Genomic DNA, 57,671 nt, shown 5'->3' with positions numbered 1-57,671 from the left:
CGGCGGCCAGCAGCAGCCCGGCCCGGGCCGCCGCCACCGCGCCGTGCGGGTCGTGGCGGGCCAGCCGAATCTCGCACAGCGCGTGGGCGGCGTCCGCCACCCAGGCCGTCACGTCGTACTCCAGGGGGTCGGCCGCCAGCCAGGCGTACCGGTCGGGCGGCCTGCCGTTCAGCAGCGGGCCGCGCACCAGATTGAGCGCCCGCTCCAGCAGGCCGGCCTCCATGTCGCCGGGCCTGCCGTGAGCGGGATCGGCGGCGTCGGCCCACTCGCCGGCCTGCCGCACGAGGTCCTGGAACAGCCGCCAGTCCGTACGGATCTCCGGCCCGAGCCGCAGGCGCCCGGACCGGTCGAGGAACAGGTGGGGACGTCCCTCGGCGTCGCGACCGAGCCACTCGGCGACCCGGGCGATCGTGGCGTCGCGCACCGCGAGCTGCACGCCGCGCGGCCACAGCACGCCGGCCAGCACGGCCGGGTGCACTCCGTCCGGGTGGGTGGCCAGGTAGACGACGAGTTCGTGGGCGAGTGCCGCGCGGCCCTCTTCGAGCGGGTTCACCGGGCTGATCTCGATCGGGCCGAGGATGCGCACCTCGATGGACGGCGGCTCCTCGCTCAGCCGTTCCACCACCGGGGTGAGCGGCTCGCCCTCCTGCTGCCTAGCAGTGCGGAACAGGCTGATCACGGCGTCGTAGTGCCGGCGCGGCAGCAGGTGGGCCTCGATGTTCAGGCCCAGCGCGTCCACGCGGGCCCGGCCGTCGTCGGTGACCTCCCACGTCCAGGTGGCGTGCGGCACCTCCCCCGCGATCACGAAGCCGCTCGCCGTACGCGTGCCCTTGCCGAGCAGCGCCAGGCGGCGCGCCTCGTCCTCGTCGGGGCGGATGGCCGACAGGAGGTAGTGCGGGGTGTACGCGGGGTCGGCCACGCGGCTGTGGACCCGGCCGGTGAGCACGTCGCCGTCGTAGCGGGCACGCTCCTCGAACTCCGGCAGCACCTCGGCCAGGCTGCCCGCCGTCCTGATCCGCTCGGGTGCGAGCAGGGTCAGCTCCTCGCCGAAGCCGACGAGCGTGATGCGCATCTGGTCGGACCAACGGTTGGTGGCCAGTTCGACGGCGAGCGCCGACAGCGCGGCGACGGTGTGCGCCCCGGTGATCGCGATTACGCCGTGGGCGGCCTCGAGGTCGACCAGGACGCGTCCGCCCTGCCCGGTGCCGAGCGAGACCAGCCCGGGATAGGGCGCGGGCACTCCGGCCAGCACGTGCTCGTCGATGCGGCGTCCCTCGTGGGCCGGAAGGCGCCACACCTGCCCGTCGTCGCAGGCCTCCCACGGCTCCGGCGCATCGTGTTCGGCCGGGTGGATCCACAGGTCGAGGCCCCGGTTGGACAGGTGGACGGCGTAGATCGTCGGAGGGCGCCGGTCGGCGTCGGCCAGCAGGCGGCCGAGCAGGCGCAGGCCGATGTCGAGCATGCGGCTGCCGGGGGCGTCGGCGCCGAGGCGGATGGCGACCTCGGCCTCGGCGGCGTCTCCGCGCGGCCGGGCGATGCGCCACCCGAAGGCCCGGCGCCACAGTTGCTCGCGCCGCCTGCGGCCGAGCAGGGCCAGCAGCCCGGCCGCCGCCAGCGACGAGGCCGCCAGGTAGTCGGCGAGGACCGGCCCGCCCTGCCGCTCGCCGGAGGTCTGGTGACCCGCTTCCGAGGGCGCGATCGCGGGCTTGACGGTGGTCGTGATGATCGGACGCGGGGTGGGCTTCGCGCTGGTGGTGGCGGGCGTGTCCTTCACGTCGCCGGTCCGGCCCCTCGGCTCCGACGGGGTGTCCTGCGGCATCGCGGGCGGCGGCAGCACGATCCCCGGCTTGCCCGGCTCGGGCGTCGCCCTGCCGCGCTCGTGGCCCGGGTCGCCGGGCCGGGCGCCGTCGCCGGATCCCTGGTCCGGGCGGGTGGTGTCCCCCTCGCTGCCCGTCGTGCCTCCGGTGTGCGAACCGCCGGTGGGACGCGGGTCCGGCGTCGCGTGCCGGTCCGGTGTCGCGTGCCGGTCGGCGTGGACGTCGCCGCCGCTCGCCCCTCCCCCGGCGTACCGGGTGTCGCCGTCGAGTTCGGCGGGCGCGTGGCGGTGCTCCTTCAGGATCTCCGGCCGGTCCTCGTCCACCGGCACGATGTGGACGTTCCTGGCGTCGTCCGGCATGTCGAGCACCCAGCCGGGACGGATGAGGTCGGCCATGTGCAGCCGGCTGCCGTCGGGCTGCTCCTTGTGCTGGTTGAGCCGGTAGATCTCCGGATAGCGGCGCCCGTCCCCCAGGCACTTCTCCGCGATCTCCCACAGGCTCTCGTGGTGGCGCCCGTGCGGAGGCTGGACCACGTAGACCTTCTTGACCTCCCTGGCGTGCAGGGCCGGTCGCTCCGCCTCGGCCTGCGGCACCGGCGCCGACAGCGCCGCGATCTGCGGCCGGATCGGGGCCGGGGCGCCCGCGCGGGCGAGGGGCACCGCCACGGCGGTCGCGGTGAACAGCAGCAGCACGGCGGAGACCAGGCGGTTCACCAGCGCCTGGGTGCCGCCCGACAGCGGCACCCTGGCCGGCATGCCGACCCGCCGCAGCCCCGCGTAGACCTCGACGACCACGCACAGGAACAGCTGCAGCCAGGCCAGCCACACCAGGAGGATCAGGATCGCGATGATCGTCTCGGGGCCGACCTGGCTGGTGAACAGGTCGGCGTTCAGCAGGTCGCCGCTGATCGGCGGACCTGCCAGCCGGAGCAACGCGTACGGCACGCCGCCGACCAGGCCCACCAGCGCGACCAGGGCCCCGAGGCCGGCGAGGACGTCCCCGGCCGTACGCCGGGTCCGCAGCCGTGCGGGCCGGTCGTCGTGCCAGTGCTCGGGCGCCCGCTGCGGCCCCAGCACGGACGGCATGCCCTCGGGACGCGGTCGCGGGCCCCGCCCGGGCGTGCCGCCTCCCACGACCTCGCGATCGGCGCGCGGATCCCGGCCGGGGGCGCCGCCTGCCGGAACCCCGCGCCCGGCCCCCCGCCCTCGCCCTCGCTGGGGCTCGCGGTCGAACTCCTCCCGCCGGCCGCCCGGCGGCCGTGTCCCTGTCACGCCTCCCCCGGATCAGGAGCGGCCGTGGCCTCGGCCTCCATGTCGGAGCCGGCGAAGCCCAGCGCGGACAGGAAGAAGGCGTCCCAATGGACCGACACCGCCACCGTGACGTCCGCCTGGCCGCCGCCCACGGTGCACTCGGTCATGCGCACGCCGTCGGCCCCCTGGTCCGCCGTGATCTTCTCGGCCTCGCCGCACACCGCGCCCTCGTCGGCGAGCAGGCGCACCTGGCCGGTCGCCCGCAGGGTCTCGACGTCGATCTGGTCGGCGGCGGCGCGCGCGGCCTGCTCGGCGATGTCGGCGGCCTTGAGGCGGGCGTTCATGGCGGCCCCGCCGTCGACCAGCAGCCCGGCCAGCAGGAACACCACCCCCGAGAAGAGGACCACGAACACCGACATGGAGCCCCGCTCCCCCGACCGCCGGCCTCCGGCGGCGGCCCGCGCCCTCATCAGGGCGCACGGCACGGTCGTCGTGTCTCGGGCGAGACGCGGAGCGGCCCGGCGGTCGCGGACACGCGAACCGCACCGGCGACACGGACGCGGCGGGGTCACTGCACCCTCCGATACCGTTCGAGCGGCACGACCGAGGTGCCCGACATCTGCTTGGTGCCGCCGAACCCGAGGAAGTCGAGGTTCAGCTCGCAGGTCACGGTCATCCGGACGAAGCCGTCCATCTTCCATTCGCTGCCGGACATGTCCACCTGCGGCGAGCAGTCACCGGAGAGCGCGGCTTCGGCGGCCTCCTTCGCGGCCGACTCGGCCTCCGCCTCGGTGCGCTGCACGGAGGCGGCCCTGGCGGCGTCCCGCGCGGCCCCGTTGACCTCCCCCTGGGCCTCCACGATCCGGCCCGCGCCGACGAGGAACAGCAGGAAGAGCAGGAACAGCGGGGCCAGCATGACCGTCTCGGCCGTCATCGACCCACGCTCCGACCGGGTCATTCGCAGCCGTCCGAGCCGTCGTCGGGGCGGAAGCACTCGATGGGCCCGCCGAAGCGCGACGTGATCGTGAAGGTCAGCGCGGGCAGCAGCGGCACCACCTGCACGGCGCTGCCGGTCACCTCCACGCCGCGCTGGTCGCCCTGCTCCCACGCCTGCGCCTGGGCGTTCTTCAGCAACTGCGGTCCGATCGCCTGCACGATCTGCCGCGCCTTGCCCTCGGCCGCCTCCTGCCAGCCGTCGGAGCCGCCCGCACGGGCGATCCGCGCGCCCTCCCGCGCGGCCGCGTCGGCGACCTGGCGGCCGTGGAACCAGAGCGTGACCTGGACGATCAGGAGCACGACGGCGAGCACGATCGGCATGAGCATGGCAAGCTCGATCACCGTGGCGCCCCGCTCGCCACGCCCGCCCTGCCCGCGTCGCCCGTCTCGCCGAGCCCGCTCGCCGCGTCCGCCCCGCTCGTTCCGCCCGCCCCGCTCGCGGCGCACGGCGGACACGGCGCGGGGGCCGGTCACGCCCTGTGCGGTCACTCTCCGTTACCTCCGCCGGCGCCGCCGCCCGCGCCGCCGCCGGAGCCGCCGCCGCTGAAGCTGTTCTGGATGTCGGACTGCTTCTGCTCGACCAACTGCTTGATCAGCGTGGCCAGGCCGAGCGCGACTCCGGCGATGATGGCGGTGATGATCACCCATTCGACCGCCGAGGCTCCCCTGGACGGGGCGTTCCTGGCGCGATCCAGCCGTACGTGGAGCACGGCGATCAGATAGTGGAACCAGAGCATCAGGCCCCCAACATCTTCATGGCTGCGGGAAAAGAGAGGAAGATCACGAAGCCCGCGCACAGCAGGAGCTGGGCGACGAGCATCGACTGGGACCGCTCGCCCGCCTTGCCCTCGACCTCCGCGAGCTCGCGGCGGCGGAGGGTGGCGGCGCGGGCCGTGAGGGAGGCGCGGACCTTGGCGCCGTCGTCGGCCACGAGCCCGAGCGCGGCCGACAGGTCCCGCAGCTCGTCCACGTTGATCTCGTCGCCGAGCTGGCCGAGGGCCTGCCAGGGGGTGATGCCGACGATCCGGGCGTTGGCCAGCGCCTCGCGAATGCGCTCCATCGCCCAGTTGGCGCCGGGGGCGGGACCCGCGCCGTTCGCGGCCCCGGTGGCGGCGGCCGAGGCGGCGCCGTTCACCGCGCCGTTCACGGTGCCGTTCACGGCGCCGTTCAGCGCCCCGGGCGTGGTGACGGGACTGCCCACGGCGACCGCCATCATCAGCGCCTCGGGCACGCCCCTGCCGCCCGCGAGGTTCATGGACACGAGGTCGAGGAAGGCGCCCACGGCGTGCCGGAAGTCGCGGCGCCGCACGGCGGCGTCCCGCCGGATCTGCGCGTCCGGCAGCAGGAAGAAGATCACGCAGACGACCAGGGCCGACCAGAGCGGCACCTGCACCGAGACGCCCCATCCCATCAGCGCGAGCCAGCCGACGAGGAGCGGGAACGCCAGCAGGCCCGAGACCCCGAGCAGCAGCTTGGTCGCGAGGAACCCCTCGAACGACTTGCCGAGCAGCGCGAGGTCGGCCTTGATCGACCGAGCCTCCCAGCCGCGCGCCGCGTAGAACCGGGCCAGCCGCAGACCGAGCATGCGGCGGAACTCGCTGACGTCCTCCTCGGGCGCGATCAGCGGCGCACGCGGCACGCCCTTGCCGTCGCGGGCCTGGTCGAGCGCGGCGAGCCGGGCGGTCAGGCCGGGCCGGGGCGGGAACAGCGCCCGCACCAGCAGGAAGAGCCCGAGGCCGAGCACGGCTCCGCAGACCACCGTCGCGATCATCTGATCACCTCCGCCGGCGGCTGCGCCTGCGCGGCCGCCGCGGGGCGCGGGCGGTGGTAGGGGGCGAGGATCCTGGCCGGCTTGTCGAAGCGGGCGAGCCGCCGCATCCAGGCGAAGCCCGCGCCGAACAGGCCCGCCACCACGACGAGCACGGCCTGGCCGAGCACGGAGTTGTACTCCTCGACGTACGAACGGTTGAAGACGACCAGTGCGGCGGCGAAGGCGAGGGCGGTGCCGACCACGATCTGCACGCTCTTGCGTGTGGACCTGCGCTCGGCCTCCACGCGCCGGCGCATGTCGAGCTCCTCGCGCGCCGAGACCGCCAGGGCCGACAGCACGTCGCGCAGGCCCGGCCCGCGCAGCCGCGAGTTGAGGATCAGCGCCGCCACGACGAGGTCGGCCGAGGTGTCGTCCAGCTCGTCGGCGAACATCCGCAGCGCGTCGGCGAGCGGCATCCGGGTGTGGAGCCGGTCGACCAGGGCCCGCAGGTGCGGTTGCAGCATGGGGGCCGCGGCCCGGATCGAGGAGGGGATGGCCTGTTCGAGCCCGGCCGCGCCCGCGATCGTGTCGCGCAGCGACTCCGTCCACGCCGCCAGGCCCTCAAGGCGCCGCATGGCGGCCCGCTCCTCCGCCGCGCCGCCGGTGAAGCCCCGCCAGGCCAGCACCAGCAGTACGGCTCCCGCGGCGATGACCGGCCAGCCGGTCACCACCAGCACCACGACACCCGTCACAGCCGCGATGGCCGACCTCGTGGACAGGGTGCGCAGCAGGCGCATCCGCTCGGCCCGGCCGTCGGGTGTGGCCGGGCGGGGGCGCAGGCCGTACAGGGCCAGGGCGAGCAGGAAGAGCCCGCCGCCCGCCGCGGCCCCGGCCAGCAGCACCAGGGGGTCGAGGACGCCCGGAGGCAGCGCCGGCAACAGGCCGCTCATCGCCACGCTCCCCGGGCCGGGTCGTACCCGTGGGCGGCCAGCTCGTCCGCGCAGGAGATCGGGGCGTGCGGCACCAGGTAGTCGCCCGCCATGGCGAACACCTCCGAGGACAGCACCCGCCCGTCGCAGCCCGTGACCTCCCGCACGCTGGACACGTAGCGCCGCAGGGTGCCTCCCCGGTGGTAGTCGTTGCGCTTCTCGATGAACACCACGAAGTCGATGGCCCCGGCGATGAGCATGTGGGTGGCCTCGATCGGCAGCCGTTCCTGGGCCTGCAGCGCGTAGGTCGCGATGCGGTTGAACACCTCCATGCTGGAGTTGGCGTGGATCGTCGACAGCGACCCGTCGTTGCCCTGGGTCATCGCGTTGAGCATCGTGACGATCTCGTCGCCCAGCACCTCGCCGACGATCACGCGCGAGGGGTTCATGCGCAGCGACCGGCGCACCAGCTCGGCCATCGTGATCTCGCCCTGCCCCTCGGCGTTGGGCAGGCGGTGCTCGAAGGCCACCGCGTTGGGGTGCAGCTCGGGGAACTGGTCCAGCCCCAGCTCCAGCGCCCGCTCCACCGTGATCAACCGCTCGTGCGGCGGGATCTCGTTGGCCAGCGCCCGCAGCAGCGTGGTCTTCCCCGCGTTCGTCGATCCCGCGATCATGATGTTCTTCCGCGCGGCCACGGCGGCGGTGAGGAAGCGGCCCAGCTCGGGGGTGAGCGTGCCGTTCCCGACGAGGTCGCTGAGGAACACCTTGCCGAGGCGGGCGCGGCGGATCGACAGCGCCGGCCGCACGGTGACGTCCATGACGGCCGACAGGCGGGAGCCGTCCGGCAGGCGCAGGTCGAGCTGCGGGTTGGCGGTGTCGAACGGCCGCGACGACAGACCCGAGTACGCCGCCAGGATCTGGATCAGCTCGATGAGCTCCTCGTCGGTCTCGGCGACGGGGTCGTGCATGAGCTCCTGGCCGTCGGCGTAGCCGACGAAGACCCGGTCGCAGCCGTTGATGTCGATGTTCTCGACCTCGGGGTCGTCGAGCAGCGGCTGGAGGCGGCCGACGCCGAACAGCGCGGCGTGGATGCCCGCCGCCAGCGCCTCCTCCTCCTCGGCCGTGGGCGGGGTGCGCCCCACGCCGATCTCGCTCCGCGCGTGCTCCTCCAGCACCTGCGCGATCAGCGCCCGGGCGAACTGCCGCTCGTCCTCCCCCGACATCGGCGGCACGCCGCTCGCCTGGTCGAGCCGCCGCTGGTGCGCCAGCCGGTCGCCGACCTCCTGCCGGAACCGCTTCACCAGGCCGTGGTCGATCGGCCGCCGCTGGGAGTTCACGACCGCACCTCCGGCTCCCGGTTCGCCCGCCCGACGACGGGCGGCGCCGTCGTCTCGCCGCCCGCGGCCAGTTGCGCGGCCAGGCGCGTGGCCAGCTCCCTGGCCGTACGGATCAGGAGGCTGCGGTCGAGCCGCCCGCCCCACTGGCCGCGCAGCAGTTCCGCGCCCTTCGGGTCGTAGGCGAGACCGCCGACGAAGGCGACGTCCCAGCCGGAGACGATGCGCCGGATCTCCTCCATCGACGACCGGTACGACCGGGGGTCGGCGATCACCACGACCCCGACCTTCCGCCCGATCAGCGACAGCCGTTCGCGCAGGTGGGCGACGTGGTCGAGACTGGCCCGGGTGAACAGCACCACTTGGTCGGCCTCGGCCACCAGGTCCCCGATCTGGGGGTGCAGCCCGAGCCGGCCGCAGTCGGCGAGCACGTCGGCCTGCGGCAGCGCGGCGAACGCCCGGCCGAGCGGGCCCCACAGCCAGGTGAGGCCGGCCGCCTGCTCGCCGTTGGTCAGGCCGGCCAGCACGTCGAGGCCGCCGACGAGCCGCTGCGTGTGCTCGTAGATCAGCTCGGTGTGGAGCCCGCGCCGCGCGACCGCGCCGAGGCTGAGCAGGCCGCGCCCGGGGTTCAGCACGCCGCCGTCGTCGGCCGGCAGCCGGTAGGCGAGGTCGCCGCCGGAGGGATCGCACTCGGCCAGCAGCACAGGGCGGGGCCACACGGCGCCGAGGGCGGTCGCCGCGGTGGTCACGCCGGGCGCCCCCTTGTCGGCGGCGAGCACGATCAGCGCCACGTCACTTGACCCCCGGAAGCGTGACGAGGGCGATCTCCCCGCTGGAGGCGTACTGGGCGATGACGGGCGCGATCGACGTGTCGACGACGATCGTGACCAGCCCGCCGCCGGATCGCCCGGTGCCGGCGCTCTCGACCCGGGCGGCGGTGGCCAGCACCTTCTGCTGGGCGGTGCCGGACCCCCGGCCGGCGGCCGGCACGTAGATCACCTGGACGACGTCGCTCCACTTGAGGTCGGTGGGCATCTGGCCGGCCTTGAGCGACAGGCCCACCTTGGCCTTGCCCGGCCCGACCTGGTCGGTCGTCGTGGCGGTCATGCGCTGGGTGAGCAGCGTGCCCGGCAGCAGCGTCACCGCGGCGTACGTCGTGGCCACCTGGTCCTTGAACCGCCAGGGGACGTAGTCGACGCCGGTGTCGGCGATCTGCACCTCCTGCATCGCGGACAGCGGGATGAGCTGCCCGGCCCCCACCTGCTGGGTGATCTGCACGGCCGAGACGCGGTCGCCGCTGCGCATGACCAGCAGCGTGGTGGCCAGCGCGCCGCCCAGGATGAGGAGGACGGCGAGCGCGGCGAGCGCGGGCTTGCGCTCCCTCGGCGGAACGGGCAGCTTGCGTGCGGCCGGCCCGGACAGGCCCGGCCGCGCGGATGCCCGGCCGTCCTGCGACGTCTTCTCGCTGATCCTCATGGGTGGGGGACTCCCAGGGATGAGGGCGCCCTTCTGTTTTCGGGCCGCTCGAATCTGTTTATGGTCTTGCCGTTTGTTGCGAATTCACTCCATTATGGCCAGCTTGCGCCGCCATAAGTGCCCTGATGCGCGACCCATGCTTATCCGTTAGCAATACGCCTGTCAACGGGAGTGGATCTATCGCCATATCGACACAAGGCTTTACTGACACGAAATTTCGTGATAGTACGTTTGCACTTCTTTCCCGATTGTCACACCATTCACACTGTTAGCGCCAGGGTGGACGGCGGGCATACGCGGGAGGCGGTGACGACGGCGTCGCCGAAGGACGCGATGACAGGCGCCTTTACCTATTTCGGGTAACGCCCGGATGAGCGCGGGAGTCGCGGCTAACGTGTCCCCCGCGGGCCGCGGGGCCCGCGCACCCGGAGATCTTCACGGGGACGCCCCGGGATGAAACGCTTTCCGCGAGGCCGCCGCACAACCGCCTTCTGGGAGTTCGCGCATGCGGATAACGCTCACCGTGGTCAGCGAGGACGGCCGCCGCGACGTGCTGGTCGAGGGCGACGAGAGCACCACCGTCGCCGCCCTCGCCACAGCGCTCGACGGCGGCGCCGCCCGCCCGGCCAACGTCGTACGGCTCCCGCACGCCCGCGCGCCGTACGACCTGGACCGGGGGGACCGGCAGGCCCGGCCGTCCGGTGAGGTGAAGCTGTGGGTCGACGGCCGGCCCATCGACCCGGACGCGCCCGTGTTCGGCCTGCTCAGGGATGGCGACCTGGTGGCCGTGGACGGTCACGCCGCCGCGGTGACGGTGACGGAGGAACCCGGCGGGCCGGCGGAGCTGCGCGTGGTGGGCGGCCCCGGCGCGGGGACCGTCCACCGGATCGGGCTCGGCGCGCACACGATCGGCGCCGACCCCGCGTGCGCCGTCTCCGTACCCGACCCGCGGATGCCGCCGGTCGCGCTGGTGGTGCGGCTGGCCCCCGGCACGGCCACCGTGGAGCCCGCGGCACCCGCGACCTCCGCAGGCGGCCCGGTGGCCCGGCTCGAGGGCGAGCCGCTCACGGAGGCGGTGCCGTGGCCGGCCGGGGGCATGCTCGCCTGCGGCGGCTCGGTGTTCGCCCTGGGGCCGGTCCTGCCGCCGGACGCCCACCTCGACGCGCTGCCGGACGGCGGGCTCGCCTACAACCGCCCCCCGCGCCTGCAGCGGCCCGAGCGGCAGCGGCGCTTCACGGTGCCCGCCGAGCCGAAGCGCGGCGAGGGGATGCGGCTGCAGTTGCTGGCCGCGCTGCTGCCCGCCGTGCTCGGGGTGGTCATGGCCGCCGTCACCCACACCTGGTACTACCTGCTGATCGCGTTCATGACGCCGCTGATCATGATCGGCCAGTGGGTGAGCGACCGCAGGCACGGCAGGAAGAAGCACCGCCGGGCGGTCAAGGCGTACCGCGAGCGGATGGCCGCCTTCGAGGAGGAGGTGGCCCGCGCGGTGCGGCAGGACGAGGAGGCCAGGCGCGGCGGCGCGCCCGACCCGGCCGAGGTGCTGCTCACCGCGACCGGCCCGCGCCGCCGGCTGTGGGAGCGCCGCGTGCACGACCCCGACGCGCTGCGGCTGCGCGTGGGGCTGGCCGATCTGCCCGCCGACCTGGAGTTCGAGCCCGAGAGCGGCACGGCCCAGGACGCGCCCCGCCGGGAGCCGCCCACCTGCCACGACGTCCCGGTCGCGCTGGTCATGCGGCGTCTCGGCGTGGCCGGGCTCACCGGCCCCAGAGACGTGGCCCTCGGCTGCGCCCGCTGGCTCGTCGGCCAGGCCGCCGCCCTGCACAGTCCGCGCGACCTGGCCATCGTGGTGCTGTCGGCCAACGCCGACGGCGCCGGGCAGTGGGGCTGGGTGCGCTGGCTGCCGCACTGCGCGCCCGACGCCGCCGCCCGCGGCGGCGCCCTGTCGTCCGACTGCGCCGCGCTCGTCGGCGCCGACCCGGAGGCGGCCGCCCGCCGGGTCGCCGAACTCGCCGCCCTGGTGACCGAACGGCTCGACGCCGAGAACGGCTCGGGGCCCTACCCGGGGGTGCCGCGCGGCACCCGGCTGTCCGGCGGCCCGGCCGGCTGGGACGACCTGGGGCGCGCGAGCGGCAACCGGCCCGCCGAACCGGCCTTCGCGACCTATGACGAGCGGCCCTTCGACGTGCTCGTCGTGCTCGACGGCGCCCAGGTGCTGCGCGGCCTGCCGGGCATGCCGCAGGTGCTGCGGCAGGGCCCGCGCGCCGGGGTCTACACGATCGCCGTCGACGACGACGAGCGACTGCTGCCCGAGGAGTGCGCGACGGTCGTGTCCTGCGACCGCGAGGGCGGGGTGCGCCTCCACGGCGGCGGCCTCGACCCGATCACCGGCATCCGCGCCGACCAGGTGTCGCCGTCCTGGGCCGAGCGCCTGGCCCGCGCGCTGGCCCCGCTGCGCGACGTGAGCCGCGACGACCCCTCCGCCGCCCTGCCCGACGCGGTCCGCCTGCTCGACCTGCTGGAGGCGCCCCTCGACCCCGCCGCGCTCGCCGAGCGGCAGGGCCGTACGACCCGGGCCCTGATCGGCGTGGGACCCGAGGGCCCGTTCGAGGTCGACCTGAGCAGGGACGGGCCGCACGCCCTGGTCGCGGGCACGACCGGCGCGGGCAAGTCGGAGCTGCTCCAGACGCTGATCTGCTCGCTCGCGGTGGCCAACCGGCCCGACGAGATGACGTTCGTGCTCATCGACTACAAGGGCGGCGCGGCCTTCAAGGAGTGCGTACGGCTCCCGCACACGGTCGGCATGGTGAGCGACCTCGACGGCCACCTGACCCAGCGGGCCCTGTCGTCGCTGGCCGCCGAGATCCGGCGCAGGGAGCGCCTGCTGCTGGACGCGGGGGCCAAGGACATCGAGGACTACCAGCGGGCCCGCGGCGCCACCTGGGTGCTCGGCGCGGGCGGCGTACGGCGGGCGCGCGGCGGCGGCATCTTCGCCGCACCGGTGCCGGAGACCGCCGGGAGCAGGAAGGACCTGCCGCCGCTGCCCCGGCTCGTGCTGATCATCGACGAGTTCGCCGCCCTGGTCGCGGAGCTGCCCGACTTCGTCGAGGGGCTGGTCGACATCGCGCGCAGGGGCCGCTCGCTCGGCATCCACCTGATCCTCGCCACCCAGCGGCCCGGCGGCGTGGTGACCGCCGACATCCAGGCCAACACCTCGCTCAGGATCGCGCTGCGGGTCACCGACGCCACCGAGTCGGCCGACGTCATCGACGTGCCGGACGCCGCGCACATCTCACGGACGACGCCCGGCCGCTGCTACGTGCGGGCCGGCTCCGGAGCGCCCGTGGCCGTGCAGACGGCCAGGATCGGCGGCCGCACGCCACATCCGCGAAGTGCGGGGGCGACAGACACGGGGGACGATGTCCGCGTCCTCGACCTGCCCTGGCAGGCGCTCGGCCACCCGCTGCCCGCCCCACCCGCCCAGGCGGCGAGCGGCACCGACCTGGCCCTGCTCGTGGACGCGCTGCGGGAGGCCGGGAGCGACATGCCCAGGCAGCCGAGCCCGTGGCTGCCGCCGCTGCCCGACCAGGTCGTCCTCGACGTCGGGGCCGCGGGCTCCCCTGGCGGCCTGCTCGCGGGCGCCGCGCCGTACCGGCCGGGGGCCGAGGAGGTGCCGCCGCTGCCGTTCGGCGTGACGGACCTGCCGTGGGAGCAGGGCCGGCGCCCGCTCACACTCGACCCGCGGCACGGCGGCCACCTGCTGATCGCGGGCGGCGCGCGCAGCGGCCGGTCCAGCGCGCTGCGGACGATCGCGGGCTCGATCGCGGCCGGCGCCTCCCCCGAGGACGTGCACGTCCACGCCGTCGACTGCGGGTCGGGCGCGCTGCTGCCGCTGGTCGCGCTGCCGCACTGCGGGGCGGTCGTCACCCGCGACCAGCTCGACCGGGTGGAGCGCCTGCTGACCCGCCTGCGCGCGGAGGTCGGGCGCCGCCAGCACCTGCTGGCCGAGGCCGGGTACGCCTCGCTGGCCGAGGCCCGCGCCGCCGCCCGGTCGCGGGCCGCCCGCGACCGCACGGGCGTGGGCGCGCTGCCCTGGCTGGTGCTGCTGGTGGACCGCTGGGAGGGGTACGTCGCCGCGTTCGAGAACTACGACTACGGGCGGCTGGTCGACGCGATGCTGCAGCTGCTGCGGGAGGGGCCCGCCGTGGGGCTGCGGGCCGTGGTCACCTCCGACCGGTCGGGCCTGCTCGGGCAGATCTCCACCGTCTTCGAGGACCGGCTCGTGCTGCGGCTCGCCGACCCCGCCGACTACGGGCTCGCCGGGCTGCCGATGCGCGACCTGCCGAGCGTCATGCCCCCGGGCAGGGCCCTGGCCGTCGGCGAGCACGGCCTGGTGGAAAGCCAGATCGCGCTGCTGTGCGACGACCCCTCCGGCCCCGCGCAGGTGGCGGTCCTGCAGGAGCTCGCCCGTACGGCGGCCGCGCGATTCGGCGGCTCGGACGCCCTCGGGAAGTGGGCCTGGCCGTCGGAGCCGCCGCTGCGGGTGGACGCGCTGCCGATGCGGATCACGGCGAGCCAGGCGCTCGACCTGGCGCCGTCGCACCGGCCGCCGTCGGCCCTGTGGGCGCTGCTCGGCGCGGGCGGCGACGCCCTCACCCCGATGGGCGTGGACCTCCAAGGCCAGGGGCCGGCCGCCGTGATCGCCGGGCCGCCGCGCTCGGGACGGTCGTCCGCGCTGGTCACGGCGGCACGCTCGCTGCTCGACCGGGGCACGCCCGTGCTCGTCGTGACCCCGCGCCGCAGCCCGCTGCGCGACCTCGCCGGGGCGCCGGGGGTGCTCGCCGTGCTGGACGGCAACGCCAGAAGCGTGACCGGGGGCGGCGCGGACGACTTCGGCGGCCTGCCGGGCGCGCTCGACCCGCTCGCCCTGGTCGCCGGGCACGAGCGCTACGTGGTGGCGGTGGACGACGCGGAGCTCATCTCGCCCGACTCCGCGCTCGGCCTGGCCCTGGACGAGATCCTGCGCACCGGACGGGACGGCGAGCACGGCCTGCTCGTCGCGGGGGCCACGGGCGACCTGGCGACGGCCTACCGGGGGTTCGCGGCCGAGGCGCGCAAGGGCAGGACCGGTCTGCTGCTCAACGTGCAGAGCCCCGCCGACGGCGACCTGTTCGCCGTGCGGCTGCCGCGCGGCGCGGTCGGCGGGCCTCCCGGGCGTGGGCTGCTGGTCGTCTCGGGCGCCGCGACCCCGATCCAGACCGCGGTGCCGGATTGAGCGCCAGGCTTGTTGGGAGCGCTCCCACCCTGTCAGCCTGCTCGGCATGACCGTGCGCATCAGGCCTTACCAGGACACGGACCGCGACGCTCTCTACGACATCTGCGTCCGCACCGCCGACGCGGGCGAGGACTCCCGCCACATCTATCCCGATCTCGATCTGATGCCCAGCATCTTCGCCGCGCCGTACGTCCGGCTGGAGCCGGACCTGGCCTTCGTCGCCGACGACGGCGAACGGGCGGTCGGCTACATCGTCGGCACCGCCGACACCCCCGCCTTCGTCAAGGCCTACCGCGACGAGTGGCTGCCCACGCTGGCCGACCGCTACCCGGCGCCGCTGCGCCCACCGGCCTCGCCCACGGAGGAGATGGTCGCCCTCATGCACGACCCCGAGCGGATGGTCCTCCCCGAGCTGGCCGGCTACCCCGCCCACCTGCACATCGACCTGCTCCCGGGCCACCAGCGCGCCGGGCACGGCCGCGCGCTGATGACGGCCTTCCTCCACGCCCTCGCGGCGAAGGGCGTGCCCGCCGTGCATCTGAGCATGCTCACCGTCAACACCCGCGCCCGCGCGTTCTACGACCGGATGGGCTTCCACGAGATCGCGGTGCCCGACCCCGGCCCCGTCACCTATCTCGGCCGCTCGACAGAACCGCCGGTCACCTGAGAAGGCCGGTCACATGAGAAGGCCGCCGGACGCCATGGCGTTCATGGCGGTCCGGCGGCCGTTGTCTGCGGGCGGCGGTCAGCGGGTGGCGGACTCGATGTTGCCGCGGTAGGTCGTGATGACTCGGGAGGCCTCGTTGAGCTCTTCCGCCATGCGCTGGAAAGCCGCCCGGTAGCTCTGCCAGGCGTCGTGGAAGCGCTGCGCGCCGGGGCCGGTCCAGGCGGTGCCGACCTTGGCCGCCTCACGATCGAGGTTGGCCATCGTGGCGCGAACCTGGTCCGCCTGCTGGCTGAACTGCGCGGCCATGCTCTGCATCTCCGCGGGGTCGCCGCCGAGCAAGCTGTTACTCATCCAGTCACTCCTTCATCGACAAAGGGGCCGCCCTCACCGTAAATCCTTTGTCAATCCTGTGAACCCCTTATGCCGAGCGGCTATATCGAGGGCCGGGAGAATCTGGCTTTTCCGCCACTCCATTCCCCTTTTTCCTAACGGCCGTAACCGTGGGCAGCCCCGGCCGGGGCCGGGCGGGCGGAGACGGCGGCGGAGATCACAACGGCGCCGGAGGCCAATATGCTGGCTCCCATGCCCTCGGACAGGGAGGTGGCGTGCAGACCCGGAAGGACCTCTACCAGGCATACCGGCTGATGCAGCAGCGCCTGGGCCAGGCGCTGCTGCAGGGTGAGCCCGACGTCGCGGAGTCGCCGACGCGGCGGCACACCCTGGCCACGTTCTGCGGGATCCTGCTGTCGGTGCTCCTGCTCGCCGTCTTCGGCATCTGGGGTGTGATCAAGCCGGGCGGCGCCACCAAGCTCACCCAACCCGGTCAGCTCCTCGTCGAGCAGGACACCGGCGCGACCTACGTCTACAGCCAGCAGGAGCGCGTGCTGCTTCCCGTGGCGAACTACGTCTCCGCCCGGCTGCTGCTCGACACCGCCGACGTGACGGTGCGCGACGTCTCCGCCGCCTCACTGGCCGAGCTGCCGCGCGGGCCGCTCGTCGGCATCCCCGGCGCGCCCGACTCGCTGCCGGCCAAGGACAAGCTGGTGCACGGGCCGTGGTCGGTGTGCGTGGTGGACGGCCCCGACGCCACCGGAGCGCCGCGCCCGTACGTCACGCTGGTGGGCGGCGTGGACGTCGGCGGCAGGCCCCTCGGCGGCGGCGCCATGGTCGTGGACGACGGCCGGCAGAAGTGGGTCGTCTGGGGCGACCGGCGGATGCGGGCGAGCTCCAGCGCGGTGAACGCCCTGAACGCCCAGCCCAGGAAGGTGCCCGCGACCTGGCTCAACGCCGTCCCCGAAGGTCCCGACTTCAGCGGCCCGAAGGTGCCCAACCTGGGCAGGAGGGTCCGGGGGCCCGACGGAAGGGCCACCGCGGCGGTCGGGCAGGTCTTCACCGTGCCCGGCATCGGGGGCGCCCCCGCCCGCTGGTACGTCCTGCTGTCCGACGGCCTCGCGCCGATCACCCTCACCCAGGCCACGCTCCTGCTGGCCGACCCGGCCATCAGGGCGGCGTACGGCAAGCGCCCGCGGCAGCCGATCTCGATCGACGCGGCCACGGCCAACGCCTCGCTGTCCAAGCAGCAGAACGTGCTGGGCGGCGGGTTGCCCGAGACGATGCCCACGATGACCTCCCCCGCCTCCACCACGCCGCTGTGCGCGGTCTACGCCGGCACCCGAGGCGGCTCGACCCGGGCGACCCTGACCGTCGGCTCCTCGATCGCGATCCCCACGCCCAGGACCCCGGGCGGCCAGGAGACCTTCGACCAGGTGCTGCTCCCGCCGGGAACGGCGGCGGTCGCCGGTCTGCTGCCGGGCGAGGGGCAGCTGGGGTCGATCGCGAACTACTTCCTGGTGACCGACCAGGGCCGCAGGTTCGCCATCGCCTCGGCCGACCTGCTGCCGAAGCTCGGCTACGACGCCTCCGACGTCGCGCCGGTGCCCGCCCACCTGCTGCATCTCATCCCGGAGGGCCCGGCGCTCGACCCGGCGGCCGCCCGGGTGCCGGTGCCGCTCGGCAAGTAGGTCAGCCGTTCAGGCTGCGGAAGTCGTCCAGATTCTGCTGGTAGAACGCGATGTCCTCGGCCAGCCGGTCGCGCAGGAAGCAGTCGGGCTCCGCCTCGCGGGCGGCCAGCCCCGCCTCGGTCCAGAACGCCTCGGCGGGCACCTCGTCCTCGCCGGGCGGGATGAACTTGAGCGCCTCCCCGAGCGCGTCCCTGGCCGCCTCCCAGCCGCTCACCACCCGCTGGAAGAGCCTCTCGTCCCCGGGCTCCTCGGTGTACTCGAGGTCGTCGGCGAGCGCGCGGCGCGCGTACCCGGCTCCGGCGAGCCGCCACTGACCCGGGTCGATCAGCTCGGACAGGCCGACGCCGAACCGCTCCCCCTCGTCCCTGGCCTCCGCCTCGCTCGCGTACGGCACGAGCACCTCGATCCCGCCGTACCGGACCGTCCACGCCTCGGGCCCCTCGACCGGCGGCTCCTCGTGCGCGGCCTCCTCCACGGTGAGCGCGAGATACAGCCGGGCCTCCGCGAGCGTCCGCGCGTACGGGATCGGCACTGCCTGCTCCATTCCAGCCACTCTAGACTTCGGCCAGCTCCCGGTAGGTGTCGCGTACGACAAGGAGCCGGTCGAGGCGGAACCGCCCCGGCTCGGCGGCGCGCACGGCGCGTCCCCGCTCCGACCAGAACGCGTCCTCGGGCACCTCGTCCTGCCCGGGCGGGACGAATTTGATCACTTCCTCGACCGCGGCCCTCGCGATGGACAGCGCCTGCCGTCGCCCGCCCTCCGGGACGTTGCCCGCCGTCAGGTCGGCCACCCACAGCCACTCGCCGGGGTCCAGCAGCTCGGACGGCTCCGCGCCGCCGAACGTCGGGAAGCCCGTGGGCGTCACCTCCCGCTCGGGGAGTCCGAACAGGTGCTCCCGCTCGGCGCCGCACGCGGCGCACCGCCCCTCGTAACAGGTGACCAGTTCCCCGTCGACGCTCGCCAGGCCGCTGTCCCAGTCGGTGTCCGCCGAGCCGCAGGCGCAGGGGTTCAGGTCGAGATAGAGGTGCGCCTCGTCCCTGCTGCGGGCGATCGAGTAGGGCATCAGACGTTCCTCACCTGTCGCTGTCCGGTGTCCTTCGGGGCGTGGACGGTGTCGTCCTCGTCGTCGTCCTCGTCGTCGGGCGGCTCCCAGCCCGAAGGGTTGCTGAGCCTGCGCATCCGCTCCCACAGGTCGGGGACCGGCGCCTGGGGCGGCACGGTGACCCACGGCGGCGGGGGCGCCACCTGGCCCCGCGCGCCGAGGTCGCGGGCGACCGCCTCGATCTCGTGCCGCAGCCGTGCCCGCTCCTCGTCGGAGGTCGCCGCCCTCCATCGGCGCGACAGGTAGGCGTGCTCGTTGTAGCGGGCGGAGGCGCAGGCGTCGTAACCGGGGTCGACGGCGTTCAGGAAGCGGCGCACCAGCCCCTGCTCCGCCGCCGCCCGCTTCTGGAGCGTGTCGCTGATCTCGTGCAGCAGCACCCGGGCCACCACGTCGGGGGCCAGTCGCGGCGCCAGCCGGATCACGTTCGGGCCCGTGCCCGCGTCGACCTCCGTACGGCCCGGGCGTCCGCCGCCGGGGTCCTCGGGCAGCACGTTGAAGCGCAGCGTGCCGAACCGGGCGGTCTCGACGGTGACGACCGTGCCGTCCGGCGTCGCGGTCAGGGCGTGGACGCCCCGGCCGAAGTCCGCCGGGCGCAGCTCGGCGACGGCCGCGGGGATCTCGGCGTTCGACAGGTCGGGCAGGTGCGGGGCCCGGCCGTCGGCCACGAACGCGGTCTTGGGGATGGGCTCGGCCGTCACGTTGCCGGGCGGGGCGGTGACGAGGGAGGTGCCGCCCCACGTGGCGTCCGCGGCCGTCTCGGGCACCGGCCAGCCCGGGTCGGCCGGCGCGGGCCGGGCGACGCCGAGGGCGTCGAGCCGTTCGCCGATCCGGTCGGCGAACCCGTCGGACCGCCCGCCGTACAGGTCACGCAGGTCGAGGCCGTGCCGCTCGGCCAGCGCCACCAGGTCGGGCGGCACCGAGCCGAGCGCCTCGGCGAAGGGGTCGCCGGACAGTTCGCCCGCGGGCGTGGCGTTGTAGCGCTCGACGGTGCCGTCGGGCCGCGTGAGATGGAGGTGGACGTCGGCGCCGAGGTCGCGGGCGAGCAGCCTCGCCTCCTCCACGAGCGCCATGGGCCCGGTCTGGTTCGGCCCCGTCTGATTCGGGCCGGTCTGGTTCGTTTGGCCGATGTCGGCGACGATGCCCACCGGCAGCGTCCCCGTCCGTCCTCTGATCACCTCGGCCATCGCCCTGGTGAGCGTGGCGGGCGCCGCCGGGTCGTACGACGGATGCCGCACGGCCAGCGCGCGCACGGTGTCGTGGGAGAAGAAGACGCCGGGTGCGGCCGTCCGCCGCCGGTGGAAGTCCCACAGCGGCCGGGCGGCGCCGGCGTCGCGGCGTGCCAGCATCTCCTCCAGCGCGTGCTGGAACATGATCAGGTGGGCCGTGCCGGTCGCGCCGTGCGGGATGTCCACGGTCCGCAGCACGGTCTCGGCGCCGTCGCGCGCCACCTGGCGCACCTCGAACCGGAAGCCGAAGTCGACCCGGAACCGCACCTTGGCGCCGGTGCCCTTCTCGAAGACGCTGGTCTCGTCGCGGTTGCCGCCGCTGCCCGAGCTCGACTGCGCGGTCTGGTCGCCGGCCCCGAGGTCGGTGCCGACGCCCACGGCGTGCCCCGCGCTCCACGTGCGGCCGAGCGGCAGCAGCTGCCCCCGGTCGGTGGACGTGCCGGCCGTGTTCTGCTCGCGGTCCACCTGCCCCAGTTCGGTGTCCTGCAGGCCGAGGGCCACCGGGTCGGGCTCGGAGAGGTCGGCGTGTATCCGCACGTCCACCACCTGGCCCGGCCTGCCCGGCATCGGCAGCCGGATGAGCCGGTGACCGTCGGGGCCGGTCATCCGCTCCAGCCGGGTCGTGAGCCCGTTCCCGGTGAGCGCCTTGGCCAGCTCCGCGTAGTGCTCCATGGTGTCGGCCCGGCCGAGCAGGTCCCTCCGGGAGAGCCGGTCGAACACGGCCCGCAGCAGCCCGTCGGCCCTGAGCCGCTCGGTCACGAAGACCTCCGGCGGCACGACCCGCCGCACGTCGGAAGGGGCGGGCGGCCGCGCGGGGACCGTGCCCTCCTTCGCCACCATGCCGTCCGGCAGCACCCGGGCCATCGTGCCGTCCAGTGTGACGCGGCTGGTCCGGGGGACGCCGGTGGTCCTGGCGACGGCGCCGCGCAGGCGGCTCGACGACCGCTCGACCTCGATCGTGATGGTCACCGGATGCTCGACGAGCTGACCGCCGCGGAACGCCGCCGAACGCTGGATGCGGGTCCGCTGGGTGCCGGTGGAGGCCGTGCCGGTGTGCGAGCGGTCGGTGGCGACCGCGCGGCCGCCGCTGCCGACGGCCTGTCCCGCTCCGGCGTTCGCGTTGCCGCCGAACGTCTTGCCCGACGACTCGGCGGTGTCCTCCTGGCCGTACGTGTAGTCCTGGAGGATCTGGCCGAAGTTGTGGACGTTTCCGCCGTAGGTCGCCTGGTCGCCGTGGAGCACCGCGCTGATCCTGACCGTGACGTCCTCGGTGAGGTACGGACCGATCTTGAGCGAGTACGTCTTGACGAAGCCCTCCGGCCCGGTCATGTCGTCGAGCTTGCCCCACCAGCGTTTGCCGGCGAAGTCGCCGAACAGGCTGCGCAGCAGGACCGGGTCCCGCTTCAGCGCGCCGGGCGCGACCTTTCCGATCTGGTCGAGCACCTGGTCGATCAGGCGGGTCTGCTTGCCGTCCGGCCCCGTGAGCCGGGCCGTCTTGACGGTGCTCTCGCCGAGGGAGTCCCGATACAGGTCGGGGACGTCCACCCGGGTGCTGAGGTCCGGCAGCCTGTCGTGCATCCGCTTGAGCCGGTTCCCCTCGGCGGCCAGCTTCATCGGGAAGTCCTTGGCGATCCGCTCGGTGAGCATGGCACGAGGGTGCTTGTTCTCCAGGTCGGCCCGGGGGTGGCCGCCCCTTCGCGCCAGCGCCCGGTCGGCCAGGTATCTGCGGGCCAGCGGCACCGCCGTACGCGGGTCGAGCCGGAGGTTGCCGTCAAGTAGCCGCGTCACCGCGTCGGCCACCTGGTCGAGGGGCAGCTTGAGCTCGCCCCTGCCGTACAGGTCGAGGGCGTCGCGCTCGGGCAGGGAGTAGACGACCGTCCTGTCCCGCAGCGGCTCGGCGTCGGCCCGGCGGTTGCCCGCTTCGTCCCCGGAAACCGTGATGTCCGCCTTCATCGCGAACACGTAGTGCTTGCCGGTGTCGATGGCCAGCCGTTCCCTGCCCCAGATCGCCGTGTCGGAGATCGCGGACGATCTGCTCCTCGCTCCGGACGCGCTGCCCTCCTGCTTGCCGCCGTACGGGCCGGGCAGGGCTTCGTTCCCGCCGGTCGAGGCGTCCACCGACCGTCCGGCGCGCGCCTCCATGCGGGTGGAGTGGGCGCCCATCGTGAAGTTGATGTCGCCGATCACCAGGTCGGCCGCGGTCACGAACGTCGACTCGCCCGGCCGGGCCGTGACCCACGCCGACGCCCGGTGCGTACGCAGGCCGCGCGGGCGCACGGCCATGGCGGTGCTGTAGGTCGTGTCAGGCCGGGCGGGGTCGGCGGCGAGCCATTCGGGGTGGGAGATGAGGTTGCGTACGTTGAACGCCTCGGCGAGGTGGTGGAACGACACCGAGCCCGGCCGCATCGCCTTCGGCAGCACCGATCGGAGGGCGTCGAGCACGCCGCTGCCGTCCACGTGCAGCAGGGTGGCCAGGCTCAGCGCCTCCATGGACGTCGGGTGGCTCGGCGAGGGCTCGCTCCGCTGCTCCGGCAGGAGGTCGGAGGGCAGCAGCACCCGCATCCACACGTCGTCGCTCTGGGCCAGCGGCGTGATCGTCCCGTTGTCCTCGATCAGGTCCACGGTGAGCGTGTGCGGGACCTCGAAGACCGCCGCAGGAGCGGTGCCCTCGATCAGCGTGACGCCGTTGCCCGTGTCGTTGAGGGTCGTGGAGACCGCGCGCCCCTTGTTCCAGTGGGCGCCGACCCCGCCGCCGGTCGAGCCGTTCTCGCCCGGTTTCGTCTCCAGGCCGAGGCCCGGGCCGACATCCCGGGCCCCGCCGCGCGACCGGCTGACCGAGCGGCCGGAGGTCTCCGACGAGATGTCGAGGTCGGCCACCACGTCGGCGGCGCTGGTGCCCTGGAAATCCTCGGCGCCCGACTGCTCCAACCTGATGCGCACGGTGAGATGCCGGCTGGCCCGGCCGATGCCCTGGCTCACCAGGTCGAGGAGGATCCCGTCCTGCATGGCCTGGTCGTAGCCGGTCTGCAGGCGGGCCGGGGAGAACTGCTCGGCCACCTCGATCATGTTGGCGATCTGGCTCGCCCGGGTCAGCGGGTCACGGGACAGGCCGCCGTTCTCGTCCGGCAGCAGGCCGCGCGCCCGCAACGCCGCCACGACCTTCTCGCGCACCTCGTCGAAGTTCCTGACGCTCTCCGGCCGTTCGCTGCTCTGGACGAGCGCGGGCCCTGCCCCGATGCCCCGCGACCAGTCGGGCAGCCTGGGCAGGCGGCCCTTCGGCGTGCCGGGCTTCGGGTCGTCCCTGAGCCTGCCGTCCTTCCGTACAGCCGACCGGTCGACGGGAAGGCCGTAACGGTACGCCTGCGGCTCCGGCATGCGGAACAGGCCCGTGCTCCGGCCGCTTATGGGGGCGTGCGGGGCGTCGTCGGTGTTCAGCTGCACGGTCACCGTGTGCTCGAGCTCCAGCGCGTACGCCTGGGTGTGGCCCGCCCAGCGCTGCACGCTCGGCCGGATGGCGGTCCCGCCCGCGCTCATCGACCGCGACCGCGACCAGGAACGGCCGAGCCCTCCGGTGAACCGCGGCGTGGCGGTCTTGTAGTCGTCGAGGCCGACGGCGCCGAGCATGTGCTGATCGCCGACGGGAAGCTGGACTCCCGTGGTGCCCTTCACTTCGAAGGACCGCCCGGCCGAGCGCGAGCCCGACGCGCCGGAGAACCCCACACGCAGCCGTTCCAGGCGGTGCTTGGTGCTCGGCGTGCCGACCGGCCGCGCCGTGTCCATCACGACTTCGGTCTTGATCCGCACGTAGCCGACCACCCGCCCGTTCACGGTGATCGGGCGGCGCAGCCCCTCGGGATCGTTGATCGCCTCGCCGAGCCGGGCCGGCAGCTCCCTCGTCAGGATCGTGAAGATCTGGTCGCGGGTCATGCCGCCGATCTCGGGGTGGCCGGTCCGCGCCGCGGTGCGCTCGGCGAGGTCCTGCAGCCCGGTCAGCCCGGTGACCGCGTGCTCGGGGAACGGCGTGCGCTGCCGCTCTTTCGGGGGGATCCGGGTGACCTCGGCCGGCCCTCGTTGCGCGTGCGTGTGCGGCAGGTAGACCTGCAGGCTCCGCGCGTCGCCGGCGGCGCCGCTGTCCACGCGCGCCCGCTCGGTGCCGGTCGCGGTGCGCAGCTCGACTTCCGCCGCGGCGAGCCCGTCGAGCACCAGCGCCTCGCCCGCGTTGTCCTGCACCGCGCCGGCCAGCGCGAACTCCGACGCGTTGCCGCTGAACGACTCGCTCCAGCCACGGGTGAAACCGCCCTTGAACACGCCGAATTTCATCAGCATGCCGAGCCAGTGGATGTCCTGCCACGGCTTGCTCATGGTGTTCACGTCGAAATTCGGCGCCACGCGCAGCGCGCGGTTGGCGGTGGCGGAGGCCGAGCGGCCGCCCTGCGGCAACTGGCCGAGCATCGACTGGGAGTGCCGCACCGGGTGACCGAAGACCTCGACCAGGTCCGTGACCTTCAGCCGCAACCGCAGCTCGGCCCGCGTGCCGCGGCCCACCCGCAGCATCACGCCGTCCTGCGAGACCAGCCCCCTGAAGTTCGACCGCAGCACGTGCGACAGCTCGTCGGGCGAATAGCGGTGGTCGACCCCGGCGCGTACGAGCATGTCGTTGACGACCTGGGTGAGCCGTTCGAGGTGGGGCAGCCGGCCCGCGGGCGTCGCCTCCGTCAGGACGTCGGTCGACGGCAAAGCGTCCGCGAACGCCTCCTTGTACGCGGTGTGGGCGGCCTCCGCCTCCCGGGCCAGCCGGGCGACCTCCGCCGGCAGCGTGCCCGTCCGGCCCGGGGGGAGGGCGTTCAGGGCGTTCTCCAGCGTCTCGTACTTCGTGCGTGCCGCGACCGCCCGCCGCACCGCCCGCGCGTACGCCTCCTTGCTCAGGCGGGCACGCTCGGCGCTCGCCCGGTGGACGGCGCGGTCCGCCAGCGCCTTGCGGCGGCGTTCCTCGGCGCCGCTGTCCTCTTCCCGCGACGCCTTCTCGGCGGCCTCCTCGGCCTTCTTCGCGTCGGCCGTGGCCGCCCTGGTGCTGTCGATCTTCTCCTTGACCGCCTTGAGCAGTTCGTCGACGGCCTTCGCCAGCGTCTCCCGCTGGGTGCGGGCCAGCCCGAGCAGGTCCGCCACCGGATCGGGCGCCGTGGAGCTCGGCGTGGTCGTCGAGCTCGCTGTGGTCGGGCTCGGCGTGGTCGTCGAGCCCGGCGTGGTGGGGCTCGGCGTGGTCGGGCTCTGTGCGGTGGAGGTCTGCGTCGCGGGGCCGGGCGCCGGCCGGGATGCGGCGGGCGGCCGGGGCGCCGACCAGGGGGGCGCCGGGGCGACGTGCCCGAGCTTCTCGATCTCACGCCCCAGCTGCTCGATCTCGTGCGCGATGGCGGGGCGCTCCTGCGCCGGGGCCGCCTGCCACTGCCTGTCCAGGAGCACGTGCTCCCGATAACGGGCCGTCACGCAGGACGTGGCGTCCGGCTCGGCCGTACGGCTCAGGAAGGAGCGGATCACGCCCTGCCGGGGGCCGGACATCCGCTGGAAGACGTCGCTGATCTCGTGCAGCCACACCCGGGGCAGGATGTCGTTCGCCAGGCGCGGCGACAGCCGTACGACGTGGGGGTCCGCGGCCGTGCCCGACCGCACCCTGGTCCTGGCGAGACGGCCGCCGCGCACCCGTCCGATCTCGAACCGGAAGTGCTGCGCGCCGAATCGGCCCGTGTCCACGGCGACCGTCCGCTCACCGGCTCGGCTGAGCCCCGTCACGTCCGGACCCACGTCGGACGCGTGGAGCGACAGGAAGCCCTGCTCCGCCTCCCGCGCCGACAGGTCGGCCAGGTGCGGCGGCCTGCCGTCGGCGACGAACAGGCTCCGCGCGATGGGCCGGGCGTTCACCCGGCCACGCCCCCGGGTCGTACGCGGTCCCGGCCGCGTGCCGGACGGCCCCGTCCCGGGCCCCGCCGGGTTGGCCGCTCGGGGGGAACTCGTCGCCGGAGCGGTCCCGGTGGTCGAGGGCACAGTGGTCGAGGAGGGCGCGGTGCTTGAGGACGTGGTGGACGGGATCCCGGCGAGGGTCTCGGCGCGGCGGACGATGTCCGCGGCGGTGCCGGAGGAGCGTCCGACGCGAAGGGCGTGGTCGGGTCCGTGCGGCGGGACCGCCGCCGCCTCCTCCACCAGCCCGGCCCCCGCGTCGCTCAGCCGCTCGGGCCGCCAGCCGCGGGGGTTGTCCTCCAGCACCTCGCCCGCCACCTCCACGGCGGAGGCGCGGTTGTCCGGCGTCGCGCCGGCGAGCCGGGCGAGCGCGTCGAGGGCCCCCTCGACCGGGTTATCCAGGCTCTCCTCGGCGATCCTCGCCCCCAGCAGGGCGGCCGCCTCCGCGCGGAGCCGAGGCACGTCCACGCCCTCGGCGGCACGGGCCGTGAGCCGGTCGGCGACGGCCTTCATGTCCTCGCCCGACAGCTGGATCGGTCGTCCTTCAGGACCGGTCAGCCTGGCGCCCCGTCCGTCGCGCAGGAAGAGCACGTCGGGCGCGATCGTGAACAGCACATCGGAGACCGCCGTGCGAGCCGAGGCCTGCGCCGCGGTCGCGCTCCCTGAAGTGCTGCCGCCGGTCGTCCCCGACGACGCCGCCGGCGCCGAGGCGGCCGGTGACGCCGCGGCCGACGACGTGGTGCCACCAGAGGGAGAAGCAGACGACGACGCGCCTGACGACGGCGCACCCGTGGACGCGGCCGGCGTGGGCGTCGCGGTGGGGGTGGCGGGTGCGGACGCGGCGGGCGTGCTCGCGGAGCCGGCGGCAGCGGGGTTGGCCGCCGCCGTGCTGGCCGCGCCCGCCGTATTGGCCGCCGCCGTGCTGTTCACGCCCGCTGTGTTGGCCGGGTTGCCTGAGCCGGACGAACCGGGGTTGGTGCCGCTCGCGCCCGCCGCGTTCGCGTTGCCCGGGTTGCCCGCGCTCGTCGAGCCGCCGGAACCCGCCGCCCCAGGATTGGCACCGCTCGTGTTGGCGGAAGCGGTGGCACTGGCGGAGCCGGGGTTCGTCGTGCTCGGGCCGGACTGCGCGGAAGACGGGCCGGTGGCGGCCGCCTGGCCGGAGCCGGTGTGTGCGGCGGCCGTCGTCTGGCCGGACGGCGCGGCGCTCGGCGCCTGGGCGGATCCGCTCGGCGTCGCGGCGGCCGCCTGGCCGGCCCCGGATGCGGCGGCCGGGGGGCCGGAGGGCTGCCCCGCGACGGACGCGGTGCTCGTGCCGCCCGAGCCCGTGGACCCGCCGCCGCTCGCGGTCTGGCCGCCGCCGGCCGCAGTCGTGTTCGCGGGACCCGCAGCGCCGCCCGAAGGCTGTCCTGCGGTGGGATCCGGAGACATGGCCGCGAAGGCGCGGTTCAGGTCGGTGCGCAGGCTCGTGTCGTACGCCGAGGCCAGGGCCGTACGCGGGCTGACGACCGCCTGGATCGCTTCCGGGTTGAACGGGCTGATCGTGTTCGTACGCCCGGCGCCCGACAGCGCGGCCCCGAGCAGCGACTCCCCGTCGGGTAGCTCCCACCGGCCGTACACAGCCATGTTGGCGACGGCACCGCCGGCCGGGGAGGCGATCACGTTGGTCAGGGCGGTCGTCAGCGCCCGGCCGGGGAAGCGCTTGAAGGCGTTGCCGAAGCCGGGGGCCTCGGTGTTCAGCCCCCTGAGCAGGGGCATCCTGTTGACCATATTGCTGACGGGGCGCGCGGCCCGCATGCCGATGACCGCGCCGCCCCCCGCGCCCAGGGCGGTGGCGCCGGACCTCTTCCAGTCCCAGCCGTCGCGGGTGCCCGACTTCCGCTGTTCGGCCTGGGCGAGGGCGTCTCCCGCGACCTCCTCGCCGATCTCCTCGACGAGCTCCCTCCCCAGGGGGTTGGCGAGGATGCGGCCGAGCAGGCCGGCCCGGACCGAGGCCAGCACGGTCCCTCTGGCGAGCGCCTGGGCCGCGGCGGGACGGCCGGCCGCGAGGGCGAGCCGTTCGAGGATCTTCTCCGTCTCGGCCCGGGCACGGGCGGCGATCGGCCCGATGAACCGGGTGGAGGCCCCGGCGGAGTAGAAGGCGGCGACGAGCGCGATGAACGTGGCGATCAGCGCGATCCAGAACACCACGTTGACCGACAGCTTCGAATACTGCGTCTCGCGGGCGAAGTTGTCGGCCTGCGCCCCATAGGCGAAGTGGTTGTTCGCCACCCGGAGCAGGCCGGACTGCTCCGAATAGTGCTCGCCGAGCCGGTTCAGGAACGCCTGCATCGACGGGCCCTGCATCCCGCTGAGCACGGCGACGGCGGCGGCACCCACCGGATCGACGGACTGGACGACGCTCGCGGTCGCGGACCGGTGGGCCCGGGCGAGCTGCCACAGCAGGCTCTCGCTCGCGTCCGGCCACGTCTGGCCGGCCGTGAGCAGGGCGATGAGGTCGTCGGCCCAGGCGGGCAGCGACTCGCCCCAGGCGGGGGTGACGTCGACGACCGAGCCGCCGCCGTCGGCGAACTCGGGCAGCCCGTCGGCGGTCGAGGCGACCTCGCCGTTCGTCGTGGCCGGTTTGGCGCCGGAGCCCGCACCGGTCGTGGAAGCGCCCGTGGAGGAGTGCGTCATCGTCAGACCCGCTTCAGGATCTCGCGCACCTCCCTGGCCCGTTCGGCGTCCATCCCCCGGGCGTTCTCGGCGCTGCGTCGTACGGTCGGGCCGAGCTCGACCACCTTCGCGGCGAGTTCCTCGCCGTGCTTCATCAGCGTGTCGGGCCCGTCGCCCTCCATGTAGGCGGAGCGGAAGGCGGCGCCGGCCGTGTCGTGCCCCCACGGCTCGGCGGCGTTGAGCCGCCGGATCTCCCCGAGGCTGGCGGCGTAGCCGCTCTCCACGCCGGTCGACGCGGCGTGCCACTGCGACAGGCCCTTCGCGAGCTGCTGCGGGCGGATGTCGACGTAGTTCACCTCGAACAGCTCACTCATTGGCTCTCCCGCGTCCGCTTCGGCAACTGCCTCGACATCTGTTCGAGCACGGTGTCGAGGTCACCTTCGATGTGCGCCCTCATCTGCTCGGCGGGAATGAGCGGCGCGAAGATCTCGACGACCCGGTCCTGTGCCTTGGCCGCGGCGGCGTGGATGGTCTGCGTGATGGCGTCCGCCAGGCCGCGCGCGTCCTGCCGCCGGTAGATGCGCGGGTCGAGGTCGAGCCTGATCAGATCGCCGTTCGCGCCGACGGTGGCCGCCACGAGCCCGTCCCGCGACTTCTGCGTCACCTGCACGGCACGCGCCTTCTCGTGCAGCGCGGGCGCCTCCTCCTGCAGGCGCATGAACGTGGCCCGCAGTTCCTCGGCGTACGCCCGCATGCCGGCGGCGTCCGGCATCTGTCCCCCGGCCGTGTTCATCACCCCGATCGAACGCGTTCACCTCGACGATGATCTATGTCCAATATCCGGGATTATCACACCTTGGTTTGACATTCGGCTAGTGACCGTTCCCTGGGTTCGCCGACGCGGCCGGGGCGCCGGGCGGGTACGCCCCGCCGGTGGCGTAGCGCGCGGGTGTGATGCCGACGTGCCGGGTGAAATGCCGGTTCAGGTGCGCCTGGTCGTGGAATCCCACGCTCGTCGCCACGTCGGCCGGGCGTCGACCGCTCAGCAGGAGCCTGCGCGCCAGTTCTACGCGCTTGCCCGTGAGGTAGGTGTGCGGCGGCAGGCCGTACGTCTGCGTGAAGCAGCGGATCAAGTGCGTGGGGTGGGCGTGGAGGACGGCGGCGGCCTCCCGCAGCGTCAGACCCGCACGGACACGGGAGTCCAGCAGTTCGCGCAGTTCGACGGCCAGCCGGTGCGCCTCGCGACCGGGTGCCCGGCGCCGGAACGCCTCAAGGTGGAAGCGCAGTCTCTCCGCCACGAAGAACAGGCGTGATTCGGCCTCGAGCACCTCTCCCGGACGGCCCACAGCGGTATGCAGCCGGTGGATCCGGTGACGCAGCAGTGGGTCGGCGAGGATGGGGGCGTCCACCGCTTTACCGATGAGGCGTTCCGGCAGCACGGTGGTGTCCAGGTAGAGCACGCGCTTGCGGAAGCCGGCGGCGGTGACGGTCCTGCCGTCATGCCGGACACCGGGCGGCAGGAGCAGAACGGCGGAGAGGTCGGCGGCGGCGTGCCGGCGACGGTCCAGCCCGAAGTCGACCGCGCCGTCGTCGAGGATCATCAGGTCCCACGTGTCGTGGGTGTGGGCCGGGTAGGCGTGATCGGTGAAGTGCGCGTGGAAGACCTCGGCGATGCCCCGCACCGGTGGCCGCCAGGCGCTGATCGTCGGCGGATGGTGAGCGATCACGCTAGAAACGTACAAGACGGGCGGCAGCGGAGCAGGCCACGCTCAGCACATCCGCCATCGCCCCATCCGGGCGGTGCGCATCCGAGCGAGAGGTGCCCCACGATGTCCGTTTCCCTCACCCCCGTCAACATCGCCGACAAGCTCTCCCTGATCGACGCGTTGTGGACGCAGAAGAAGATCGCCGGGCTCAACGACTACGAGATCAAGCTCGCCAGGCTGAAGGGAGAGTTCGTCTGGCACACCCACCCGGAGACCGACGAGCTGTTCGTGGTCGTCAGTGGCCGGCTCACCATCCAGCTCAGGGAAGGGGACGTCGTCCTCGAACCCGGCGAACTCTACGTGGTGCCCCGCGGTGTGGAGCACTGCCCGGTGGCCGAGGAGGAGACGGCCGTCATGCTGGTGGAGCCGGTCGGCACGCTCAACACCGGTGACGCGGGAGGCCCGATGACCAAAGCCGCCGAATCCCTCGAGTAGACGGCGGTGAATCACGCACCGGAGAACCTGTTCGCGAGGTCCCGGGCCCACTGCGCGGCCTTGGCCGCCTGCTCACCGGAGACGGGCGCGCCGGGCATCCGGCTCAGGCGCTCCACCTGCTCGGCGTAGCGCAGGTGCTCCCGGCAGGCGTGTTCCCGGCAGGCGAGGCAGGTGACGCTTTCCGGGCGGGTCGAGGTCATCGCATAGGGCACCCGGAGCCCGCAACCGGCGGTGACGACGTTCGGCGCGTCGGGCGCGCGCCCCAACGACGACGCGATCAGGTTGCGGTAGGCGGCGCCGGCCTGCATCACCTGCCGCTCGACGTGGATGTGCGGATCGGTCTCGCTCATCTGTGTCCGTCCCTCCGATCCGAGTCGTCCCGATCAGGCTAATGCGATGCGGTGAGCCCCAGGTCGAGGGGCTCGGCGTGCTCGCGCAGCTCGCTCACCTCGGCGCGGGCCACCCAGCGCCGGTGGACGCCCCGCTCGATCCGCTCCATGCCCAGTGCCCGCGCGACCGGCACCCGCCCGCCGGTGTATTCGAGCAGCAGCTCGCCCGCGCGCTCGTCGCGGACGAGGCAGGGGGCGCCGCGCCATTCGCACACCCGCGTCACGTGGAAGACGGCCTCGCACTCCTCGGCGGGCACCGGCCGCACGAAGCGGCCCGGGGCCCGCTCCTCGAACCCGTCGCCCGGGCCTTCGCCGAGCAGCCGGATCAGCAGCCCGTCGTGTCCCGCATCCGGGTTGGCCGCGAATTCGGCTCCCCGCCAGCGCGCCCGATAGGAGCTCGCCGGGGCCTGCGCGGGGTGCTCGCCAGGCAGCCAGCGGCCGAGGTCGCCGTCGTAGACAGCGCGTACGACCTCGGTCCCGGCCGTGGTCAGCTCGACGATCTCCGCGCCGTGCGGCAGCCGTACGGCGTCCACCTTGTACTCGCGGACCAGGGCGTCCACGTTCGGCGCGAGGCCCATGCCGACGAACGGCGGCTCCTCGATGACCCAGCCGGCGACCGCCGCCATGCCCGCCTCGTCGGTCCCGCCGTACGGCGTGCGGTAGAGGTTCAGCCCGACCGTGCGCCACCGCAGCAGGAACAGCGAGCCCTCGCCGCTGATCAGACCGTCGTCGGCGCCGCGGCCGAGGGCGTCGGCGAGCACGGCCGGCGTCGCCACGTGCGCGACGTCGAGGGCGTGATGGCAGTAGCCGGAGACGCGCGACTCCCCTTCGCCGAGGTGGTCGCGCAGGTCGTCCGGCATGAGCGGCTTCTGCACGACCGGCAGCGCGGGCTCGGGCTCCGCCCTGCGGTCCTGCGCGAGGGTGGGGACCGCGAGCCTCGCGACGGTCCCCGGTTCGAGCAGGAAGCGCACCGGCAGGCCGGGGTTGACGGCCAGGCCCCACCGGGGATCGGGCCAGCCGGCGGCCAGCTCGACCAGCGAGGTGATCCTGATCGCCGACAGTCCCGTGGCCGCCCGCATCGCCTCGGCCGAGGTGTAGGCGGGCAGCCACACCCGGTCGGGCCCGGTGATCGTCGGCCAGGCGGCGCCTCCCTCCGGGGGCGCGGGCAGCGCCAGCTCGGTGTCCCTGAGCATGCTCAGGCAGACCGCGAGGTCTCCCGCGTCGTACGCCGCGCCGAGCCGCCGCTCGAACGCGCTGGCCGCCCACTCCATCAGATGGTGATGGGAGGCATGAAGGACGGCGTCTTGGGCAGGTCGTCCGGGTCCGGGAGGGGATCGGTGAGACCGCCGCTGTACGGGTTGAAGGCCACCTTGGCCTTGGTGAAGTCGGGCGCCTGGATCGCGATCGCCTGCATGCCGGGGAACTTCTGCTGGGCGCCGCCCGTGAGGTAGGCGACCCCCGCGAAGATGGCGGCGACCTTCCAGCTCACCTTCCCCAGGACCGTGAACACTCTCTGCGCGACCCTCGACAGGGAGGCCATCGCCCCCGTCACGACGGGCTGGATCGCGGCCAGCGATATCGGGTTGGCCTTGGCGGCGGCGCTGGCACTCGCCAGCGTCATCGCCGCCCCGCCGATCGACAGCGAGATGAGACTGGCCACCGTGTAGATCTGAGCCGCGGAGTCGAGGCTGTCGCCGACGCCTTTCATCCCCTTGTCCAGCCCGTCGAGCTGAGTGTCCAGCTCGGCGAACTTCTGCTTCACCGTGGTCAGCATCTGCCCCTTCAGATGCTCGTTCGACTCGAGCGCGACGAGCTGCCCGTTCAGATCCTTGCGCAGCTGCCCGATGTCGGGGGACGCCTTGGCGTCGTCGCCTCCCTCGTTGCGCCACTCGCGCGCGCCCCGCGACATGGAGTCGGGATCGGCGATCATCGTGGCCAGCAGCCCCGCCAGCGTCAGCGCGCTCGGCTCAAGTGTCGCGGCCATACCCGCCAGGCCGGCGCCGGTGATGAAGTTGCTGCGCGCATTCCAGATGTCCGACATGGCCTAGACGTCCTCCTGCATCCCGAGGACGGGAGGTGCCACGTCCTCGTCGCCGAACCAGGTGCTCTCGTCCTCCGGCACCGCCGGGCCCCGCGTGCGTTCCTTGTCGTCATTGCTCCCCGCGCCCGCGCCCGCCATCGGGGCGTACGGCATGGCGGGCATCCCGCCGGCCCCGGCCCCGGCACGACCGCCGGCGATACCCGGGCCCCCGCCCGAGCCGTACGCACCGGAGCCGTAGCCGCCCGAGCCGTACCCGCCGGCCCCGGGCCGGGTCGTCGTGGAGTGGTCGCCCGGCCCGTAGCCGGCCGTGCCGAGGTCGGGGACCGTCGGCACCGTCGGCATCGACGACGGGTTCGGATTGTACGCCGAGAGGGCGGTGTCGCCCGGGTTGTTCAGCTTGGGCGTCTCCAGCGGGTTCACACCGTTCTGGCCGAGCCCGTCGAGGCCCGTACGGCCGAGGCCGTCCTGACCGAGACCGCCGCCGTTCGGGTCGAGGCCGTTGCCGTTCGGGTCACCGGCGCCGGGCAGGCCGCCGTCGCTCCCGCCGGGGCCGGGCAGCGTGCTCCCATCCGGCAGGTCCGGGTGCTTCAGGCTGTCGTCGAGGTCGGTGCCCAGCTTGTCCTTCGGGAGCTTCCAGTCGTTCCCGAGGTCGGAACCGGCGCCGACCTTCGGCACCCCGCCGCCGAGTCCCAGCTTCTTGGGGTCGATCCCGGGGCCCTTCGGTCCGCCCGGCACGTCGACCTTCCCGTGGCCGCCGGAGCTCTGCTTCTCGGCTTCCTTGGCGTTCTTGACCGCCTGGTCGATGGCCGTCTTCCAGGACTCCAGGACCTCCTTGCCCTTCGCCACGGCGTCGGCCGTCGTGTTCCGCACCTGGCTGTGCACGCCGTTCAGGCTGCCGCCGATCACGCCGAAGGTCAGCGGCGGAAGGTGGATCTTCTTGATCCGGCCGCTCGTGTCAGCGAGGACCTGCCCCCGGCCGGCCACGCCGTCGCCGAACTTCGCGACCTCGCCGTAGTCCATCTTGAACTCGGGGTCCGTCAGACGGGGGTCCACCGCGCCGCCCGTTCCCGTTGCGAGGCCGGCGAAAGGATTCGTCGCGCCCCCGCTCGTATCGGTCACAACACCCTCCGGTCGATTCCCGGCAGATTGCGTTTTCAACTACTTACGGCCGAGCCACCACAAAGCTCGCAAATCGTACAAATCTCCTAACCGGCCGCCTGACAAAAGCGCAAGAGACGTGACAAAATCTTAATCTCGGACTGCCCCGGCAAGGTGCCTACTGATCCATTACTGTGACTTTTGGGTCATCACCCGACCCTCCTGGTCGGGGGAATTCGACAGGATCAGTGGAGGTGACCATGTCGCACTCTGGCGCAAGCCAGGCCCAAGTGAGCCGGCACGACCTGGATGAGGCGATCACCTGGATCGGCGACGCGGCCGAGAACATCCGCGGCATCCAGCGTTACCTGGACAGTGCCGGCGAGAACCTCAAGGTCCACTGGCAGGGTGAGTCGCACCACGCGTTCGACAAGGTGCACCTGCTGTGGCACGAGCGCATGGACGTCATCCTGGGCAGCCTGCAGACCCTCGCGGAGAGCATCAGGGCGAACAACAAGAACTACGCCGAGTTCAACGCGCACGCGACCGCCGAGATCAACAAGATCGAGGCGCTCATCAACCAGGCCCCGCCCGCCACGTACAGCCGCTGAGCCCGAGACGACCACCAGGAACGGACGGAGAGCGCGACGGTGGACTTCGACATCACAAAGGTCAACTTCAGTGGTCTCGACACGGGCGAGACCGAGTTCCAGAACGCCTTCAACAGGCTGGTCACGGAGCTGGAGAACCTGGAGAACAAGCTCAACACCAAGACCGCGATCTGGCAGGGCAGCGCCAAGGACGCCTACGACCAGACCAGGCGGATCTGGCAGCAGGAGGCCAAGGGCCTGGCGGACATCGTGTCCCTGCTGGCCAAGAACATCAACATCACGAACATGAACATGCAGGACGTGGAGCGCATCAACGCCGCCATGTTCGACGGGAAGTAGGGCGAACGTCCGACGGTACGGCCGGCGGCACCGGCGATTCCTCGTCGGCGCCGTCCCCGGCCGTGAACGGGAGGGTGACGCATGTCCGGAGGCGTGGAGGTCAGCCGCACGGCCCTCAGGAACGCGCGCAAGGACTTCGAGGAGGCGCTCGAGCTGCTGGCGCCCGGTGCGTCCAAACGCGAGGTGACTCCGGTCGCCTTCACCGAGGGCGGCGCGGTGAAGAAGCTGATCTCGCAGCGTGACGCGATCGGCGGGTTCTGGCCCGCGGCCATCGGTTTCCACACCAGCCTGACCAGCGCGGAGGGCGCGGTCACCGCGGTCTACGCGGAGATCGCCGCGACTCTGGGCATCGCCGCCGAGCGTCTGGAGCTGGCGATCAGGAACCTCGACGCCGGCGAGCAGGCGGGCGTGCAGCAGGCCGGCACGGCGGAGGTCTAGCCGTTTACGGGGAGCGGTTAAGGAGGCGTCTTGGCCGAGAGGAAGATGCCGATCAGGGCGGCGTTCGACGCGTCCGATCCGGGCGTCGTCATGTTGGACACCCTGCGCGACGCGCTCGGGAAGACCGACCCCGAGCTGATCAGAGCGGCCTCGGGTGAGTTCAAGGGTGTGCACGACAAGCTGAAGTCCGTGGTCGACACCCTCGACAAGCATCTGGACGCGCTCGACAAGCACTGGACCACGGGCGACGACGCCAAGCAGGTGAAGGAGCAGCTCCGCCGGCTGCGGACCTCCACGGTCGCGGCGATGAACGCGATCGTGGAGACCTCCCTCCCCGGCGGCCGCGCCGGACCGCCCTCCACACCGCGCGGCGTGGTTCCCGCGCTGGACGTGTACGCCAGCTCGCTCAACCAGTTCCGGGGCGAGAACGTCCCGAAGCCCACCAAGAGCGACATCGACTGGTACGACGCGGCCCTGGAGGCCGGGGCGGTCGGCGCCGCGGGCGGCGCGATCGCCGGCTCCCCCTTCGCGGGTGTCGGAGCCATCCCCGGAGCCGTCATCGGCGGCGTGGGCGGGTTCATCGTCGGCGGCATCGGCGGCGCCATCGGCTCGATCTTCGGCGACGGCCCCTTCCTCAACCTCTTCGGGGAGTCGAAGGAGGAAAAGGACATGAAGGCGGCCGAGGAGCACCTCAAGAAGCTCACCCAGGCGACGCAGGCCGCCAACGACATGTTCCCCGCCTCGCTCGAGACCGACGTCCCGAAGTTCGACATGACGCCGCCCACGTTCGACCCGGTCACCGGCCCCGGGGGGCGCCTCCCGAACGGGAACGTCCCCACCGGCGTGACCGGCCCGGGGAACCTCGGGTCGCTCGGCGACCTCGGGACCGGCACTTCGGGCAACGGGCTCGGCGACGGTGGGTTCCCCGGCTGGAACGGCGGCTACCCGCCGTACGGGCTGGGCGACGGATCGAACGGGAACGGGCTCGACGGCGGCGGGCCGAACGGGACGGGCCCGAACGGTCTCGACGGCTCGGGACTCAACGCGAACGGGCTGAACGGCACCGGGCTGAACGGGAACGGCCTGAACGGCGCGGGCCTCGACGGCAGCGGCAACGGCAACGGGTCGAACGGCACGGGTCAGGGCACGAGCCTGGCCGCCCACACGCCGCGGCTCGACGCACCCGGCGGCTTCGGCGGCGGGCCGGGCACGGGCAACGGCACCGGCTTCGGCCCCAACGGGTACGGCGGGTACGGAGCGGGAGCGGGCGGCGGCGCCGGGGCCGGGGCCGGCGGCGTCACCGGCGTGAACGCGGCGGGTCTGCGGCCCTCCGCCGGAGGTTCGATGCTGCCGGTCGCGCCGCACGGCGCGGGCAGGGGTGAGGAACGCGAGGAACGCGAGCGGACCACCTGGTTGCTGGAGGACGAGGACTTCTTCATGAGCGACCAGCCGACCACCTCCCCCCGCATCGACAGGACATGATCGAGGAAGGTGTGACGTGACCCGTGACGCGGGCGGCGGTTCGCCGCCACCGAAGTTGCGGCTGCCCGAGGGCTGGCCGGGTCTCGACGGGAGCCCGGACGGCGCCGCGGGCGGGCCGTACATCGAGCACACCCGGGTCCTGCAGGTCCTCAAGGGGCTGCGGGAGGAGCTCGGAAGCCTGCGCGGTCGCGCTCCGGCGAGCATGAGCGCCACCTGGAGCGGCCCGGGCACCGCGGGTGAGGTCCAGGGCCTGACCAACGTCGGCCCGGCCGAGGCCGGGCCGTGGGACACCGCCAGATACTTCGGGCTCAACGCCGAACAGGCCCACGAGGTGATCAGCGGCAAGTACCAACTGCTGATCGACCGGGTCGAGGCGCTGGTCACCGCCGTCGAGCAGGCGGTCGCCAACTACGAAAAGGGCCACAAGAGCAGCAGCGCGTGAGCCAGATGGCAGGGAGATAGATCGCGATGGGATCCGACTCCGGCTGGGAGCTGATCAAGATCTACGAGAGCCTGTACGGGCTCGACCAGGGCAACCTGACCCGGGAGCAGATCAAGCAGAAGCTCGACGCCGCCAAGCCGGACGACGTGGGCAGGGCCGGCCAGGCGTTCCTCGACGCCGCCGACCTGGTGGGCGGGACGATCGGCGGCAACGGGCCGGCCGAGTCCGGCATCCAGGCCGCGCTGAGCAGAACGGCCAAGGAGCTCGCCCAGGTGTGGCGCGGCCCGGCCGCGGTCGAGGTGCAGTCGGCGCTGCGCGCGCTCTACGCGACGGCGGGCGCGCTGGGTGACGCCATGGCGTCCAGCGGGGCCGCCATGTCCTGGTATGCGAGCGTGGTGAAGGAGGCGCAGGCCAACTTCCCCGCCGCCACGGACAAGAGCGGCGAGGGCGCCGGGGGCGGCACCACGGGAAGCCCGCCCACCGATGCGGACGAGGCCGCGCGTAACCACTTCCGCAAGCTCAACGAGGACATCCAGCAGGCGAACAACGCCTTCGCCGACGGGCTGGCCTTCGAACTGCCCGCCATCGAGCCGATGACCATCGACCTCACCCAGTCGCCGCGCATCCACCCGGGCGGCACGAACGCGCCCACGAACCATCCCGGCGGGGTGTGGCACGGCGACTCCTCCGGGGACGGCACGTCCGGCTCGGGCACGTCCGGCTCAGGCACCGGGGGCTCGGGTTCCACCGGGTCCGGGTCGAGCGGTTCGGGCTCCGGCGGGGGCGGCCACTCGGGCGACGGCAGCGGCTCCGGCGGCACCGGCTCGGGCGGCACCGGCACGGACGGGTCCGGCAACGCGGGCGACCCCGGCGGTTCGGGCACGGGGCAGACGGGCACGGGGCAGACGGGCACAGGGCAGAACGCAGGGCACGACACGGGGCAGTCGGGCGGGTCGGGCACGGCTCCGGCCGTGATCGGCGGCTCCGACAGGACCGACCTGGCGAACGCCCATCCCCTGCCCGTCGGCACGACCTCCGCGGGCACCACCCCCAACGCGCTCACCGGCTATCCGGACGCGCACATCCCCGTCACGACGACCGGACCCGGCGCCACACTGCCGCCCGGCGGTGTGATCGGCACGTACGGCGGGCAGCGCGGCGGATACGGGACCGGATTCGGCGTCGGCGCCCAAGCGGGCGAATCCGTCCTCGGCGGCCTGCGTGCCGGCCAGGCCGGTGCGGGCTCCTCCTTCATGCCCTACGGTCCGGCGGGCGCGGCCGGATCGGAGGGCCGGGAGGAGCGCGAGCGGGAGATCTACGACCCCGAGCCGGACGTCTGGCGCGTGTCGAGCGCCATCAGCCCCGACCGCATCGGCTGACGAAGGCCCACCCGCGGCCTGCGTCCCCGACGCCGGCACGCCGTCTGTTCCCGGATCGGCCGATCCGGGAACAGACGGCAGGTCAGAGGGCAGGTCAGAGGCCCAGCCTGCGGCTGATGCGGTCGAGCTCTCCCAGCACGTCCTCCGCGGTCCGGTCGAAGGCGGTCTCCGCCTCTCTCACCTGGGCGAGCACGGCTTCCGGGTCGTCCAGGAACCTCGTCTGGTCGCCCTCCTGCCCGAGCGCCTCGGCCATGGCCCGGTTCATCTGCCGGTACAGGTCGTCGGACGCGGCGCGCATCGTCTCCTTGATCCGGTCGGCCAGCTCGCCCGAGCTCAGCCGCATCGCCTTGGGGTGGAGCTCCAGCTCGCTCAGCCCGCGGGTGGAGAACTCCACGCTGACCAGCCCGTCCTCGTCCCGGGCCCGGCCGACGAGCGAGGACAGGGTGCTCTGGAGCCGTTCGACGGCCTCGATCCTGGCGTCCGCCCGCTCCCTGAATCGCTCCATGTCGAAGTCGTCGAACCCGCCGCCGGCCATCTGAGCCCCTTTTCCCCGCGATTTCCGAACATCGGCAAGTTAACGCATTCAAACCTGGGCGTACGGGTTTTACGGCCTCACCCGTTACACATCAGTGAACATCCGCCTAATTTACGCTTTCCACCTGCGAAAACGTCGCCCTGGCGCGTGGCAGGGGCTCGAAGCCCGGTGATAGGGAAGATCACGTGCCATACGGTGAACCCTCGCCAAGCCAGTCACCGGCGATCTCCGCGACGACCTCGCCCCCCGGCTCGGTGACCGCGCCGCCGAACATGCAGGCCTCCCCGGCTCCGTCCGTGCCCTCGATGGTCAGCCCGTGCCCGCACACTCCGCCCTGTCCGCCGCCCGGTCCCTGCCTGCCTGACGCGCTGCGCGTACGGCAGGCTGGGACGTCTCAGGCCCCGAAGCTGGCCGTGACACAGGCCGCGTTCCCCGCCGGCCCGGGCGGCGGCCCGCCCGGCCCGCCCGGCTACGAGGTGGCCGCGGGCTTCATCAGGAAGTTCGCCGGCACGGTGGGCGGCTCCGCCGACGGCGTCCGGCGGCTGGGGGACGCCACGCCCCGCTTCCAGGGCTGGAACCTCGCCCCGCTCGCCGGGATCCCCATCGTCGGGCTCGCCTTCGTCCACCGGTTCAACTTCGTCTCCGACACCTGGTCGACCGCCGCCGGCATCCTCGGCGACGCCCTGCACACGGACGGCGAGACGCTGGTCAGGGCCGCCGACAACTACGTCGCGGCGGAGAAGGCGAGCAAGGCGGCCATCCAGCAGACGCGCCCCTGAGAGGACCCGCATGTCGACCCCGCCCAGCGAGCCGGGCACGCTGTTCGTTCCCGGCCGGCCCGCCTCGGGCCCCAAGGAGCTGTACATCACGGACTCGAGCGGCAACGTCCAGCGAGCCGTTTCCGTGGCACCGGCGGACACGACCGCCACATCGGCCACGTCCGCCGCCACGCGTACCGATCCCGGCTTCTTCAGGAACCTCGTCAGGGCGTTGAACCCGCTGCGGCAGCAGACGCGCACCGCGTCGGCCATGTCCGGGCTGGGGATCGCGGCCCTCGCCCTGGACGTGGCCGCCACGCTGAACCTCGGCAACCCCTTCCTCTTCTACGACCGGCGGGAGCTGTGGAAGGAGATGGGAGGCCGGCTCGAGAGCGGCAGGTCCGACATCTGGTTCTCCTACTTCCAGGACGTCAGCCCGAACTGGAAGGGCCAGGCGGCCGACCTGCTCGGGCGGCGGGTCCGCTTCAACACCACGGTCCTGTACGAGAAGCTCCACGGGGTCACCGGCGAGATGAGCGGCGCGATGCACAGCCAGTTCAAGGAGGTCCTGGAGTACGACCTGTCGGTGTTCGGCCTCTACGCGGCCTCGGCGCCGGTCCTCCGTACGCTGGCGGCGATGAGCGCGCACCCGGCCGGGCGGGTCGCGCTGATCTCGCAGGCGGGCGTGTTCGTCAGCGCGCTGGGCAACCTCGTCAAGCAGTTCGCCGACGTCTACATGGCCTACGAGAGCGACCTCAACAAGATGGAGCAGAAGCTCAACGACGTGCGGGCCGCCTTCTTCGAGGGGGGCGACCCGGCGCGGGGTCGCCGCGACCTCACGCTCACCACCGCCGTGGCGGACCGCGCGCACATCCACGACTACTGGCAGCCGGCGAACAAGGACTTCCAATGAAGAACACGGCCGCGTTCAACGAGGGCAGGGAAGGCGACGTCGCCGGCCTGGTGCGGGAGGTCCAGGGCCGCGTCGGCGCGCTCGCCGACCTGCTCCACGGGCTGAGCGAGGAGGTGGTCGAGGGGACCGACGCCACGGGCGTCGTGGTGGCCCGGGTCACCGGGGCGGGCCACCTGCTCGGGCTGACCATCGACCCGCGGGCGATGCGCGACCTCGACCACGTCGCGATGTCCGCCGCGATCCAGGGCGCGATCGGCGCCGCGCGGAGCGAGACGGGCGAGCGGCTGGCGAGGGCCATGGAGGACTTCGCGGAACCACCCGCGCCCGGCGACCCGCTCGCCCCCTACGTCCAGGCCCTGCTGCGGGAGGAGTGACCGTGGACGAGATGCGCGAGCTCCGGGCGCGCATGGAGCGGCTGGAGGCCGCGGCCGCCCTGATGGACGAGCTCGCGACCGAACGGAGCACGCGGGACTACGCCGGCAGGGCCGACGAGGGCCGGATCACGGCGACCGTCGACGCCGTCGGCACGCTTCGCGCCCTCGACATCCATCCGCTCAGCATGCGCAGGCTCGACAGCCGCACGCTCGCCGAGGCCGTCCTGAAGGCCGTACGGCGGGCCGAGGCGGCCGCGGAGGCGGCGAAGGAGGAGATGCTGCGCGGCGGGCTGGAGGCCGCGGGGGTGCCGCACGTGGCCGGCCTCCTCGGCGACGCCCGCCGCGCGTTCGACGAGCGGGCGTCGCCCGAAGGCGCCGATCGGGCCTAGCGACCGGGAACCGCCGCTTCCTCGCCGTCGGCCCCGCACCGAATCCCGGACGTCTCCGGCCGTGGCCCCGCCAGGCCGTCCGCACGGTGCGAACCCGCTCTCCGGACGTTTCCGAGGATCTCCCTATGCTCACTTCTTTGAATAGTCATATTGTTGACTATGAACGAGCGAAGGGAGCGGTTCCATGGCCTTACGGCACGCCGTCCTCGCGGCGCTGCTCGACGGCGAGCTCAGCGGCTACCAGCTGGCCAAGGCGTTCGACGTCGGTGTGGCCAACTTCTGGCACGCCCTGCCCCAGCAGTTGTACGCCGAGCTGGCCAGGCTGGAGAGGGAGGGACTGGTCGCGGGGCGGCAGGTGGTCCAGGAGACCCGGCCCACCAAGCGCCTCTTCCACGTCACGGACGCCGGGCTCGCCGAGCTGGAGCGGTTCGCGGCGGCCGCGTCGAAGCCGTCGTTCATCCGTGACGACCTGCTCGTCAAGGTGCAGGCGGCCGACCACGTCGACGCCGGGCCGCTGATCCGGCAGGTCGAGGAGAGGGCCGCCATGGCCGAGGCCAAGATCGATCTGTTCCGGCGCATCCTCCGGAAGATGCGCGGCGACCTGGGCGAAGAGGAGTTCCTCCGCGAAGGCGGGCGCGTGGGGCCGTACCTGACCTGCCTGCGCGGCCTGGCCTTCGAGGAGGGCAACCGCGACTGGTGCCTGCGGACCGCCGCGGTCCTGCGGGACAGGAGCGCGGCCGTGCCGGGCGGAGGAACCGCGTCCATCACACGAGAGGGGACCGCGCCGGCTCCCCGGAACCAGGAGGTGGCGCATGCCGAGCGGTGAGCGCCTGCGTTACGTCGCCCTCGGCGACAGCCAGACCGAAGGGCTCGGCGACGGCGACCCCGCCCACCCGCGGGGCTGGGCCGACCGGCTCGCCGAACGGCTCACGACCGTGGACCCCGAGGTCGCGTACGCCAACCTGGCGGTGCGCGGGCGGCTCGCGGGGGAGGTTCGGGCCGGGCAGCTCGCGCCGGCCCTGGCGTTGCGCCCCCATCTGGCCACCGTCGTGGCCGGCGTCAACGACCTGATCAGGCCCCGCTTCGACGCGGCCGAGGTGGCCGGGCACCTGGATGCGATGTTCGCCGGTCTCACGGCCGCCGGGGCCCGCGTCGCGACCCTCACGTTCCCGGACGTCGGGAAGATCGCGCCGATCGCCCGGCCGCTCCGGTCGCGGGTGTTCGAACTCAACGACCGCATCAGGGCGGCCGCGGCACGGCATGGGGTCGTAGTCGCCGAGACGGCGTCTCATGCCGTCTCCACCGACCCCCGGATGTGGAGCTCCGACCGGCTGCACGCGAGTCCGCTCGGCCACGAGCGCATCGCGGCGGCCGTGGCCCACGCCCTCGGGCTGCCCGGCAGCGACGACGGCTGGACGCTGCCGCTGCATCCCCCGGTGGACCCGGCCGGGTGGCGGGCACTGGGCGCCGAGTTGCGCTGGGCGGGCGCGTTCCTCGGTCCGTGGCTGGTGCGGCGCCTCCTCGGCAGGTCGTCCGGCGACGGTCGTACCGCCAAGCGCCCCGCGCTGCTGCCCGTACGGCCGGCCGCGTGACCTCCGGCGGGCACCGGCGGCCGGCGCACCCCGGGAGACGCCGTCCCGCGATCCGGGGAGTCAGCCCGACAGGCCGCGCACCCAGGCGTACAGGTCGAGCACGCCCAGCGTGAGCGGGACCAGCGCGACGATCAGCAGCGCGTCGAGGATGTCCGCCGCCCGCCCCCAGAACGGCGAGGGCCTGCCCGTGGGCAGCCAGAGACCGAGTCCGAGCACGAGCAGGGCCGTCCACAGCACCCCGATCGTCACGGCCACCTCGGCGACGGCGTCGGCGCCCGTGCCCAGCGCGAACGCCAGGGCGGCGGCCCCGGTGGCGGCGGCGAGGACCATCCACAGCCGCTGGGCGACCCCCGCGAACACCCTCGCCCGCATGGCCAGCGCCAGCGCCAGCGTCGCCGCCGTCACGCGGGCGACCCAGCCGCCGTGCTGGACGAGCAGCAGCTCCCCCGCGACACCGGCGAGCGCGATCGCGATGACCATGCCGGTGGCGTACCGGTGGGCCTGCGCGGTCCGCTGGAGCACCAGCGGGCCGTCGATCCGCTGGTTGTCGCTGCGCAGCTCCTCGGCGCTGGTGGGCAGCGGCGGCAGCGGCACCCTGGCCATCCGGAACGACAGCGTGGGGATGAGCGGGCTCAGCGCCAGCAGGGCCGTCGCGACCACGGCCGCCGCCCCGGCGCCCGATCCCCCGAACACCATCACGCCCCCGGCGCCCACGGCCCCGGCGACGGACGCGACCGCGACGCCGAGGAAGCCGGCCACGCCGTCGGCGATCAGCACGCCGCCGACGGTCGCCACCAGCGCGGTGTACGCGAGCCCGGCCAGCAGGTTCGGCGCCCCGAGGACCAGCACGGCGCCCGATGCGCCGGGCGTGAACAGCCCGGCGAGGAAGCCGTGCGGCAGGGCCGCGTAGCCGACGAGGGCGCCCGCGGTGGGCTGGCCGACCGCCCTGGACACCACGGCCCCGGCGGCGAGGAGCAGCACCGCGACGGCTCCGGCCACCCCGGCGGTGAGCCGCGGCGGGGCCGCCGCCAGCGCGAGGACGACGGCGCCGAGCGCGAGCAGCCCGGCGGCCACACCCATGCCGAGCAGCCTGGTGTGCCGCGGCTCCCACCTGCCGCCGCCTTCCTTGGTCCCGGTGGCGACGACGTCGGCCACGTCGTCGTACACCGCGGGCGGCAGCACGGCGTCGCGCGGGCGCAGGTAGAGGACCTCTCCGTCCAGGACGCCCAGCGCGCCCAGGCTCTGGCCGAGGTCGAGCGGCGGGCCGCCGAGACGCTGGAGCACCCAGCCGGGGGCCGCGGCCGCGTCGCCCGCCACCTCGCCGACCGCCCGGAGCAGTCCGGGCATGACGTGCGGCAGCGGGATGTCCGACGGCAGCGCGAGGTCCGCCTTCCTGCGCGGGGCGACCACGGTGACGTGGCACAGGGGCGGCAGCGGCACGGTCGCCTGCGGCAGCGCGCCCTGCTGAACCGCGCCCTGTTGACCCGGGCCGTGCTGAACCATGCCCTGCTGGACGACACCCTGCTGGATGTGAAGGGGGGCCGGCGATGACACAGCGGGAATCCTCTCCCGAAGATCTCTCTGACAGCCCGAAAATATCGGCAAACCTGGTAGAAAAGTCAGTCAGATGAGCATTGTTGTGGTCTCGCGCCCCGAGCGCCGCCCGGGCCCCAAGCCGCCCCGTGGCGAGATCCTCCTGGAATCCCCACCGGAGATTCCCGAGGTCCAGCCGCAGGGTCTGATGTCCGTGCTCACGTACGTGCCGATGCTGGCCGGCGGCGCCGCGATGGCGCTGATGTTCACGGCGGGCGGCACCGGCAATCCCCTCATGTACGTGGCCAGCGGACTGTTCGCCGTCTCCATGGTCGGCATGAGCGTCGGCCAGCTCGGACGCAACGCCGGTGAGCGCAGGAACCGGCTCAACGGGCTGCGCCGCGACTACTTCCGCTACCTGTCGCAGATCCGCAGGAAGGTCCGCAGGGCCGCCGTGCAGCAGCGGGAGGCGCTGGAGTGGAGCGGGCCGCCGCCCGACTCGCTGTGGTGGCTCGCGATGGGCCCGCGCCTGTGGGAGCGCAGGCCGCGCGACGACGACTTCGCGACCGTACGGCTCGGCACCGGCGTGCAGAAGCTGGCCATCCAGCTCGTCCCGCCGGACACCAAGCCGGTGGAGGACCTCGACGCGCTGTCGGCCGGCGCGCTGCGCCGGTTCGTCCGGGCGCACGCCACGGTGTCGGGGCTGCCCGTCGCGGTCGCCCTGCACTCCTTCGCTCGCATCCACCTCACCGGCGACCCCACCGCGGTGCGCGAGCTGGTGCGGGCGATGATCGCGCAGCTCGTCGTCTTCCACTCCCCCGACGACATGCGGATCATGATCTGCGCGAGCAAGGAGTGGATGCCCCACTGGGAGTGGGCGAAGTGGCTGCCGCACGCCCTGCATCCCGAGCAGGCCGACGCCGCGGGCCAGGTCAGGCTCATGGCGGAGAACCTCGCCCACCTCGACGCGCTGGTCGGGGAGGAGCTGAGGGAGCGCGCCAGGTTCCGGCCCGGCGCCTCCGCCGAGGCGCTGCCGTACCACGTGGTGATCGTGGACGGCGGGCACGTGCCGCACGACAGCCAGCTCGGCTCCGACGCCATCCAGGGCGTGACCGTGATCGACCTGTCCGGCGCGACCGGGCCGGCCCCGGAGGCGATCACGCTCCGGCTGGACGTCCAGCCCGACGGCTTCCACATGGTCAAGATCGACCACGCGGGACGGCGGTCGAGCAACCGGCTCGGCGACCCCGACCGCCTCGGCTATCTCCAGGCGGAGGGGCTGGCCCGGCAGCTCGCGCCGCTGCGCGCCTCCGCCGGCACCCAGGGCGAGGCGCAGGACGTGCTCGGCGTCAACACCTCGCTCACCGACCTGCTCGGCGTGGGCGATCCCGTCCACCTCGACCCCGCGGTGATCTGGCAGCCCCGCGCCGGACGCAACCGGCTGCGGGTGCCGATCGGCCTGGGCGCGGACGGGCGCGTCGTCGAGCTCGACATCAAGGAGTCGGCGCAGGGCGGCATGGGGCCGCACGGCCTGGTCATCGGCGCGACCGGCTCCGGCAAGAGCGAGCTGCTGCGCACGCTGGTGCTCGGCCTGGCCATCACGCACTCCTCCGAGATCCTCAACTTCGTGCTGGTCGACTTCAAGGGCGGCGCGACGTTCCTCGGCTTGGACTCCCTGTCCCACGTGTCGGCGGTCATCACCAACCTGGAGGACGAGCTGCCGCTCGTCGACCGCATGCACGACGCGCTGCACGGCGAGATGGTGCGCCGCCAGGAGCTGCTGCGCGCCGCGGGCAACTACGCCTCGCTGCGCGACTACGAGCGGGCCAGGGAGCAGGGCGCCGACCTGCGGCCGATGCCGACCCTGTTCGTCGTGATCGACGAGTTCAGCGAGCTGCTCGCCGCCAAGCCCGAGTTCATCGACCTGTTCGTGATGATCGGACGGCTCGGCCGCTCGCTCGGCGTGCACCTCCTGCTGGCCTCCCAGCGCCTTGAGGAGGGCCGGCTGCGCGGCCTCGACACCCACCTGTCGTACCGGATCGGCCTGCGCACGTTCTCGGCCATGGAGAGCCGGGTCGTGCTCGGCGTCGCCGACGCCTACGAGCTGCCGCCCGCGCCGGGCAACGGCTACCTGAAGTACGACACGACCGGGATGACCCGGTTCAAGGCCGCGTACGTGTCCGGCCCCCACCACGCCGACCCCGCGCGGTCCGCGCCCGGTGAGGCCGGGCGGCCGGTGCGCGACGTGGTGGAGTACGGCACCGCCTTCGCGCCCGTCGAGGTGACCGAGACGCCCAGGGAGCTGGCACCCGCCGAGGAGGCCGGCGGCCCCCGGCACAGCCTGCTGGACGTCGTGGTCGGCCGGCTCACCGGCCACGGCCCGCCCGCCCACCGGATCTGGCTGCCCCCGCTGGCCGAGCCGCCGACGCTGGCCCACCTGCTGCCGCCGCTGTCCGTCACCCCCCAGCACGGCCTGACCACGGCGACCTGGGGCGGCCGGGGGATGCTCCACGCGGTCGTCGGCATCGTCGACCGGCCGTTCGAGCAGCGCCGCGACCCCTACTGGCTGGACCTGTCGGGAGGCGCGGGCCACGTCGGCGTCGCGGGCGGCACGCAGAGCGGCAAGAGCACGGTGCTGCGGACCCTGATCACGAGCATGGCCCTGATGCACACGCCGCGCGAGGTGCAGTTCTACTGCCTCGACTTCGGCGGCGGCTCCCTGGCCTCGCTGGAGGCGCTGCCCCACGTGGGCGGCGTGGCGAGCCGCCTCGACGCCGACCGCGTGCGCCGTACGGTCGCCGAGATCTCCACGATCCTGGAGCGGCGTGAGGCGGACTTCGCCGAGCACGGCATCGAGTCGGTCGCGGCCTACCGGCGGATGCGGGCCGAGTCCGGCCGCGACGGCGACGGCTGGGGCGACGTGTTCCTGGTCGTGGACGGCTGGCTGACGCTCAGGCAGGAGTTCGAGTCGCTCGAACCCGTCGTCACCGACATCGCCGCCCGGGGTCTCGGATACGGCATCCACGTGGTGGCGGCCACCAACAAGTGGTCGGAGTTCCGGGCGAGCATCCGCGACCTGTTCGGCACCAGGGTCGAGCTTAAGCTCGGCGACGCCTACGAGTCCGAGGTCAACAGGAAGGCGTCGCTGGCGGTCCCCGAGGGCGTGCCCGGACGCGGCCTCACCAAGGAAGGGCTGCACTTCCTGTCCGCGCTGCCGCGGATCGACGGCGTGCAGAGCTCCGAGGACCTCGCGGCGGGCGTCCGCGGCCTGGTGCACGCGGTCAGGGACGCCTGGCAGGGCCCGCCCGCGCCCGCGATCCGGCTGCTGCCGCCGGTGCTGCCCGCGGCCTCGCTGCCCGGCATCGAGGAGACGGGACCGAAGATCCCCATCGGCATCGACGAGGCGACGCTCTCGCCCGTGCTGCTCGACTTCGACGCCGACCCGCACTTCGTCGTCCTGGGCGACACCGAGAGCGGCAAGTCGAACCTGCTGCGGCTCGTCGCCGAGGGACTGGTCGCCAGGCGGCAGCCGCACGAGGCGATGATGATCGTTATCGACTACCGCAGGTCGCTGCTCGACTCGGCCGCGACCGCGCACCGCATCGGCTACGCGGCGTCGAGCACCGCCGCCCAGGAGCTGATCAACGACGTGCGCGGAGCCCTGCTCAAGCGGCTGCCTCCGGCGGACCTCACGCCCGAGCAGCTGCGGGCCAGGAGCTGGTGGCAGGGTTCCGACGTCTACGTCGTCGTGGACGACTACGACCTGGTCGCCACCTCGTCCAATCCGCTGCTGCCCCTGGTGGACCTGTTGCCGCAGGCGCGGGACATCGGGCTGCACCTGGTCCTGTCGCGCCAGATGGGCGGCGCGGGCCGGGCCATGTACGACCCGGTCATCCAGAAGCTGAAGGACATGGCCAGCCCCGCCGTCATCCTGTCCGGCAACAAGGACGAGGGCTACCTGTTCGGCAACGTCCGGGCGCATCCGCTGCCACCGGGCCGGGGCTACCACGTCGACAGGAGGTTCGGCGCGCGGCTCGCCCAGACCGCGTTCCTGCCTCCTCCGGACAGTGAGTGAGAGGTGGAAAGGAGCAGCACGTGACCGGTTTCGACATCCACTTCCAGGCGCTCGAAAGCTGCCGTACGGCGGTGACCAAGGCCTGGGGCCAGTACGAGAGCCTGCACGGCGGCCTGCCCGACAAGCCCGACACCCCGGCGGCCGCCTTCGGGCACGTGGACGGCGCGGCGGCGCTGGCGCGGGCCGTCGACACGGCCTACGCCGCGCTGACCGCCGAAGCGGCCGACGCGAGGACGAAGCTGAAAGGCGTCGAACGGGCGCTGGAGAGCGTGCAGGACAACGTCCGGAAGGCCAACAAGGCCACGTCCACCTCGATGCAGGTATGAGCGGGGTCTCCGACCTGCCGGGCGGCGCCGAGCTGGCCGCCATGGCGGAGAAGGTGAGCGGCGATCCCGGCACGATCCGCGAGATCGCCGTGAAGTGGCGCGGCGCGGCCGGCGACGCGCAGGACTACGCGGGCGGCGTGGGCCGGGCCGTGCGCACCGTGGACGCCGCGTGGCAGGGCCGCTCCGCCGACGCCTTCGTGGACTACATGAACAGGTACGGCAAGGCGGCGGACGGCCTCCACGACGCTCTGGGCGCGTGCGCGGGCGCGCTGGAGAAGGTCGCGGCCGCGCTGGAGAGCGCCAAGTCGAAGATCGACGGCATCTGCGGTGACGTGGTCGCCGAGGCCGCGACCTACCGCAGTCGAAACCAGGACGCCACGGACAAGGAACTGGAAAGCGGGCTGCGGGCCATCGTCTCCCGTGGCATCGAGGACGCCCGGCCGCATCTGGAGCAGGTGAACACGGCCGTCGGCGACGCCACGAAGACGCTGGGCTCCCACCTGGGCGCTGAGTACCGTGACGGCGCGCTCACCTTCGCCAAGATCCCTGACCCGGGCAAACAGGACTTCGTGCCCCGGCACGGGCACACCGTCGACTGGCAGCGCACCCCCGGCTACACGGGGGCCCCCGGGGACACAGCGCACCCGAAGTACGCGTCGTACGGCGGGACGAACCTGAGCGGCGTGAGCGGCTCAGGCGCATCGAGCGGGAGCGGCGGCTTCGGCGGCTACGGCCCCAGCGGCCCGCCGCCGGCCGGCGGCGGGCCGGCGCCCACCGGCCAGGTCAAGGAGTGGATCGATCAGGCCATCGCGATCCTCACGGCGCAGGGCTACCCCGCCGGGAAGATGAACCGGGACGACATCTGGATGATCATCCGGCACGAGTCGGGCGGGAACCCCCACGCGATCAACAACTGGGACTCGAACGCGGCCGCGGGAACCCCCTCGAAGGGGCTGATGCAGACCATCGACCCCACGTTCGACCGCTGGTCGCTGCCGGGGCACAAGGACATCTGGAATCCGGTCGACAACATCATCGCGGGAGTCCGCTACGCCGTCGCGCGCTACGGCTCGGTCTCGGCCGTTCCCGGTGTGGTGGGCATGAAGACCGGCACCGGATACCGCGGATACTGACCTTCAGGCGGCGGGGAAGTCGGTGGCGGGCGCGCTGAGCGCGGCGGCCTCGACGTTCGCCCGCAGGGCCTCGACCTTGGCCACGGCGTAGGAGTGGGCGTCCGAGCCGAGCAGCTGCCGCAGCGGGCCCTCCCCGGCCAGGACCCGGCCGATGATCGCGCCGGCGCCCTTGGCCGGGTCGCCGAGCTGGCTGCCCTGGAGCTTGAGATGGTCGGAGGTCATCTCGCGGATGGCCGGGTAGTGCGCGGTCGTCCGGACGGGCAGGGCGAGCGAGTCCTCGGTGAGGAACTCGGTGCGGAAGTAGCCCGGCTCGACGATGGTGACCGTGACGCCGAAGTCCGCCACCTCGGCGGCGAGGGCCTCGCTCAGCCCCTCAAGCGCGAACTTCCCGGCGCAGTAGAGAGCCCAGCCCGGGACGGCCGTCAGGCCCAGGATCGAGGACACGTTGACGATGTGGCCGCCGCGTTGCTCGCGGAGGATGGGCAGGGCGGCGCGCAGCACGTTCCACACACCCACGACCTGGACGTCGAGCATGTCACGGACCTCGCGGTCGCCGGTCTCCTCCACCGCGGCCAGGAAGCCGTAGCCCGCGTTGTTGACGACGACGTCCAGGCCTCCCCAGCGCTCGGCGGTCTCCTGCACGGCCCGCCTGACCGACGCCTCGTCGCGCAGGTCGACGGTGAGCGGGAGAAGGCGCGACGTGTCGATCCCGTCACCGAGCGCGGCCAGCAGCCGCTCCGGCGACCGCGTCGTCGCCGCCACGCGGTCGCCGCGCGCCAGCACCTGCGTGACGAGTTCGAGGCCCAGGCCGCGGGAGGTGCCGGTCACGAACCAGACGGCCGGTCGATCTGTCGGGAAGCTCATGGTCGTCCTCTGCTTGTCGAATGCTCTGCTTGTCGGATGCTCTGCCTGCCCGTTGCGGGCGGCGGCGCCGGCCGGGGAGCCCCGGGGACCGGCACGGCACCAGCCTGGTTCACCACCAACCGCTGTAGGGCGCCATATCGCGCCCTGCGTGACCGCGCACCGGGCAACCTAGGACGCACAGGACCAGTCAGGATCGGACGGCGAGAGAGACACTGGGTTCCATGGCCGACACCAACCGCGAACTCGCCGACTTCCTGAGACGCGCCCGGAGCCAGGTCGACCCGTCACGGGCCGGCCTGCCCCCCGACGGCCGCGTACGGCGGGTTCCGGGCCTGCGGCGCGAGGAGGTCGCCCTCCTGGCCGGAGTGTCGAGCGACTACTACGCCCGCCTCGAGCAGGGCCGGCGCATCACCCCCTCACCGGCGGTCGTCGAGGCCGTCGGCCGGGCCCTGGAGCTCGACGACGCGGGACGCGCGCATCTGCACGACCTCATCGGAATGAGCGCGGCGCCCGTCCGGCGGCGGGCCCGCGGCGTCCAGCGCGTGCGCCCCGGGCTCTACCAGCTCCTCGACGCCCTCGACGGCGAGCCCGCCCTCGTCCTCGGCCGCCGCACCGACGTGCTCGCCTCCAACCGGATGGCGAAAGCACTGTTCACCGACTTCGAACGGCTGCCGCCCCGGCACCGCAACTACGCGCGATGGATGTTCCTCGACGACGACGCCCGATCGCTGTTCGTCGACTGGGAGGTTCAGGCACGGGCCGCGGTCGAGAGCCTGCGGCTCGACGCCGGCCGCGACCCGGACGACCAGGCCACCACCGCCCTCATCGCCGACCTGCGCGAACACAATCGCGAGTTCGCCCACTGGTGGGAGCAGCACCGCGTCCACCAGCGCACCCACGGCTCCAAGCGGCTGCGCCACCCTCTCGTCGGTGAGCTGACCGTCGAGTACGAGACGCTCTCCCTGTCCGGTGACCCCGACATGACGCTCTTCGTCTACACCGCGGAAGCCGGCTCGTCCTCTGAACGCGCCTTGGACCTTCTCGCGAGCTGGACCCTCCCCGGCCCCGGCGGCGACGGGGCCTTCCCCCGCGACCGGCGGGAAGACGTCCGGCGGGAAGACGGCCGGGAAGTGATGGGCGACGCCGACCGCGTGTGACACGTGCCCGGACGTCACCCGCCGGCGGAGCCGTGCCGCGCGGACGAAAGGCCGGGCGGATACCCGCCCGGCCTTCGTCTATCCGGACCTGCCGGTCCGGCCTTGCTGTGTCCGGACCTTCCGGTCCGGCCTTCGTGTGGACCGGTCAGCCGCAGTTGCCCCAGCCGGCGCTGGCGCCGGCCGAGCCGACACTGCCGGAGTACCTGACGCACTTGCCCTTGGCCTGCAGCTTCACCGGGCCGGCGTAGTACTCGTAGTTACCGCTGTCGGTCTTGCTCCAGCTGTCCTGGACCTCCAGGGTCGCGGAGACGGGCGTCGCCTTGCCGACGTCGGCCGTCTTGATGGTGACGACGCAGTTCTCCCCCGTGCTGGAGTTGTACAGCTGGTAGGTGGTGCCACCCGCCATGGAGCTGCTGCGCTGCACGGAGAAGCCAGGCCCGCAGACCTGGGTCGGGCTGTAGGGGTTCCTGGCCGGCGCCGCGGTCGTCGGCTTGGGCGCCGGGGTGCTCGGCCTCGGTGCCACGGTCGTCGGCTTCGGCGCCGGGGTGCTCGGCTTGGGCGCCACGGTCGTCGGCTTCGGCGCCGGGGTGCTCGGCTTGGGCGCCACGGTCGTCGGCTTCGGCGCCGGAGTAGTCGGCTTCGGTGCCGGGGTCGTCGGCTCCTCGGTGGGCTTCCAGGTTGGCTTCTCCGTGGGCACCCAGCTGGGCAGCCCGGTGGGCTTCTCTGTGGGCCTGTCGGTAGGCCTCTCAGTGGGCTTCCCGGTAGGCCTTTCCGTGGGGTTCTCGGTGGGCTCTGTGGGCTGCGGGCTCGGCACCTGCTCCTGCCTCTCCGTGGCCGCCGGGCTCGGCGACTGTGTGGGCGGGGGCTCGGGAGTCGGCTGCGTCGGCACCGGGCTGGGCTGCGCGGTGACCGTGGCGGTGGTCGTCACCCTGGCCGTCGGCTGTGTCGTCTGCCCGGTCGGCTGCTGCGGTGGCGGGGCCACCGGCTGGGTCGGCACCGGCACGATCGGACCGGGGGTCGGGACGGAGGTGAGCTCCGGCGTCACGGGAGCGTCCGTCGGCCAGTCGCTCGGCAGCACCAGCGGCTGCACCGGCGCGTCCGGGTCGTCGGACGACAGCGCCCACGGCACCGTCACCTGCGGCGCCGCCGTCGGGGGCTGCCCGCCGCCTCCGGTCGCGCCTCCCGTGGTCCCGCCGCCCACGTTTCCGCCGTCCGCGTCACCGCCGTCCGCGATCACGCGCCCGCCGGAACCGTGCTGGCCCGCGGCGCGCTCCGCGGCGGCCGGCGACAGCTGGACCTCGGCGTAGTGGCCGGCGCCCCACAGGCCCACTCCGGAGAGCAGGACCACGGCGCCGACCGCCGCCGCGAGGCCGACGGGGAACGGCTTGCGCCTGGCCGGCTCGACCTGACCCTGGGTGGTCGGCGGCCCCCACGTCTGCTGCTGGGGCTGCTCCTGCGGCATGGCGGGCGGCTGCCAGGCCGGGGTGGGCGGCTGCTGCTGGGGCACGGGCGGCGGGCCCCACGTCTGCTGCGGAGCCGGTGGCACGGGGACTCCCCCGACCGGCGGCTGCGACGGCTGCGGGGGCAGCACCACCGTCGCGCCGGGGCCCGCCGGTTGCGCCCCGGCGGCGCCGCCGCCGAGCAGCTGCAGCATCGCGGTGTAGGCGGTCGGCCGCTGCCCCGGCTCCTTCGCGAGCGCGGGCAGCACGACCTGGCGCAGCCGCTCCTCGAGGCCGCCGAGGTCGGGCTGCGCGTTCAGCACCGCCTGCGGCTCCTGCGGGAACGGCGGACGCCCGGTCGCGGCGAAGACCACCGTGGCGGCCCAGGCGAACATGTCGGCGTACGCGTCGTACCGCTCGCCCCTGATCTGCTCGGGGGCCAGGTACGCCGGCTCGCCCACCGGCGGCCCGACGGCGACGTCGGTCAGCTTGACGCCGTCGTCCGCGACGATGACGTTATGGGGGGTGAGCGACCCGTGCGCGAGGTCGGCGAGGTGCACGGCGGTCAGCGCGGTGAGCACGCCCACCGCGACCCGTTCGAGCGCCTCCCCGGAGAGCGGGCCCTCCGCCGCCACGGCGGCGGCCAGGCTGCGCCCCTCGACGTGTTCCCTGACGACGTAGGGTCGATCACCGAGCAGGCCCGCCTCGATCGTGCGGGCCACGTATGAGCTGGACACACGCGTGGCCACAGTGAGCCGGTCGAGGACGGCCTGCCCCGAACCCGGCTCGCCGGCCAAGAGCTTGATCACCCGCACAGGGGCGTCGTCGCCGGTCTCCTTGCCGACATAGACGTCGCCGCGGGGCCCCTCGTCCAGCCGTCCCAGGATGGCGTACTCGCCTATCTGCTCGGGATCACCCGGCCGTAAAGGGTGCATCTCAGTCCTTTCTGGAAGTGACCTGATAAGGATCATTCAACCAAGAGGACACGCCGCAAAGCAGCAGTTTCCGGCAGGCCAAAACATTTAACCGTCAATTACTCAAAGGCGACGAGTCAACCCTCGCGGCCGGGACGCCACCTTCTACGCCTGCCCATCGGCACGAACACCCGCACGGCCACGATCAGCCCCACGCCGCACAGCGCCGCCGCCGCGATCGTCAGTGCCAGGTCGATCGCCTCCCGGTCCACCGGAGCCGCCCTGCTCACCGCGTTCTGCGGGAGCGGGGCCGGCGCCGGCGGCGCGATGACGGGGGCGTCGACGGCCTCCAGCGGCAGGATCGCGGTGACGGCGAGCAGCGGGTTCACCATCCCGGCGCCCGTGCCCGTCCCCACGCCGCCGTCCGCCGTGGCGGTGATGCGCCACCGCACCCGCTCCTGGTTCAGCTCCGGATGGCGGGCGCGCACCAGCGCCGCCACCCCCGCGACGTACGGCGCGGCGAAGCTGGTGCCTTCGAGCCCGCTCAGGTACGACCGTCCGGGCCAGGTGGAGGTGATGCCCTGGCCGGGCCCCAGGACGGAGACGGGAGTGATGGTGTTGGAGAAGTCGGCACGCCTGCCGTCCGGGGTGGCCGACCCCACGGCGAGCACCCCCGGATAGGCGGCGGGGTAGGAGGCCTCCGGCGTGCCGTCGTCCGCGGTCGTGTTGCCGGCCGCCGCCACGATCACCGCGTCCTTGCCGAGCGCGTACGCCACGGCCTGCCTGAGCTTCGGATCGTCGTGGGCGTCGATCGACACGTTGATCACGTCGGCGCCGAAGTCGGCCGCGTCCACGATGGCCCTGGCCAGCGTGTCCGGGTCGCCGTGCTCCTCGTTCGTCTGCTTGAGCGAGATCAGCCGCACGCCGGGTGCGACCCCGTGGAAGGGGACGCCCTTCATGTACTGGGCGGCGATGATCCCGGCGACCGCCGTGCCGTGCCCGACGCAGTCGCGGTGTCCCGTGCCGGTGTAGTCCACCTCCTTGGCCACGTGGATCTGCGGGTGCGTCAGGTCCACCCCGCTGTCGATGATCGCGACCGTGACCCCCTCGCCCGTGGTGAGCGGCCACACCCGCTTCGGGTCGAGCCTGCGCTGCGCCCACGGCTCGGCCACCTGCATGCTGCCCTTGCGCGGCGCGCACCGCACCGGCGCGGCGCGCGCCTGAGCGGGCGGCATGGGCGGTGCCGCCAGAAGCAGAGCCAGCACGGTCGCCAGAAGGCCGGGTCTCCGCATAAGTGATCAGCCTAACCAACTCGACCGGCGATGCCGGTTCAAACCAGGCATACCGGTGATGGGGACGGGCAGCGCCGGGAACGAGGCGTGCGACAGCAGTCCCGCTCAGTAAGGGGGCGGACGGCGTCCGGCGCCGGCAGGTGCATAAAATCCACCACAGCTCGTAACCCAGAGGCCCGAGGGAAGGATGGACGCGGTGCACAAGGTCCTGATCGCCAATCGCGGTGAGATCGCCGTACGGATCGCCCGGGCCTGCGCAGACGCCGGGATGTCCAGTGTCGCGGTCTACGCGGACCAGGACCTGGACGCGCTGCACGTGCGGGTGGCCGACGAGGCGCACGCGCTCGGCGGGCAGAGCCCGGCCGAGACCTACCTCGACATCGACAAGATCCTGTCGGTGGCGAAGAAGACGGGCGCGGACGCCGTCCACCCCGGCTACGGCTTCCTCGCCGAGAACGCCGGCTTCGCCCAGGCCGTGCTCGACGCCGGACTGATCTGGATCGGCCCGCCGCCCTCGGCGATCACCGCGCTCGGTGACAAGGTCCAGGCCCGGCACATCGCGCAGCGCGTGGGCGCCCCGCTCGTGGCCGGAACCCCCGACCCGGTCTCCGGGGTGGACGAGGTCGTCGCCTTCGCGCAGCAGCACGGCCTGCCGATCGCGATCAAGGCGGCCTTCGGCGGCGGCGGGCGCGGGCTCAAGGTGGCCCGCACCATGGAGGAGATCCCCGACCTGTACGAGTCCGCGGTGCGCGAGGCCGTCACCGCCTTCGGGCGCGGGGAGTGCTTCGTCGAGCGCTACCTCGACCGGCCGCGCCACGTCGAGACCCAGTGCCTGGCCGACGCCCACGGCAACGTCGTGGTCGTGTCCACCCGCGACTGCTCCCTCCAGCGCCGCCACCAGAAGCTGGTCGAGGAGGCTCCGGCGCCGTTCCTGTCCGACGAGCAGCTCGAGCTCCTCTACTCCTCCTCCAAGGCGATCCTGCGCGAGGCGGGCTATGTCGGCGCGGGCACCTGCGAGTTCCTCGTCGGCCAGGACGGCACGATCTCCTTCCTCGAGGTCAACACCCGGCTGCAGGTCGAGCACCCGGTCAGCGAGGAGGTCGCCGGCATCGACCTGGTCCGCGAGATGTTCCGCATCGCCGACGGCGAGCCGCTGGGTTACGACGACCCCGTACTGCGCGGCCACTCCATCGAGTTCCGCATCAACGCCGAGGACGCGGGCCGCAACTTCCTGCCCGCGCCGGGGACGATCACCTCGATGCGCGTCCCGTCCGGCCCCGGCGTGCGGCTGGACGGCGGCTACGAGACCGGGATGAGCGTGCCGCAGGCGTTCGACTCGCTCGTGGCCAAGCTGATCGTCACCGGCGCGACCCGCGCGCAGGCGCTGGAGCGGTCGCGCCGCGCCCTGGCCGAGTACGAGATCGGCGGGATGCCGACCGTCCTGCCGTTCCACCGGGCCGTGGTGGACGACCCCGCCTTCACCGGCGAGCCGTTCTCCGTGCACACCCG

47 protein-coding genes (2 of these 47 cut by a window edge) are annotated in these 57,671 nt (G+C 73.4%); 21 read left to right on the top strand and 26 right to left on the bottom strand.

Annotation, left to right across the window (positions count from 1 at the left end):
- From ABZ860_RS08460 to ABZ860_RS08415, 10 genes are all read right to left on the bottom strand, one after another.
- Positions 1-3,088, bottom strand: the 5' portion of a protein-coding gene (locus tag ABZ860_RS08460; protein WP_357216892.1) for a bacterial transcriptional activator domain-containing protein. The gene continues 263 nt to the left of window position 1, outside the view; 3,088 of the gene's 3,351 nt are visible here — the first part of the coding sequence; it begins with the start codon at positions 3,086-3,088; the stop codon falls past the left edge of the window.
- Positions 3,085-3,486, bottom strand: a complete 402-nt coding sequence (locus ABZ860_RS08455; RefSeq protein WP_193202419.1) for a pilus assembly protein TadG-related protein — start codon at positions 3,484-3,486, stop codon at positions 3,085-3,087. Before ABZ860_RS08455 ends, ABZ860_RS08460 begins: the two co-directional genes overlap by 4 nt.
- 149 nt (positions 3,487-3,635) lie before the next feature.
- Positions 3,636-4,001 (bottom strand): TadE/TadG family type IV pilus assembly protein, encoded by a 366-nt coding sequence (locus ABZ860_RS08450; RefSeq protein ID WP_357216889.1) that lies wholly within the window; start codon positions 3,999-4,001, stop codon positions 3,636-3,638.
- A gap of 20 nt (positions 4,002-4,021) precedes the next feature.
- Complete coding sequence (locus ABZ860_RS08445) at positions 4,022-4,552, bottom strand: TadE/TadG family type IV pilus assembly protein (RefSeq protein WP_357216887.1); 531 nt, start codon at positions 4,550-4,552, stop codon at positions 4,022-4,024.
- Positions 4,549-4,800, bottom strand: a complete 252-nt coding sequence (locus ABZ860_RS08440) for a hypothetical protein (protein ID WP_357216884.1) — start codon at positions 4,798-4,800, stop codon at positions 4,549-4,551. The genes ABZ860_RS08445 and ABZ860_RS08440 overlap by 4 nt, the downstream gene beginning before the upstream one ends.
- On the bottom strand, positions 4,800-5,834 hold the full coding sequence (locus tag ABZ860_RS08435; protein ID WP_357216881.1) for a type II secretion system protein: 1,035 nt from the start codon (positions 5,832-5,834) through the stop codon (positions 4,800-4,802). Before ABZ860_RS08435 ends, ABZ860_RS08440 begins: the two co-directional genes overlap by 1 nt.
- The gene (locus tag ABZ860_RS08430) at positions 5,831-6,763 is read right to left on the bottom strand and encodes a type II secretion system F family protein (RefSeq protein WP_357216879.1); all 933 of its coding nucleotides are present in this window, start codon (positions 6,761-6,763) and stop codon (positions 5,831-5,833) included. Before ABZ860_RS08430 ends, ABZ860_RS08435 begins: the two co-directional genes overlap by 4 nt.
- Positions 6,760-8,079, bottom strand: coding sequence for an ATPase, T2SS/T4P/T4SS family (locus ABZ860_RS08425; RefSeq protein WP_357216876.1), 1,320 nt, complete (start codon positions 8,077-8,079; stop codon positions 6,760-6,762). The genes ABZ860_RS08430 and ABZ860_RS08425 overlap by 4 nt, the downstream gene beginning before the upstream one ends.
- On the bottom strand, positions 8,076-8,867 hold the full coding sequence (locus ABZ860_RS08420) for a hypothetical protein (protein ID WP_357216873.1): 792 nt from the start codon (positions 8,865-8,867) through the stop codon (positions 8,076-8,078). The genes ABZ860_RS08425 and ABZ860_RS08420 overlap by 4 nt, the downstream gene beginning before the upstream one ends.
- A 1-nt stretch (position 8,868) precedes the next feature.
- Positions 8,869-9,552, bottom strand: coding sequence for a hypothetical protein (locus ABZ860_RS08415; RefSeq protein ID WP_357216870.1), 684 nt, complete (start codon positions 9,550-9,552; stop codon positions 8,869-8,871).
- A gap of 505 nt (positions 9,553-10,057) precedes the next feature.
- On the opposite strand from ABZ860_RS08415, the gene ABZ860_RS08410 reads away from it, so the two are divergent.
- Together ABZ860_RS08410 and ABZ860_RS08405 are read left to right on the top strand one after the other, a co-directional pair.
- Complete coding sequence (locus tag ABZ860_RS08410; RefSeq protein WP_357216867.1) at positions 10,058-14,827, top strand: FtsK/SpoIIIE domain-containing protein; 4,770 nt, start codon at positions 10,058-10,060, stop codon at positions 14,825-14,827.
- Positions 14,828-14,873: 46 nt separating this feature from the next.
- Positions 14,874-15,494, top strand: coding sequence for a GNAT family N-acetyltransferase (locus ABZ860_RS08405; protein ID WP_357216865.1), 621 nt, complete (start codon positions 14,874-14,876; stop codon positions 15,492-15,494).
- A gap of 78 nt (positions 15,495-15,572) precedes the next feature.
- On the opposite strand, the gene ABZ860_RS08400 is transcribed toward ABZ860_RS08405, so the two are convergent.
- Positions 15,573-15,845 (bottom strand): WXG100 family type VII secretion target, encoded by a 273-nt coding sequence (locus ABZ860_RS08400; RefSeq protein WP_189181307.1) that lies wholly within the window; start codon positions 15,843-15,845, stop codon positions 15,573-15,575.
- A gap of 254 nt (positions 15,846-16,099) precedes the next feature.
- Between ABZ860_RS08400 and eccB the strand changes: the two genes are divergently transcribed.
- Positions 16,100-17,515, top strand: coding sequence for a type VII secretion protein EccB (eccB, locus tag ABZ860_RS08395; RefSeq protein ID WP_357216862.1), 1,416 nt, complete (start codon positions 16,100-16,102; stop codon positions 17,513-17,515).
- Between the two features lies 1 nt (position 17,516).
- Here the strand turns inward: eccB and ABZ860_RS08390 are convergent, their stop codons facing one another.
- From ABZ860_RS08390 to ABZ860_RS08365, 6 genes are all read right to left on the bottom strand, one after another.
- Positions 17,517-18,059, bottom strand: coding sequence for a hypothetical protein (locus tag ABZ860_RS08390; protein WP_357216859.1), 543 nt, complete (start codon positions 18,057-18,059; stop codon positions 17,517-17,519).
- Positions 18,060-18,069: 10 nt separating this feature from the next.
- Entirely contained in the window at positions 18,070-18,579 is a 510-nt protein-coding gene (locus tag ABZ860_RS08385) for a hypothetical protein (protein WP_357216856.1), read from the bottom strand.
- Complete coding sequence (locus ABZ860_RS08380) at positions 18,579-28,469, bottom strand: hypothetical protein (protein ID WP_357216853.1); 9,891 nt, start codon at positions 28,467-28,469, stop codon at positions 18,579-18,581. The genes ABZ860_RS08385 and ABZ860_RS08380 overlap by 1 nt, the downstream gene beginning before the upstream one ends.
- Positions 28,470-28,471: 2 nt before the next feature.
- Positions 28,472-28,822, bottom strand: coding sequence for a hypothetical protein (locus ABZ860_RS08375; protein WP_357216850.1), 351 nt, complete (start codon positions 28,820-28,822; stop codon positions 28,472-28,474).
- Positions 28,819-29,241, bottom strand: coding sequence for a YbaB/EbfC family nucleoid-associated protein (locus tag ABZ860_RS08370; protein ID WP_357216848.1), 423 nt, complete (start codon positions 29,239-29,241; stop codon positions 28,819-28,821). The genes ABZ860_RS08375 and ABZ860_RS08370 overlap by 4 nt, the downstream gene beginning before the upstream one ends.
- A gap of 79 nt (positions 29,242-29,320) precedes the next feature.
- Entirely contained in the window at positions 29,321-30,175 is an 855-nt protein-coding gene (locus tag ABZ860_RS08365; RefSeq protein WP_357216845.1) for an AraC family transcriptional regulator, read from the bottom strand.
- 102 nt (positions 30,176-30,277) lie between these two features.
- Between ABZ860_RS08365 and ABZ860_RS08360 the strand changes: the two genes are divergently transcribed.
- The gene (locus ABZ860_RS08360; protein ID WP_357216842.1) at positions 30,278-30,649 is read left to right on the top strand and encodes a cupin domain-containing protein; all 372 of its coding nucleotides are present in this window, start codon (positions 30,278-30,280) and stop codon (positions 30,647-30,649) included.
- 11 nt (positions 30,650-30,660) lie between these two features.
- Here the strand turns inward: ABZ860_RS08360 and ABZ860_RS08355 are convergent, their stop codons facing one another.
- From ABZ860_RS08355 to ABZ860_RS08340, 4 genes are read right to left on the bottom strand one after another with little or no spacing between them, the layout of a single operon-like run.
- Positions 30,661-30,999 (bottom strand): hypothetical protein, encoded by a 339-nt coding sequence (locus tag ABZ860_RS08355; RefSeq protein ID WP_357216839.1) that lies wholly within the window; start codon positions 30,997-30,999, stop codon positions 30,661-30,663.
- Positions 31,000-31,037: 38 nt separating this feature from the next.
- The gene (locus ABZ860_RS08350; protein WP_357216837.1) at positions 31,038-32,309 is read right to left on the bottom strand and encodes an SseB family protein; all 1,272 of its coding nucleotides are present in this window, start codon (positions 32,307-32,309) and stop codon (positions 31,038-31,040) included.
- Complete coding sequence (locus ABZ860_RS08345; protein WP_357216834.1) at positions 32,309-33,079, bottom strand: hypothetical protein; 771 nt, start codon at positions 33,077-33,079, stop codon at positions 32,309-32,311. Before ABZ860_RS08345 ends, ABZ860_RS08350 begins: the two co-directional genes overlap by 1 nt.
- Before the next feature lie 3 nt (positions 33,080-33,082).
- Positions 33,083-34,132 carry a hypothetical protein gene (locus tag ABZ860_RS08340; protein ID WP_357216832.1) on the bottom strand — a complete coding sequence of 350 codons (1,050 nt, stop codon included), beginning with the start codon at positions 34,130-34,132 and terminating at the stop codon, positions 33,083-33,085.
- 335 nt (positions 34,133-34,467) lie between these two features.
- On the opposite strand from ABZ860_RS08340, the gene ABZ860_RS08335 reads away from it, so the two are divergent.
- From ABZ860_RS08335 to ABZ860_RS08310, 6 genes are all read left to right on the top strand, one after another.
- The gene (locus ABZ860_RS08335; protein WP_357216829.1) at positions 34,468-34,788 is read left to right on the top strand and encodes a WXG100 family type VII secretion target; all 321 of its coding nucleotides are present in this window, start codon (positions 34,468-34,470) and stop codon (positions 34,786-34,788) included.
- A gap of 39 nt (positions 34,789-34,827) precedes the next feature.
- Complete coding sequence (locus ABZ860_RS08330; RefSeq protein WP_079320191.1) at positions 34,828-35,127, top strand: WXG100 family type VII secretion target; 300 nt, start codon at positions 34,828-34,830, stop codon at positions 35,125-35,127.
- 81 nt (positions 35,128-35,208) lie between these two features.
- Positions 35,209-35,565, top strand: a complete 357-nt coding sequence (locus ABZ860_RS08325) for a hypothetical protein (RefSeq protein ID WP_357216826.1) — start codon at positions 35,209-35,211, stop codon at positions 35,563-35,565.
- 30 nt (positions 35,566-35,595) lie between these two features.
- A complete protein-coding gene (locus tag ABZ860_RS08320) occupies positions 35,596-37,047 on the top strand; it encodes a hypothetical protein (RefSeq protein ID WP_357216823.1) in 1,452 nt (483 codons plus the stop codon).
- Between the two features lie 16 nt (positions 37,048-37,063).
- Positions 37,064-37,489 (top strand): hypothetical protein, encoded by a 426-nt coding sequence (locus tag ABZ860_RS08315; protein WP_357216820.1) that lies wholly within the window; start codon positions 37,064-37,066, stop codon positions 37,487-37,489.
- Between the two features lie 26 nt (positions 37,490-37,515).
- Positions 37,516-38,868, top strand: a complete 1,353-nt coding sequence (locus tag ABZ860_RS08310; protein WP_357216818.1) for a hypothetical protein — start codon at positions 37,516-37,518, stop codon at positions 38,866-38,868.
- Between the two features lie 94 nt (positions 38,869-38,962).
- Here the strand turns inward: ABZ860_RS08310 and ABZ860_RS08305 are convergent, their stop codons facing one another.
- A complete protein-coding gene (locus ABZ860_RS08305; protein ID WP_357216815.1) occupies positions 38,963-39,403 on the bottom strand; it encodes a YbaB/EbfC family nucleoid-associated protein in 441 nt (146 codons plus the stop codon).
- A 185-nt stretch (positions 39,404-39,588) separates the two neighbouring features.
- On the opposite strand from ABZ860_RS08305, the gene ABZ860_RS08300 reads away from it, so the two are divergent.
- The 6 genes from ABZ860_RS08300 (at position 39,589) to ABZ860_RS08275 (ending at position 43,429) form a co-directional block, all read left to right on the top strand.
- The gene (locus ABZ860_RS08300; RefSeq protein ID WP_357216813.1) at positions 39,589-40,182 is read left to right on the top strand and encodes a hypothetical protein; all 594 of its coding nucleotides are present in this window, start codon (positions 39,589-39,591) and stop codon (positions 40,180-40,182) included.
- Positions 40,183-40,192: 10 nt separating this feature from the next.
- Positions 40,193-41,074: a hypothetical protein gene (locus tag ABZ860_RS08295; RefSeq protein ID WP_357216811.1), complete on the top strand. Its 882-nt coding sequence runs from the start codon at positions 40,193-40,195 to the stop codon at positions 41,072-41,074.
- The gene (locus tag ABZ860_RS08290) at positions 41,071-41,448 is read left to right on the top strand and encodes a YbaB/EbfC family nucleoid-associated protein (RefSeq protein ID WP_357216808.1); all 378 of its coding nucleotides are present in this window, start codon (positions 41,071-41,073) and stop codon (positions 41,446-41,448) included. Before ABZ860_RS08295 ends, ABZ860_RS08290 begins: the two co-directional genes overlap by 4 nt.
- Before the next feature lie 11 nt (positions 41,449-41,459).
- Entirely contained in the window at positions 41,460-41,837 is a 378-nt protein-coding gene (locus ABZ860_RS08285) for a YbaB/EbfC family nucleoid-associated protein (protein WP_357217608.1), read from the top strand.
- A 184-nt stretch (positions 41,838-42,021) separates the two neighbouring features.
- On the top strand, positions 42,022-42,663 hold the full coding sequence (locus tag ABZ860_RS08280; protein WP_357216805.1) for a PadR family transcriptional regulator: 642 nt from the start codon (positions 42,022-42,024) through the stop codon (positions 42,661-42,663).
- Positions 42,650-43,429 (top strand): SGNH/GDSL hydrolase family protein, encoded by a 780-nt coding sequence (locus ABZ860_RS08275; RefSeq protein WP_357216804.1) that lies wholly within the window; start codon positions 42,650-42,652, stop codon positions 43,427-43,429. The genes ABZ860_RS08280 and ABZ860_RS08275 overlap by 14 nt, the downstream gene beginning before the upstream one ends.
- Positions 43,430-43,489: 60 nt before the next feature.
- Here the strand turns inward: ABZ860_RS08275 and eccD are convergent, their stop codons facing one another.
- Positions 43,490-44,983: a type VII secretion integral membrane protein EccD gene (gene eccD / locus ABZ860_RS08270; protein WP_357216801.1), complete on the bottom strand. Its 1,494-nt coding sequence runs from the start codon at positions 44,981-44,983 to the stop codon at positions 43,490-43,492.
- A 73-nt stretch (positions 44,984-45,056) separates the two neighbouring features.
- Here eccD and eccCa point away from each other — a divergent pair, with 73 nt between their 5' ends.
- Genes eccCa through ABZ860_RS08255 form a run of 3 tightly spaced genes read left to right on the top strand, consistent with a single transcriptional unit; the run spans position 45,057 to position 50,496 of the window.
- Positions 45,057-49,037, top strand: coding sequence for a type VII secretion protein EccCa (gene eccCa, locus ABZ860_RS08265; protein ID WP_357216799.1), 3,981 nt, complete (start codon positions 45,057-45,059; stop codon positions 49,035-49,037).
- A gap of 20 nt (positions 49,038-49,057) precedes the next feature.
- A complete protein-coding gene (locus ABZ860_RS08260; protein WP_357216796.1) occupies positions 49,058-49,363 on the top strand; it encodes a hypothetical protein in 306 nt (101 codons plus the stop codon).
- Positions 49,360-50,496, top strand: a complete 1,137-nt coding sequence (locus ABZ860_RS08255; protein WP_357216793.1) for a WXG100 family type VII secretion target — start codon at positions 49,360-49,362, stop codon at positions 50,494-50,496. The genes ABZ860_RS08260 and ABZ860_RS08255 overlap by 4 nt, the downstream gene beginning before the upstream one ends.
- A gap of 3 nt (positions 50,497-50,499) precedes the next feature.
- Here ABZ860_RS08255 and ABZ860_RS08250 read toward each other — a convergent pair whose 3' ends face one another.
- On the bottom strand, positions 50,500-51,360 hold the full coding sequence (locus ABZ860_RS08250; RefSeq protein ID WP_357216792.1) for an SDR family NAD(P)-dependent oxidoreductase: 861 nt from the start codon (positions 51,358-51,360) through the stop codon (positions 50,500-50,502).
- A 221-nt stretch (positions 51,361-51,581) separates the two neighbouring features.
- On the opposite strand from ABZ860_RS08250, the gene ABZ860_RS08245 reads away from it, so the two are divergent.
- Positions 51,582-52,517, top strand: coding sequence for a helix-turn-helix transcriptional regulator (locus tag ABZ860_RS08245; RefSeq protein ID WP_357216789.1), 936 nt, complete (start codon positions 51,582-51,584; stop codon positions 52,515-52,517).
- A gap of 145 nt (positions 52,518-52,662) precedes the next feature.
- Here the strand turns inward: ABZ860_RS08245 and ABZ860_RS08240 are convergent, their stop codons facing one another.
- On the bottom strand, positions 52,663-54,891 hold the full coding sequence (locus ABZ860_RS08240) for a serine/threonine protein kinase (protein WP_357216787.1): 2,229 nt from the start codon (positions 54,889-54,891) through the stop codon (positions 52,663-52,665).
- A gap of 116 nt (positions 54,892-55,007) precedes the next feature.
- On the bottom strand, positions 55,008-56,135 hold the full coding sequence (mycP, locus tag ABZ860_RS08235) for a type VII secretion-associated serine protease mycosin (RefSeq protein WP_357216784.1): 1,128 nt from the start codon (positions 56,133-56,135) through the stop codon (positions 55,008-55,010).
- A gap of 223 nt (positions 56,136-56,358) precedes the next feature.
- Here mycP and ABZ860_RS08230 point away from each other — a divergent pair, with 223 nt between their 5' ends.
- On the top strand, positions 56,359-57,671 hold the 5' portion of the coding sequence (locus ABZ860_RS08230) for a biotin carboxylase N-terminal domain-containing protein (protein ID WP_357216782.1). 454 nt of this gene lie beyond the right edge of the window; only the first 1,313 of its 1,767 coding nucleotides appear in the window; its start codon is at positions 56,359-56,361; its stop codon lies beyond the right edge, outside the window.

Origin of the sequence: Microbispora sp. NPDC046973 (genome assembly GCF_040644495.1) — a bacterium.
Classification (GTDB): domain Bacteria; phylum Actinomycetota; class Actinomycetes; order Streptosporangiales; family Streptosporangiaceae; genus Microbispora.
This window is presented reverse-complemented; position numbering and strand designations above follow the sequence as displayed.

Bases quoted from the DNA above. Each gene is read 5' to 3' on its own strand.
- ABZ860_RS08455 (WP_193202419.1), bottom strand. From the start codon at position 3,486: ATGTCGGTGTTCGTGGTCCTCTTCTCGGGGGTGGTGTTCCTGCTGGCC.
- ABZ860_RS08450 (WP_357216889.1), bottom strand. From the start codon at position 4,001: ATGACGGCCGAGACGGTCATGCTGGCCCCGCTGTTCCTGCTCTTCCTG.
- ABZ860_RS08440 (WP_357216884.1), bottom strand. From the start codon at position 4,800: ATGCTCTGGTTCCACTATCTGATCGCCGTGCTCCACGTACGGCTGGAT.
- ABZ860_RS08435 (WP_357216881.1), bottom strand. From the start codon at position 5,834: ATGATCGCGACGGTGGTCTGCGGAGCCGTGCTCGGCCTCGGGCTCTTC.
- ABZ860_RS08430 (WP_357216879.1), bottom strand. From the start codon at position 6,763: ATGAGCGGCCTGTTGCCGGCGCTGCCTCCGGGCGTCCTCGACCCCCTG.
- ABZ860_RS08415 (WP_357216870.1), bottom strand. From the start codon at position 9,552: ATGAGGATCAGCGAGAAGACGTCGCAGGACGGCCGGGCATCCGCGCGG.
- ABZ860_RS08410 (WP_357216867.1), top strand. From the start codon at position 10,058: ATGCGGATAACGCTCACCGTGGTCAGCGAGGACGGCCGCCGCGACGTG.
- ABZ860_RS08405 (WP_357216865.1), top strand. From the start codon at position 14,874: ATGACCGTGCGCATCAGGCCTTACCAGGACACGGACCGCGACGCTCTC.
- ABZ860_RS08400 (WP_189181307.1), bottom strand. From the start codon at position 15,845: ATGAGTAACAGCTTGCTCGGCGGCGACCCCGCGGAGATGCAGAGCATG.
- ABZ860_RS08390 (WP_357216859.1), bottom strand. From the start codon at position 18,059: ATGGAGCAGGCAGTGCCGATCCCGTACGCGCGGACGCTCGCGGAGGCC.
- ABZ860_RS08385 (WP_357216856.1), bottom strand. From the start codon at position 18,579: ATGCCCTACTCGATCGCCCGCAGCAGGGACGAGGCGCACCTCTATCTC.
- ABZ860_RS08380 (WP_357216853.1), bottom strand. From the start codon at position 28,469: ATGACGCACTCCTCCACGGGCGCTTCCACGACCGGTGCGGGCTCCGGC.
- ABZ860_RS08375 (WP_357216850.1), bottom strand. From the start codon at position 28,822: ATGAGTGAGCTGTTCGAGGTGAACTACGTCGACATCCGCCCGCAGCAG.
- ABZ860_RS08370 (WP_357216848.1), bottom strand. From the start codon at position 29,241: ATGAACACGGCCGGGGGACAGATGCCGGACGCCGCCGGCATGCGGGCG.
- ABZ860_RS08360 (WP_357216842.1), top strand. From the start codon at position 30,278: ATGTCCGTTTCCCTCACCCCCGTCAACATCGCCGACAAGCTCTCCCTG.
- ABZ860_RS08355 (WP_357216839.1), bottom strand. From the start codon at position 30,999: ATGAGCGAGACCGATCCGCACATCCACGTCGAGCGGCAGGTGATGCAG.
- ABZ860_RS08350 (WP_357216837.1), bottom strand. From the start codon at position 32,309: ATGGAGTGGGCGGCCAGCGCGTTCGAGCGGCGGCTCGGCGCGGCGTAC.
- ABZ860_RS08345 (WP_357216834.1), bottom strand. From the start codon at position 33,079: ATGTCGGACATCTGGAATGCGCGCAGCAACTTCATCACCGGCGCCGGC.
- ABZ860_RS08325 (WP_357216826.1), top strand. From the start codon at position 35,209: ATGTCCGGAGGCGTGGAGGTCAGCCGCACGGCCCTCAGGAACGCGCGC.
- ABZ860_RS08310 (WP_357216818.1), top strand. From the start codon at position 37,516: ATGGGATCCGACTCCGGCTGGGAGCTGATCAAGATCTACGAGAGCCTG.
- ABZ860_RS08305 (WP_357216815.1), bottom strand. From the start codon at position 39,403: ATGGCCGGCGGCGGGTTCGACGACTTCGACATGGAGCGATTCAGGGAG.
- ABZ860_RS08295 (WP_357216811.1), top strand. From the start codon at position 40,193: ATGTCGACCCCGCCCAGCGAGCCGGGCACGCTGTTCGTTCCCGGCCGG.
- ABZ860_RS08290 (WP_357216808.1), top strand. From the start codon at position 41,071: ATGAAGAACACGGCCGCGTTCAACGAGGGCAGGGAAGGCGACGTCGCC.
- ABZ860_RS08285 (WP_357217608.1), top strand. From the start codon at position 41,460: ATGCGCGAGCTCCGGGCGCGCATGGAGCGGCTGGAGGCCGCGGCCGCC.
- ABZ860_RS08280 (WP_357216805.1), top strand. From the start codon at position 42,022: ATGGCCTTACGGCACGCCGTCCTCGCGGCGCTGCTCGACGGCGAGCTC.
- ABZ860_RS08275 (WP_357216804.1), top strand. From the start codon at position 42,650: ATGCCGAGCGGTGAGCGCCTGCGTTACGTCGCCCTCGGCGACAGCCAG.
- eccCa (WP_357216799.1), top strand. From the start codon at position 45,057: ATGAGCATTGTTGTGGTCTCGCGCCCCGAGCGCCGCCCGGGCCCCAAG.
- ABZ860_RS08255 (WP_357216793.1), top strand. From the start codon at position 49,360: ATGAGCGGGGTCTCCGACCTGCCGGGCGGCGCCGAGCTGGCCGCCATG.
- ABZ860_RS08250 (WP_357216792.1), bottom strand. From the start codon at position 51,360: ATGAGCTTCCCGACAGATCGACCGGCCGTCTGGTTCGTGACCGGCACC.
- ABZ860_RS08245 (WP_357216789.1), top strand. From the start codon at position 51,582: ATGGCCGACACCAACCGCGAACTCGCCGACTTCCTGAGACGCGCCCGG.
- ABZ860_RS08240 (WP_357216787.1), bottom strand. From the start codon at position 54,891: ATGCACCCTTTACGGCCGGGTGATCCCGAGCAGATAGGCGAGTACGCC.